General features: G+C 68.2%; 53 protein-coding genes, 2 tRNA genes and 2 pseudogenes (2 of these 57 cut by a window edge). 22 read left to right on the top strand and 35 right to left on the bottom strand.

All coding sequences use genetic code 11. The features are described from left to right. A protein-coding gene (gene yczR / locus QUC20_RS07890) for a MocR-like transcription factor YczR (protein WP_120262659.1) crosses the window boundary here: on the bottom strand, window positions 1–1,254 show its 5' portion. It extends 156 nt beyond the left edge of the window; the window shows 1,254 of its 1,410 coding nt (coding positions 1–1,254); it begins with the start codon at window positions 1,252–1,254; its stop codon lies off the left edge, out of view. 61 nt (window positions 1,255–1,315) lie between these two features. On the opposite strand from yczR, the gene yczE reads away from it, so the two are divergent. Then, window positions 1,316–1,978 (top strand): membrane protein YczE, encoded by a 663-nt coding sequence (gene yczE / locus QUC20_RS07885; protein WP_120262660.1) that lies wholly within the window; start codon window positions 1,316–1,318, stop codon window positions 1,976–1,978. Here yczE and QUC20_RS07880 read toward each other — a convergent pair. Continuing rightward, window positions 1,959–2,108, bottom strand: a complete 150-nt coding sequence (locus QUC20_RS07880) for a hypothetical protein (protein WP_289331440.1) — start codon at window positions 2,106–2,108, stop codon at window positions 1,959–1,961. The genes yczE and QUC20_RS07880 overlap by 20 nt on opposite strands. A gap of 174 nt (window positions 2,109–2,282) precedes the next feature. Between QUC20_RS07880 and QUC20_RS07875 the strand changes: the two genes are divergently transcribed. Next, window positions 2,283–2,355 (top strand) — tRNA-Arg (locus QUC20_RS07875). A 13-nt stretch (window positions 2,356–2,368) separates the two neighbouring features. Here QUC20_RS07875 and QUC20_RS07870 read toward each other — a convergent pair. From QUC20_RS07870 to QUC20_RS07840, 7 genes are read right to left on the bottom strand one after another with little or no spacing between them, the layout of a single operon-like run. Further along, the gene (locus QUC20_RS07870; RefSeq protein ID WP_289331439.1) at window positions 2,369–3,073 is read right to left on the bottom strand and encodes a hypothetical protein; all 705 of its coding nucleotides are present in this window, start codon (window positions 3,071–3,073) and stop codon (window positions 2,369–2,371) included. Between the two features lie 32 nt (window positions 3,074–3,105). Beyond that, on the bottom strand, window positions 3,106–4,773 hold the full coding sequence (locus QUC20_RS07865; protein ID WP_289331438.1) for an ABC transporter substrate-binding protein: 1,668 nt from the start codon (window positions 4,771–4,773) through the stop codon (window positions 3,106–3,108). Window positions 4,774–4,817: 44 nt separating this feature from the next. Next, window positions 4,818–5,744 (bottom strand): carbohydrate ABC transporter permease, encoded by a 927-nt coding sequence (locus tag QUC20_RS07860; RefSeq protein ID WP_259455174.1) that lies wholly within the window; start codon window positions 5,742–5,744, stop codon window positions 4,818–4,820. Next, window positions 5,741–6,769 carry an ABC transporter permease gene (locus QUC20_RS07855; RefSeq protein ID WP_289331437.1) on the bottom strand — a complete coding sequence of 343 codons (1,029 nt, stop codon included), beginning with the start codon at window positions 6,767–6,769 and terminating at the stop codon, window positions 5,741–5,743. The genes QUC20_RS07860 and QUC20_RS07855 overlap by 4 nt, the downstream gene beginning before the upstream one ends. A gap of 42 nt (window positions 6,770–6,811) precedes the next feature. Further along, on the bottom strand, window positions 6,812–7,900 hold the full coding sequence (locus QUC20_RS07850) for a Gfo/Idh/MocA family protein (RefSeq protein WP_120262666.1): 1,089 nt from the start codon (window positions 7,898–7,900) through the stop codon (window positions 6,812–6,814). Beyond that, window positions 7,897–8,625, bottom strand: coding sequence for a cupin domain-containing protein (locus tag QUC20_RS07845; protein ID WP_289331436.1), 729 nt, complete (start codon window positions 8,623–8,625; stop codon window positions 7,897–7,899). Before QUC20_RS07845 ends, QUC20_RS07850 begins: the two co-directional genes overlap by 4 nt. Next, complete coding sequence (locus tag QUC20_RS07840) at window positions 8,622–9,752, bottom strand: Gfo/Idh/MocA family protein (protein WP_289331435.1); 1,131 nt, start codon at window positions 9,750–9,752, stop codon at window positions 8,622–8,624. Before QUC20_RS07840 ends, QUC20_RS07845 begins: the two co-directional genes overlap by 4 nt. 193 nt (window positions 9,753–9,945) lie before the next feature. On the opposite strand from QUC20_RS07840, the gene orn reads away from it, so the two are divergent. The 5 genes from orn to QUC20_RS07815 all read left to right on the top strand — a co-directional run bounded on the left by orn (window position 9,946) and on the right by QUC20_RS07815 (window position 11,820). After that, window positions 9,946–10,569, top strand: coding sequence for an oligoribonuclease (gene orn, locus QUC20_RS07835; RefSeq protein ID WP_120262668.1), 624 nt, complete (start codon window positions 9,946–9,948; stop codon window positions 10,567–10,569). A 38-nt stretch (window positions 10,570–10,607) separates the two neighbouring features. Then, window positions 10,608–10,683 (top strand) — tRNA-His (locus QUC20_RS07830). A gap of 26 nt (window positions 10,684–10,709) precedes the next feature. Beyond that, window positions 10,710–11,060 (top strand): metallopeptidase family protein, encoded by a 351-nt coding sequence (locus tag QUC20_RS07825; protein ID WP_120262669.1) that lies wholly within the window; start codon window positions 10,710–10,712, stop codon window positions 11,058–11,060. Next, window positions 11,060–11,350 (top strand): ATP-dependent Clp protease adapter ClpS, encoded by a 291-nt coding sequence (gene clpS, locus QUC20_RS07820; RefSeq protein ID WP_289331434.1) that lies wholly within the window; start codon window positions 11,060–11,062, stop codon window positions 11,348–11,350. Before QUC20_RS07825 ends, clpS begins: the two co-directional genes overlap by 1 nt. Beyond that, window positions 11,347–11,820, top strand: coding sequence for a DUF2017 family protein (locus QUC20_RS07815; RefSeq protein ID WP_120262671.1), 474 nt, complete (start codon window positions 11,347–11,349; stop codon window positions 11,818–11,820). The genes clpS and QUC20_RS07815 overlap by 4 nt, the downstream gene beginning before the upstream one ends. Here QUC20_RS07815 and QUC20_RS07810 read toward each other — a convergent pair whose 3' ends face one another. From QUC20_RS07810 to gatC, 6 genes are all read right to left on the bottom strand, one after another. After that, a complete protein-coding gene (locus tag QUC20_RS07810) occupies window positions 11,821–12,336 on the bottom strand; it encodes an AAA family ATPase (protein ID WP_289331433.1) in 516 nt (171 codons plus the stop codon). Window positions 12,337–12,376: 40 nt separating this feature from the next. Continuing rightward, window positions 12,377–12,697 (bottom strand): hypothetical protein, encoded by a 321-nt coding sequence (locus tag QUC20_RS07805; RefSeq protein WP_120262672.1) that lies wholly within the window; start codon window positions 12,695–12,697, stop codon window positions 12,377–12,379. A gap of 40 nt (window positions 12,698–12,737) precedes the next feature. After that, a complete protein-coding gene (gene dinB / locus QUC20_RS07800) occupies window positions 12,738–13,997 on the bottom strand; it encodes a DNA polymerase IV (RefSeq protein ID WP_120262673.1) in 1,260 nt (419 codons plus the stop codon). Between the two features lie 116 nt (window positions 13,998–14,113). Next, complete coding sequence (gene gatB, locus QUC20_RS07795; RefSeq protein WP_120262674.1) at window positions 14,114–15,631, bottom strand: Asp-tRNA(Asn)/Glu-tRNA(Gln) amidotransferase subunit GatB; 1,518 nt, start codon at window positions 15,629–15,631, stop codon at window positions 14,114–14,116. Continuing rightward, on the bottom strand, window positions 15,631–17,142 hold the full coding sequence (gatA, locus tag QUC20_RS07790; RefSeq protein WP_289331432.1) for an Asp-tRNA(Asn)/Glu-tRNA(Gln) amidotransferase subunit GatA: 1,512 nt from the start codon (window positions 17,140–17,142) through the stop codon (window positions 15,631–15,633). Before gatA ends, gatB begins: the two co-directional genes overlap by 1 nt. Beyond that, the gene (gatC, locus tag QUC20_RS07785; RefSeq protein WP_120262676.1) at window positions 17,139–17,438 is read right to left on the bottom strand and encodes an Asp-tRNA(Asn)/Glu-tRNA(Gln) amidotransferase subunit GatC; all 300 of its coding nucleotides are present in this window, start codon (window positions 17,436–17,438) and stop codon (window positions 17,139–17,141) included. Before gatC ends, gatA begins: the two co-directional genes overlap by 4 nt. Window positions 17,439–17,490: 52 nt before the next feature. Between gatC and QUC20_RS07780 the strand changes: the two genes are divergently transcribed. Further along, on the top strand, window positions 17,491–19,188 hold the full coding sequence (locus QUC20_RS07780) for a long-chain-fatty-acid--CoA ligase (RefSeq protein ID WP_289331431.1): 1,698 nt from the start codon (window positions 17,491–17,493) through the stop codon (window positions 19,186–19,188). 34 nt (window positions 19,189–19,222) lie between these two features. Here the strand turns inward: QUC20_RS07780 and ligA are convergent, their stop codons facing one another. Further along, window positions 19,223–21,535 carry an NAD-dependent DNA ligase LigA gene (ligA, locus tag QUC20_RS07775; RefSeq protein ID WP_289331430.1) on the bottom strand — a complete coding sequence of 771 codons (2,313 nt, stop codon included), beginning with the start codon at window positions 21,533–21,535 and terminating at the stop codon, window positions 19,223–19,225. Between the two features lie 9 nt (window positions 21,536–21,544). Beyond that, window positions 21,545–22,219 carry a DUF4166 domain-containing protein gene (locus QUC20_RS07770; protein ID WP_289331429.1) on the bottom strand — a complete coding sequence of 225 codons (675 nt, stop codon included), beginning with the start codon at window positions 22,217–22,219 and terminating at the stop codon, window positions 21,545–21,547. A 25-nt stretch (window positions 22,220–22,244) separates the two neighbouring features. Here QUC20_RS07770 and QUC20_RS07765 point away from each other — a divergent pair, with 25 nt between their 5' ends. Next, window positions 22,245–23,261, top strand: coding sequence for an epimerase (locus QUC20_RS07765; RefSeq protein ID WP_289331428.1), 1,017 nt, complete (start codon window positions 22,245–22,247; stop codon window positions 23,259–23,261). Here QUC20_RS07765 and mnmA read toward each other — a convergent pair. Both mnmA and QUC20_RS07755 read right to left on the bottom strand, forming a co-directional pair. Then, window positions 23,218–24,315 (bottom strand): tRNA 2-thiouridine(34) synthase MnmA, encoded by a 1,098-nt coding sequence (mnmA, locus tag QUC20_RS07760; RefSeq protein ID WP_289331427.1) that lies wholly within the window; start codon window positions 24,313–24,315, stop codon window positions 23,218–23,220. The two genes, QUC20_RS07765 and mnmA, sit on opposite strands and share 44 nt — an antisense overlap. Window positions 24,316–24,324: 9 nt before the next feature. Then, complete coding sequence (locus QUC20_RS07755) at window positions 24,325–25,512, bottom strand: cysteine desulfurase family protein (RefSeq protein ID WP_289331426.1); 1,188 nt, start codon at window positions 25,510–25,512, stop codon at window positions 24,325–24,327. 44 nt (window positions 25,513–25,556) lie between these two features. On the opposite strand from QUC20_RS07755, the gene glgX reads away from it, so the two are divergent. Genes glgX through glgB form a run of 3 tightly spaced genes read left to right on the top strand, consistent with a single transcriptional unit; the run spans window position 25,557 to window position 31,911 of the window. Then, complete coding sequence (gene glgX / locus QUC20_RS07750; RefSeq protein WP_289331425.1) at window positions 25,557–27,626, top strand: glycogen debranching protein GlgX; 2,070 nt, start codon at window positions 25,557–25,559, stop codon at window positions 27,624–27,626. A 47-nt stretch (window positions 27,627–27,673) separates the two neighbouring features. Continuing rightward, window positions 27,674–29,758 carry an alpha-1,4-glucan--maltose-1-phosphate maltosyltransferase gene (locus tag QUC20_RS07745; protein WP_434543660.1) on the top strand — a complete coding sequence of 695 codons (2,085 nt, stop codon included), beginning with the start codon at window positions 27,674–27,676 and terminating at the stop codon, window positions 29,756–29,758. Beyond that, complete coding sequence (glgB, locus tag QUC20_RS07740) at window positions 29,755–31,911, top strand: 1,4-alpha-glucan branching protein GlgB (RefSeq protein ID WP_289331424.1); 2,157 nt, start codon at window positions 29,755–29,757, stop codon at window positions 31,909–31,911. The genes QUC20_RS07745 and glgB overlap by 4 nt, the downstream gene beginning before the upstream one ends. A gap of 62 nt (window positions 31,912–31,973) precedes the next feature. On the opposite strand, the gene QUC20_RS07735 is transcribed toward glgB, so the two are convergent. Both QUC20_RS07735 and QUC20_RS07730 read right to left on the bottom strand, forming a co-directional pair. Then, window positions 31,974–32,921: a tetratricopeptide repeat protein gene (locus QUC20_RS07735; protein WP_289331423.1), complete on the bottom strand. Its 948-nt coding sequence runs from the start codon at window positions 32,919–32,921 to the stop codon at window positions 31,974–31,976. After that, window positions 32,922–34,706, bottom strand: a complete 1,785-nt coding sequence (locus tag QUC20_RS07730; RefSeq protein ID WP_289331422.1) for a DUF8094 domain-containing protein — start codon at window positions 34,704–34,706, stop codon at window positions 32,922–32,924. 155 nt (window positions 34,707–34,861) lie between these two features. Between QUC20_RS07730 and QUC20_RS07725 the strand changes: the two genes are divergently transcribed. Beyond that, complete coding sequence (locus QUC20_RS07725) at window positions 34,862–35,932, top strand: AI-2E family transporter (RefSeq protein WP_120262688.1); 1,071 nt, start codon at window positions 34,862–34,864, stop codon at window positions 35,930–35,932. 3 nt (window positions 35,933–35,935) lie between these two features. On the opposite strand, the gene QUC20_RS07720 is transcribed toward QUC20_RS07725, so the two are convergent. From QUC20_RS07720 to rpsB, 9 genes are all read right to left on the bottom strand, one after another. Next, on the bottom strand, window positions 35,936–36,655 hold the full coding sequence (locus tag QUC20_RS07720) for an alpha/beta hydrolase (protein WP_289331421.1): 720 nt from the start codon (window positions 36,653–36,655) through the stop codon (window positions 35,936–35,938). Further along, on the bottom strand, window positions 36,652–36,933 hold the full coding sequence (locus QUC20_RS07715; protein WP_120264311.1) for an Rv1322 family protein: 282 nt from the start codon (window positions 36,931–36,933) through the stop codon (window positions 36,652–36,654). Before QUC20_RS07715 ends, QUC20_RS07720 begins: the two co-directional genes overlap by 4 nt. Window positions 36,934–36,944: 11 nt before the next feature. Next, the gene (locus QUC20_RS07710; protein ID WP_259455176.1) at window positions 36,945–37,529 is read right to left on the bottom strand and encodes an aggregation-promoting factor C-terminal-like domain-containing protein; all 585 of its coding nucleotides are present in this window, start codon (window positions 37,527–37,529) and stop codon (window positions 36,945–36,947) included. A 141-nt stretch (window positions 37,530–37,670) separates the two neighbouring features. Further along, window positions 37,671–38,240 carry a DivIVA domain-containing protein gene (locus tag QUC20_RS07705; protein ID WP_289331420.1) on the bottom strand — a complete coding sequence of 190 codons (570 nt, stop codon included), beginning with the start codon at window positions 38,238–38,240 and terminating at the stop codon, window positions 37,671–37,673. After that, the gene (locus tag QUC20_RS07700) at window positions 38,237–39,247 is read right to left on the bottom strand and encodes a phosphatidate cytidylyltransferase (protein ID WP_120262691.1); all 1,011 of its coding nucleotides are present in this window, start codon (window positions 39,245–39,247) and stop codon (window positions 38,237–38,239) included. Before QUC20_RS07700 ends, QUC20_RS07705 begins: the two co-directional genes overlap by 4 nt. Before the next feature lie 5 nt (window positions 39,248–39,252). Beyond that, window positions 39,253–39,807: a ribosome recycling factor gene (gene frr / locus QUC20_RS07695; RefSeq protein ID WP_120262692.1), complete on the bottom strand. Its 555-nt coding sequence runs from the start codon at window positions 39,805–39,807 to the stop codon at window positions 39,253–39,255. A 54-nt stretch (window positions 39,808–39,861) separates the two neighbouring features. Beyond that, window positions 39,862–40,581 (bottom strand): UMP kinase, encoded by a 720-nt coding sequence (gene pyrH, locus QUC20_RS07690; protein ID WP_120262693.1) that lies wholly within the window; start codon window positions 40,579–40,581, stop codon window positions 39,862–39,864. An 87-nt stretch (window positions 40,582–40,668) separates the two neighbouring features. After that, on the bottom strand, window positions 40,669–41,496 hold the full coding sequence (gene tsf, locus QUC20_RS07685; protein WP_289331419.1) for a translation elongation factor Ts: 828 nt from the start codon (window positions 41,494–41,496) through the stop codon (window positions 40,669–40,671). 105 nt (window positions 41,497–41,601) lie between these two features. Next, the gene (rpsB, locus tag QUC20_RS07680; protein ID WP_289331418.1) at window positions 41,602–42,534 is read right to left on the bottom strand and encodes a 30S ribosomal protein S2; all 933 of its coding nucleotides are present in this window, start codon (window positions 42,532–42,534) and stop codon (window positions 41,602–41,604) included. 274 nt (window positions 42,535–42,808) lie between these two features. On the opposite strand from rpsB, the gene QUC20_RS07675 reads away from it, so the two are divergent. Then, on the top strand, window positions 42,809–43,327 hold the full coding sequence (locus QUC20_RS07675) for a murein hydrolase activator EnvC family protein (protein ID WP_289331417.1): 519 nt from the start codon (window positions 42,809–42,811) through the stop codon (window positions 43,325–43,327). Window positions 43,328–43,330: 3 nt separating this feature from the next. On the opposite strand, the gene QUC20_RS07670 is transcribed toward QUC20_RS07675, so the two are convergent. Both QUC20_RS07670 and QUC20_RS07665 read right to left on the bottom strand, forming a co-directional pair. Further along, window positions 43,331–43,909: a DUF3060 domain-containing protein gene (locus tag QUC20_RS07670; protein WP_289331416.1), complete on the bottom strand. Its 579-nt coding sequence runs from the start codon at window positions 43,907–43,909 to the stop codon at window positions 43,331–43,333. Between the two features lie 62 nt (window positions 43,910–43,971). Then, window positions 43,972–44,883, bottom strand: coding sequence for a tyrosine recombinase XerC (locus tag QUC20_RS07665; RefSeq protein ID WP_289331415.1), 912 nt, complete (start codon window positions 44,881–44,883; stop codon window positions 43,972–43,974). Between the two features lie 533 nt (window positions 44,884–45,416). On the opposite strand from QUC20_RS07665, the gene QUC20_RS07660 reads away from it, so the two are divergent. Together QUC20_RS07660 and QUC20_RS07655 are read left to right on the top strand one after the other, a co-directional pair. Then, on the top strand, window positions 45,417–45,821 hold the full coding sequence (locus QUC20_RS07660) for a hypothetical protein (protein WP_289331414.1): 405 nt from the start codon (window positions 45,417–45,419) through the stop codon (window positions 45,819–45,821). A gap of 62 nt (window positions 45,822–45,883) precedes the next feature. Next, window positions 45,884–47,245, top strand: a complete 1,362-nt coding sequence (locus QUC20_RS07655; RefSeq protein ID WP_289331413.1) for a chymotrypsin family serine protease — start codon at window positions 45,884–45,886, stop codon at window positions 47,243–47,245. A gap of 613 nt (window positions 47,246–47,858) precedes the next feature. On the opposite strand, the pseudogene QUC20_RS07650 reads toward QUC20_RS07655, so the two are convergent. The 3 genes and pseudogenes from QUC20_RS07650 to QUC20_RS07640 all read right to left on the bottom strand — a co-directional run. Then, a pseudogene (locus QUC20_RS07650) lies at window positions 47,859–48,316 on the bottom strand (DNA-processing protein DprA). A 341-nt stretch (window positions 48,317–48,657) separates the two neighbouring features. Further along, entirely contained in the window at window positions 48,658–48,966 is a 309-nt protein-coding gene (locus QUC20_RS07645) for a magnesium chelatase subunit ChlI family protein (RefSeq protein ID WP_289331412.1), read from the bottom strand. Window positions 48,967–49,056: 90 nt separating this feature from the next. Continuing rightward, window positions 49,057–49,149 (bottom strand): annotated as a pseudogene (locus QUC20_RS07640) (ATP-binding protein); the annotation flags it as partial. A gap of 195 nt (window positions 49,150–49,344) precedes the next feature. Between QUC20_RS07640 and QUC20_RS07635 the strand changes: the two are divergent. From QUC20_RS07635 to QUC20_RS07610, 6 genes are all read left to right on the top strand, one after another. Then, a complete protein-coding gene (locus tag QUC20_RS07635; protein WP_289331411.1) occupies window positions 49,345–50,676 on the top strand; it encodes a site-specific integrase in 1,332 nt (443 codons plus the stop codon). 272 nt (window positions 50,677–50,948) lie between these two features. Continuing rightward, entirely contained in the window at window positions 50,949–52,496 is a 1,548-nt protein-coding gene (locus QUC20_RS07630) for a hypothetical protein (protein ID WP_289331410.1), read from the top strand. Beyond that, entirely contained in the window at window positions 52,493–53,455 is a 963-nt protein-coding gene (locus QUC20_RS07625) for a hypothetical protein (protein ID WP_289331409.1), read from the top strand. Before QUC20_RS07630 ends, QUC20_RS07625 begins: the two co-directional genes overlap by 4 nt. A 167-nt stretch (window positions 53,456–53,622) precedes the next feature. After that, window positions 53,623–54,576, top strand: coding sequence for a hypothetical protein (locus QUC20_RS07620; RefSeq protein ID WP_289331408.1), 954 nt, complete (start codon window positions 53,623–53,625; stop codon window positions 54,574–54,576). Continuing rightward, window positions 54,573–54,974, top strand: coding sequence for an MreC domain-containing protein (locus tag QUC20_RS07615; protein ID WP_289331407.1), 402 nt, complete (start codon window positions 54,573–54,575; stop codon window positions 54,972–54,974). Before QUC20_RS07620 ends, QUC20_RS07615 begins: the two co-directional genes overlap by 4 nt. 171 nt (window positions 54,975–55,145) lie before the next feature. Then, window positions 55,146–56,688 carry the 5' portion of a DEAD/DEAH box helicase gene (locus QUC20_RS07610; RefSeq protein ID WP_289331406.1) on the top strand. It continues 590 nt past the right edge of the window, so 1,543 of the gene's 2,133 nt are visible here — the first part of the coding sequence; the start codon lies at window positions 55,146–55,148; the stop codon falls past the right edge of the window.

Below are 56,688 nucleotides of genomic sequence, written 5' to 3'. Positions count from 1 at the left end.
GAAGCGCTGACCGGAGCTGAGGTAGACGGACTCAGCACGCGCACCGAGGACAAGCGGTCCGCTGAGGGGCGCCGGGAGACCGACCCACAGAGCGACGCCACCGTCGACATCGGGAACATCCCAATCAGGCAGCTTGTCGCGCAGAGCCGCCCGCACGGCGCGGTAGCCGCTCGAGAGCAGCTCGGCGCGCTGCGGCAGTATCTCGGCCATCCGCGGAAGGAGACGTGCCGCCACTTCCTGCTCGAACTCCGCCGTACCGAGGTCACGCGCCGGACGCGCCGCGTGGAGCCGGCGGATGACCTCCGGCTGGGCGCGGACCCATCCGACGCGCAAGCCGCCCCACACGGTCTTTCCGAGCGAGCCGATCCGGACGACATCCTCCTCCTGCAATGCCAGGGGCGCTGGCGCACCGAACGCCAGTTCCGCCGTGGTCTCGTCCACGACGAGCGTGCAGCCGCGCTGGGCGACCTCGCGCAGCGCCTCCTGCTCGCGCCTCGTCATCGAGCGGCCCGTCGGGTTCTGCAGGGTGGGCATCAGATACGCGAGCGCCGGTCGGGTTCGTCGTGCTGCCTCGTCGAGGCGATCGAGATCCCACCCGTGGGTCGTGGTGACCGGCACCGCGACGAGGCGGGCCCCCGCGGCTCGCAGAGCCTCAGCGGCATGGGGGTAGGTGGGGGTCTCGACGAGCACGCGCTCACCCCGGGCCACGAGCACCTCCGACAAGAGATGGATGGCGCTCTGCGCGCCTGCGGTGACGAGGATCTGATCCCGCGACGTCGCGATGCCGCGCTGGGTGTAGCGGTCCGCGATCGCGTCGCGCAGACGGTTCGACCCCAAGGTGTCGTAACCCGTTCGCGAGACGAGCCTTGCGGCATCCGATGCCGTCTCCGCGATGACCCCTGCGAGTCCTGGCCAAGCACTCGGGCTCGCCTGCTGCAGATCGATCGACCCTGGCTCTGCGAGTACCGTCCCTCCGCCGCGTGACGGCTGCGCGGTGGTCACACTGCCCGAACCCCGCAGGCTCTCGATATGCCCGGTCGCGCGCAGGCTGGCGTAAGCGCTCGCCACTGTCGTCCGGCTCAGCCCCAGCGTCTGTGCGAGAGCGCGCTCGGCCGGGAGCAGCGTGCGCGCAGCGATGCGATTGTCGAGGCACAGCAGTCGGATGCCGTCTGCAAGAGCCTCGTATGCCGGCTCGCGGGTGCGCCAGCCTCCGAGCGCGACTTCCAACGACCTGGCCGAGATCCGGGAGTGCATACGGCCACAGTACGTGAATTGGCCTCTTTCGCAATGGCCAATTCACCGGTGAAATGGCCGGGTGATCCTCCGCTTCTCACAGCTCATCGTCGGCCTCGTCCTGTTCGGCGTGGGCTGCGCCGTCATGGTCGACGCCGGGATCGGGCTCGACCCGTGGACGGTCTTCGCCGAAGGAGTGAGCAAGAACACCGGCATCGGCATCGGATGGGTGGTGAGCATTACGGGGTTCCTGGTGCTGTTGCTGTGGATCCCTCTGCGTCAACGGCCAGGCGTCGGCACCGTCGCCAACATCCTCGTGGTCGGCGCCGCGATGCAGTTCAGCCTTCCCCTGCTAGGCACGCCCGACCACTGGCTCGCTCGAGTCGTGATGTTCCTCGCAGGCACCGTCCTGGTCGGGGTCGCCTCGGGGATCTACATCGGCGCACGTCTCGGCCCGGGCCCCCGTGACGGACTCATGACCGGCATCCACCAGCGGTGGGGATGGCCCATCTGGGCGGGGCGACTCGGCGTCGAGGCGACCGTCCTCGTCACCGGGTGGCTGCTCGGTGGCACGGTCGGCCTCGGCACGGTTCTGTTCGCGGTCCTCATCGGCCCCATCGTGCACGTCAGCCTGCCGCTGTTCGACCGGCGTTCCCGCAGTCGCGTGGGTGGCGGCACGGGCCGGGCCGAGCCTGCCGCGGCGCCCGCCGCCCCGATGCCCGGCCTCAGTGCTCCCGGAACGTAGGCCACTCCGCTCCCGGCGTCATGTGCGCATGGAGGGCGCTCTTCGCGATCTCCATCGTGGGATACGAGCCGAGCTCGGCGTCTGCTCCCGCCATCGTCACGACGTACTCGTCGCCGCGATGGCGAATCATCCCCGCGACTCCCCCGGTTCCGTATGCCACCCATAGTGCTGTAGATCGCGTCTGCGCGTTCATCCTCGAACCCCTTCCGACACCGGCAGGCTACGCCGCCGGAACCCGCGGGGCCAGAGCCCGGCGCCTTCTGGCCGGACATGCCCGTCGCCGCGCGATACCGTAGAGACATCCGCCTCCGTAGCTCAGTGGATAGAGCAGCGGCCTTCTAATCCGTTGGTCACAGGTTCGAATCCTGTCGGGGGCACTCCGCGTGCGCGTCACGATGACCGCGTGTACCTCCGGGCCGTGTCGTCTCGCAACGGTCGCGCCATGAGCGCGAGCAGGCCCGCGAACGCCCAGAGTACGAGCAGCAGGACGGCTTCGCTCGAGACGATGACGAGGAACGCCGCGACGACGATGAGCGACAGCACGCCCAACGAGAACCGCCACTGCGACGCGAGCTGGACCACGGCGATACGAGCCGCATCACGCAGACGGAACTCGAAGCTGGCAGTGAGGACGACCATGTGGCCGCCCCAGATGAGGACGAGCGCACTCAGCACCGTGTAGAGCGGGCGCAGGGCCGCCCCGCCGTCGACGTCTCCGAGGTGGATCAGGTTGAAGGTCAGCAGTGCGAGCGCGAGCGCCGCCGGCGCCGCCCACCGAAGAGTGGGCACGAGGTCGCGGCGATATGAGCGCAAGAAATGTCGACTGGGCGACAGATCGGTGTGCGCGACCGTGGCCGCCGCCACCCCCGCGACGAGCGCGGGGGCGACGGGCAGCAACGCGAGCACGAACAACGGGAGGTTCGAGGGGTCGCGATCGAGCAACAGGATCGTGACGATGGACGGCAGCACGGCGATCAGCAGCTGCGCCTCCAGCACCATCTGTCGGTAGACGAACGCCGCGCCGCGTGACAACGGCCCCCGCCCGACCTCATCGGCCGGGTCGCGTCGACGATCCGTGGTGGCCTCGACATCCATTTCCTCGCTCCCTCCGTCCCGCGCCCTTCCGCTCAGTCCTGTTTCAGCGTTCGCTCGAGGGCTGTGTTGAAGGTGTCGATCAGCTGGCCCGACCCCAGTCCCTCGAGCTCGGCCACGTACGCGTCCCAGTCGTTCTCGATGGAGCGCTGGCCGGTGATGAACGATGCGGTCGCGGCGTGCACGGCGTCGGTGAGCTGCGTCTGCAGCAGCGAGGTCTGCTCGAGCTCGATCTCGTTGAGAAGCGGCGCGGGCGCCGTCGGGAGCTGCTCCTTCTTCTCGAGCTGCGCCGCCGTCCACGCGGCGATCTCGTCGGTCATCATCGAGAGCACCAGCTCTTGAGACGAGCCGTTCGCGAGCAGGAAGACACCGTTGCTGTAGCCGTAATCGGCGTTGAGCAGCTTCGGTGCGCCGGCGTTGATCGAGCTCCAGGCGATGTCGTCCATGAGCTTGCGCGTGCCGTCCGCCTCGCGTGTGAACGTCTCGCCCTCGACGCCCCACTGCGCGAACTCGAGGCCCTCGTCGGAGTAGTACAGCCAGTCGACGAACTGCAACAGCGCCTTGAAGTAGGGCTTCTCGGCGGCAGCGCTCGAGATGAGGATGCCCGATGTGAAGCGACCGCTCGGCAGCTTGTCCCCCGCCGGTCCGCCGGGGAGCGAGAGCAGCCGGATCGGAACGTCGCCCTGCCCCGAGTCAGCGAACTTCTGCCGGTACTCGGCGATTGTCTGCGTGTTTCCGGAGATCGCGGCCGATTTGCCGGCGATGAACTTCTGCACGGCCTGGTCGTCGCTCTGGGTGATCTCCGGGTCGAGGACGCCCGCCTCGACCAGAGCGGCCGCGTCGGAGACGACCTCCTTGTACCCGTCGGACGCGCCGGTGAACACGTACTCGCCGGCTTCCTGGTCGTACCACGTGTTCGCATAGCCCCAGCCGGCTGCCGTCGGATAGTTCGGCGCCATGATGCTCAGCAGCGAGCCGAGCGGCGTCGCGTCGGTCCAGCGGTCCGACATGGCGTAGTCGAGTTCGGGGTTGGCTGCGGCAACCTTCTCGAGTTGCTCGAGGTACTCGTCCCACGTGGCCGGGTCTTCGGAGATGCCGGCCTTCTCCCAGAGATCCTCGCGGATGGCAACGGAGTATTGAACGTCGGGAACTTCTCGCAGCCCCGGCAGATGGTAGATCTTCCCGTCCTCCTGCCGGCGATTCTGGAGGTCGTCTTCGAGACCCCAGTCGGCGATCTTCTGCTGGAAGTTCGGCATGTAGTCGAAGTAGTCGGATATCGGCAGGAGCGCCCCGCCGGAAACGAACTGCGTCTCGGACCCGGCGTAGGTCGACGAGATGATGTCGGTCGCCTCGCCGCTACCGATGAGCAGCGACTTCTTCTGGTCGAAGTCGGCCATGGGGATGTCCGTGCGCGAGAACGTGACATTCTGATCGTCCTCAAGATGCCGGAAGATCGACCAGTCGTCTTTCACCGGGTAGTTGGGGTGGTCACGGTACATCAGCGAGAACTCCACGGGCTCGGTCGCGGCGAAGGTGACCCCGGCCTCGAAGTCCTCCATGGCGCCGACGGACTGCGCATCCGCGATCGTGGCGCCGCCGTCGCCGGCAGCATCCTCGGCACCGGGTCCGGAGCAGGCCGAGAGCACGAGCGCGGCAGCCGCCAAGCCCGCGGCACCGGCAAAGGTGTGGCGAGTGATTCTCATTGTGTTTCTCCTCTGTGTGAACGCCGTCGTTCGACGTAGGGGATTCAGCCCTTGACCGACCCGAGCATCACGCCCGAGACGAAGTAGCGCTGGATGAAGGGGTACAGGCAGATGATGGGGAGCACCGTGAGGAGCATCGTGACGGCCTGGATGTTCGAGGCGACCTGCGCGGACTCGCCGCCGAGCGCTTCCTGTACCCCCGTCGCGGCAGCGATGAGGTTTCGGAGATAGACCGTCACGGGGAACAGCGACTTGTCGTCGAGGAACAGGAAGGCGTTGAACCACGAGTTCCAGATGCTGACCGCGTAGAACAGCGTCATCGTCGCGAGCACGGCCTTCGACAGCGGCAGCACGACCCGGAAGAAGATGCCATAGGTTGTGAGCCCGTCGATGGCTGCCGCCTCTTCGAGCTCCTCGGGGAAGTTCTCGAAGAACGACTTCATGACGAGCAGGTTGAACACGCTGAGCGCCCCGGGGACGACGACCGCCCAGATGCTGTTCCGCCACCCGAGATAGTTCGCGATCAGGATGTAGTTCGGGATGAGCCCGCCGCCGAAGAACATCGTGAAGACGGCGATGCCGACGAAGAAGGTCCGGCCCTTCAGATACGGCTTGCTGAGCGCGTACGCATATGTCGTCGTGATCGCCATCGCGATGATGGTCCCGACGATCGTGTAGAGGAACGTGTTCCCGTAGTTCGTCCAGAACGTGCCGTCGTTCATCACCACGCGGAAGGTGTCGATGTTGAATCCCCGCGGGATGAGGTTGACCTCGCCGGCGGCGATGTACCCCTCGGACGAGAACGCCTTGGCGACGAGGTTGATGAAGGGGTAGAGCGTGACGACGCAGACGAGGACGAGAGCGACGGCGTTCACGACACGGAAGGCGCGGTATCCCGGCGATTCCCGGATGACGCCGGTCTCCCGCCGCACGCGTGCGGCGTCGGGCTTGGGGGGCAGGGCTTCGGTCACCACAGCGAGGTACCAACCAATCGACGTGAGAGGGCGTTGGCGCCGAGCACGAGCACGAGGCCGATGATCGCCTCGAACAAGCCGATGGCCGTTCCGTACGAGAACTGGGCCGACTGGATGCCGACGCGATAGAGGTAGGTCGAGATGACGTCCGCCGTCGAGTAGATGAGCGGGTTCTGCAGCAGCAGGACCTTCTCGAATCCGACGGCCATGAAGGAGCCGATGTTGAGGATGAGGAGGACCATCATGGTCGGGCGGATTCCGGGCAGAGTGATGTGCCAGGTCTGCTGCCAGCGGTTCGCCCCGTCGATGCGGGAAGCCTCGTACAGCTGGTCGTCGATCGTGGTGAGCGCCGCGAGGTACAGGATCGTTCCCCAGCCGACGGTCTGCCACACCTCCGACGACACGTAGATGGAGCGGAACCACTCGGGCCGCTGCATGAACGGGACGGGGTCGCCCCCGATCGCCTCGACCACCTGGTTCACCGTGCCGTTCAGCGCGGTGAGCTGCAGCACGAGGCCCGCCACGATCACGACCGACATGAAGTGGGGCAGGTACGAGATCGTCTGCACGATCCGCTTGAAGCGTCGCGATCGCAGCTCGTTGAGCATGAGGGCGAGGATGATCGGCAACGGGAAGGTGATGAGCAAGGTGAGACCGCCGAGAACCACCGTGTTCCAGAACACCGTCCAGAACTGCTGGTTCGAGATGAACGCCTCGAAGTAGTAGAAGCCCACCCACTCGTCGCCGAATATCGAGCCGCCGGGGCGGAACCGCCGGAACGCGATCACGTTCCCGAGCATCGGGATGTACCTGAAGACGAGCAGGAAGACGACCGGCGCGAGCAGGAACGTGTACAGCCGCCAGTCCCGGGCGAGGGCGCGGCGCCAGGTCTGCTTGGCACGGGGCGTGCGATCTCGCCGGAACCGTCGCCGTTTCGCCGGCGCAGTCGTGATCGCGCGCGTCGCAGTGCCGGCGGGCGGGGCATCGCCGAGCCGCACGGGCGGGTGAACGGAGTGCGTCATAGGGAACTCCACATCGTCGTGGTTCTCGTGAGCGGGTTGCGTCTAGGGCGTGAGCACCGACGCATGCGAGGACGAGCCGACGAGCGTCGCACCCGCCTGCGCGTGCAGGCTCAGTTCTGCGGCCATCAGCGCGTGCGCCTGACTCATGGCGGTCTCGGTGCCGTCCAGGCAGTCGCGGATGAGCCGCCCGAAGTACGGGAAGCCCGTCATCCCGTTCGCATCGAAGCGCTGCTGCGTGTTCTGGTTGACGAGGAACAGCTGGCCACCGCCGTTGTCGGTGGTGATATCGATGTACTTGCGCAGCTCGATGTACCCGTCGGTGCCGAGCAGCAGCGTCCTGCCGTCTCCGAACACGCCCAGCCCGTCCGGTGTGAACCAGTCGACCCGGACGTAGCCCGTCGCCCCGTTGTCGAGGATCACGTGCGCGTCGCCGAAGTCCTGCAGGCCGGGCGTCTCAGGATGCGCGTAGTTCGCGATCGTCGACATCGACACGCGACCGCCCGCCGCGCGCGTGTAATGCAGGATCTGATCGAAGTTGTGGCTTCCGATGTCGCACAGGATGCCGCCGTACTGCGCTGGGTCGTAGAACCAGTCGGGTCGTCCGCTCCCGACGCGGTGCGGCCCGAAGCAGACGACTTGGAGCACCCGGCCGATCGCTCCGCGCTCGACGAGCTGGTCGGCGAGGATCGCCGCCTCCGAATGGACGCGCTCGCCGTAGTAGACGGCGTAGAGCAGCCCGGTCCGCGCGGTCGCCTCGCGCACGGCATCCAGCTGCGCGAACGTCGTGAGCGGGGCCTTGTCGACGAACGCGTGCTTGCCCGCTTCGATCGCGCGGAGTCCGATCGAAGCACGCTGCGAGGGGATGGCCGCCGTCGCGATCAAGCGCACCTCGGGATCGTCCAGCACCTCCTGCTCGCTCGACGCGACACGTGCCGTCGGGTACTGCTTCGCGAACGCGGCAGCACGAGCGGGGTCATCGTCGAACACCCAGGTCACGGTCGCACCGGCACCGACGAGCCCGTCGGTCATCCCGAAGATGTGCCCGTGGTCGAGGCCCACAGCCGCGAAGGCGAACTCGCCCGGCTCGACGACCGGACGCGGGAGGGCGTCGAAAGTGTATGAATGGCTCATCGGGGGTTCTCCTGGTCTGTGAGGTCGTAGGCGCGGATCCGTCCGCACATGCCGAATGCGCGATCGCCGGACGCCGTGGGAGCTTCATGGATTCGCGCATCGTGCAGGTGAGTCACGTCGCCACGCGCGACGGCGTCGGTGAGCGTCAGCGACTGCTCCGCCTGCGCGAGCGCGCGTTCGCGCACGAGTCGTCCCCAGGCGGCTGCGCGGTGCCGGACGATGGCCCCGGCCTGCCGGTAGAACTCCTCGAGAGGCGTCCGATCGCCGTCGATGACGGCGTCGCGGAGTGTCTCGAACCCCGACACGGCGAGATCACGCCGACGTGCGGCACGGGCGGCGCGCTCGTCGCCCTCGCCCAGTGACGCGGCGTCTGCGTAGGCGGCCGGGTCGCCGACGATCTCGGACGGAAACGTCATCACAGCGTCGCCCGCCTCGGGCAGGCCCGCATTGCTCATCAGCACCAGCACCTCGAGCCCGCCCTGGTTGACCGCCCGGTGGATCGTTCCGGGCGTGAACCAGACGACCGACCCGGTCTCCAGGACCGCCTCGCGGAATCCGTCGCTGTCGATGGTCTGCAGCGCTCCCCGCCCACCGACGACGAGGTACGCCTCGGTCGAGACGAGATGCATGTGCGGGCTGCCGCCGCGGATGCCGTCCGAAGCGGGGTCATTGTAGATGTCGAGGTGCGACAGCGAGGTGCCGCCGGGGAACGAGGACACGGTCACGATGCCGCCTCCGCGAGGGACTTCTGCTTCTCGAAGAAGTGCGGTGCCCGCTCGACCAGTCGACCGGCACGGTAGTAGGGGTCATCGGCCCCGATCGGCAGCTCCACGAACGCGCGTTCGATGCCCGCTTTGTAGATGGCGGTGACGACCTCGATCGCGTTGCGGCCGTCCCACCCGTCCGCAATCGGCGCGCGGCCGTCCCGGATCGCGCCGAGCAGATCGCCGATCTGCCCGGCGTGTCCGGAGTGAGCGAGGGGTTTCCGCGCGGACACGACGCTTTCGATGGCGGCCACCACGTCGGGGGCGCCGCCTTTCGCGGGGAACCCCCCGCTGTCTGTGCGCTCGGCGATCACCCGCCAGGGTTGGGATACCCGGGCCTTCTCCCCCTGGATGACGATCTCCTGCTCTTCGCCGTGATGCACCACGGAGCTGGTGAGCTGAGCGAGGCCGCGCTCGTATCGCAACACGGCGACCGAGAGGTCCTCCACCTCGCTGTTGTCGTGCTGCGCGTTCGCGAGCATCGCGGTGATCTCCGTCGGGCGACCCAGCAGCCACAGCAGCAGGTCGATGTGGTGGATCGCATGGTTGAGGGTGCAGCCGCCGCCCTCCTTCTCCCAGGTTCCGCGCCACCAGAGGTCGTAGTAGGGCAGCCCACGCCACCAAGCCGAGTCCACACGCACTGACGAGATCGATCCGAGCAGGCCGGACTGGACGACGGCTTTGAGCGTCGCGAGGTCGTCGCGGAACCGGTTCTGCGCCACCACCGAGAGCATCTTGCCCGAGCGTTCCTGAGCCGCGAGCATCGCGTCGCACTCCTCCAGAGACGGCGCCATCGGCTTCTCCACCAGCACGTTCACTCCCCCGTCCAGGGCCGCGATCGACAGTGCCGCGTGGGTCGAAGGGGGTGTCGCGATGCTGACGAGGTCCAGATCAGCCTCTGCGATCATCCGAAGGGGGTCGTCGTACCCGACGGCGTCGACGAGGCCGAACTCGGAGGCCTTCTGCGCGGCTTTCCCGGGCGAGACGTCGGCGAGTGCGACGATCTCGCATTCGCCGGGGAAGGCGAGGTACCCACCGATGTGCGCGCTGGCGATGCCGCCGGTGCCGATGATGCCGATCCTGAACATGCTTCCTCGCACTTCCTGAGCGTTGCGCTTCTACTACGTATTACTACGACGTAGTAGTCATGATGGACACAACGACGCGCGTGGTCAAGGATTTTCTCCGACGAATCGGAAAACGCCTTCCGGGTACCCGCGCCGGGCGCGAGCAGCCACGGGGCGGGCCGCCGTGTCGCAGCCGATCACTAGGATGGGCGACATGGTGGGAACAGCCGAGAACGACCGTCTCGTATGGATCGATTGCGAGATGACGGGGCTGGATCTCAGCGTCGACGAGCTCGTCGAGGTCGCCGTCATCGTCACGGACTACGAGCTCCGACCGCTCGACCCGGGTTTCCAGCTCGTCATCCGTCCGAGCGAGGCCGCACGGGCGAACATGGGCGACTTCGTCACCGCGATGCACGAGACCTCGGGGCTGCTGTCCGAACTCGACTCGGGCGTGGCGCTCGCTGATGCCGAGACCGCCGTGCTCGAGTACATCCAGCGCTTCGTTCCCGAGGGGAAGGCCGCGCTGGCGGGCAACACCATCGGCACCGACCGTATGTTCCTCGCGAAGTACATGCCGCGTGTCGACTCCTGGCTGCACTACCGCAACGTCGACGTCTCGAGCATCAAAGAACTCTCGCGACGCTGGTTCCCTCGCGCCTACTTCCAGGCGCCGGCCAAGGACGGCGGACACCGGGCGCTGGCCGACATCCGAGAGTCGATCCGTGAACTCGCTTACTACCGCTCCGCCGTGTTCGTGGCCGAGCCCGGACCCACCAGCGACGAGGCCCGGGCAGCCGCTGAGGCAGCCGTGTCGTCGTACGCTCCATCCGTGTAATACAATCGTAGGGTTGCCCGGTTTCACCGGGAGACATGGTGGCTATAGCTCAGTTGGTAGAGCACCGCGTTGTGGTCGCGGGGGTCGCGGGTTCAAGTCCCGTTAGCCACCCCACGTAACACCCCGGTCCGGGAGTGCAGATGATCGAGATGGATGTCGAAGAGTTCGAACTCCTCGTCACCGACGAGCTCGACCGATTGCCCGATGACATGATCGACGGGCTCGACAACGTCATCTTCGTCGTCGAAGACCGCCCCGAAGACGGCAGCCTCGACCTGCTGGGCCTCTACGACGGCTACGCCCTCACCGAGCGTGACCGCTACGGTCAGGGCGAACTGCCGGATCGCATCATCGTCTACCGCGAACCCCACCTGGCCGCCTGCGACGATCTTCCGGGCCTTCGCGACGAGATCCACACCACCCTCGTCCACGAGATCGCTCATTTCTACGGAATCGACGACGACCGCCTGCACGAGCTGGGGTGGGCATGATGAGCACCGCGCTCCCCGACCTGGACCGCGAGACCGACCTTCGCGCCGCGCCAGACGAACCGTGGCAGACCGTCGTGTGGAACGACCCCGTGAACCTGATGTCATACGTCGTCCATGTGTTCCGGACCTACTTCGGGTACTCGCGCGACCGCGCGACACAGCTCATGCTCGCCGTTCATCACGATGGCCACGCAATCGTCGCGGAAGGTCCGCGTGAAGCGATGGAGGCCCACACGCGAGCGATGCATGAGTTCGGCCTCTGGGCGACCGTGCGGCGGGGGAACGAATGACCCCTTCCGTCGTCTTCGGACTACCCCGCCCTGAGGCGGACTACCTCCGCGAGCTCGTCGAGCAGTACCTCGAACTCGTCACCACGCCCGATGACCCGCGTGACCCGGCGGCGCGACGGCTCTCGCCTGACGCCTATCCGGACGACCCGGATGCCGCGGCGGAGTTCCGTGAACTCACCCGCGACGATCTGGCGGCCACACGGGCCGCGGACGCCCGGCTGATGCTGGCGGCCCTCTCGAGCCCTCATGATCATGAGGGCGACACGGAGCCCGCGGCGATACTGACACTCGCACTCGACGCGCGAGAGCAGACCGCATGGCTGCGCACCCTGGCGGGACTTCGTCTCGTACTCGCGGAGCGCATCGGAATCAGTGACGAGAGCATCATGCCTGTCGGCGATCCGCGCTTCGACGTCTACGAGTGGCTCGGCTATCGGCAGGAGATGCTGCTGCAATCGCTCGACGCGTGATCAGGCGAGCTCGACGACATGCGTCGCGAGGCTCCGAGGGTCATTGCGGGATATGTGGTCCTGCTCCTGCGCCGCCCAGCGTTCCCAGTGCGGCCGGTAGGTTTCGCCGTCACGCGCCAGAGCGCGCTGCTTGCGCACATCCGCCGGGGCGTCCAGCCATATCGTGACCGCCGCGAAGGACGCCGCCGCGGGCGTCAACGCGCCGCTCCCCTCGAGGATGATCGCGTCGGCCGCGTTCGCGACACGCTCAGCGCCGTAACGGTCCTCAGCCCAGTCCCACTGCTGCCATCGCGCTGCCTCACCGTGACGGCGGGGGGCGAGCACGCGCGCGACGGCGTACTCGGCGCCGGCCGCGAGACCGTCCCATCCGGGATAGAGCTCATCGAGCGCGACAAGCTGGGGCGTCGTGCTCAGGGTGGCCCACCGCCGCTGGAGCTCACGGGCCAGCGTCGACTTGCCGGCGCCGCTGCGTCCGTCGATGATCACGACACCGCCCGGCGACAATTCGCCCAGCACGCTTTCGATGAGCGCGCCCGGTGTCAGGCGCGCGGCAGCCCTACTTCTTGAGGGCGCGGATGACACGGCTGAGAGCGCGGCCCACGACCCAGACGAAGGGAATGCCGACGGCGACCAGCGAGACGAGGTTCGGCTCGAAGCGCAGATCGTCACCCTTGCGTACGTACGCGCCGACAGGAATGGCGTAACCGCCGCCACCGCCGCCGCTGTTGCCCTCGGTGTCCTCGCCCGCGCCGAACCCACTGCACGTCAACGCGACAGGGATGAGCGTGATGCCACCGACATCCTGCTGCTCACCGTAAGCGCTGGTGACGCCGATGGTCGCGGACTGCTTGCCGAGTTCGAGTGCGAGGTTGGGCATGGACCCACCGTACCCTCCTCCGGCGCTCGCGGTACAGGTGTCAGTGATCGTGGTCGGGCCGTGGGTTGGTGGGCATGGCGCCGACGTCGCGTCGAGGCCCGAGCACGCTCGCCCGCGTGACCGCGCCGCGACCGAAGCGAGCGCGGGCTCCGTCGAGCGCGTCGTCGACGCGGCGCCACTCCTCGTCGTCGTCCCAGAGCGTCAGTCCGCCGGTTCCGTCGGGTCGGAGCTTTTCGGCGCGCACCCCGATGAGTCGCACCGGTTGCGACAGCTCGACCGTCGAGAGGAGATCAATGGCGGCCGAACCGATCCGTTGGCCGACGTTCGTCGCGAGCGGCAGGGTCTGCGAGCGTGAGTACGTCGAGAAGTCGCTCAGACGGACCTTGATCGACACCGTGCCGGCCTCCCACCCACCCGCGCGCAGCCGCGCGCCGACCCGATCAGCCAGGCGTCGGAGTTCGGAACGGAGCACCGTGAGATCGGTGACATCGTGAGAGAACGTCTCCTCGTGCGAGATGCTCTTTTCAGCCCGTTCGGTCTGGACCTGCCGCGCATCGTGCCCGCGCGACAGATGCCACACACGCTCGCCCATCGCGGGCCCGAGGGCGCGGTCGAGCACCGATCTGGGGGTGTCCCAAACGTCGGCGACAGTGCGGATGCCGCGTGTGAGAAGGGCCTCTACTGCTTTCGGCCCGACGCCCCACAGAGCGCCGACCGGCCGTCCGGCCAGGAATCTGAGCGTCTGGTGCTCGGCGACGACGAGGAGACCGTCGGGCTTGGAGATCGTCGACGCCATCTTCGCGACATGCTTGGTCGCCGCGACCCCGACGCTGCAGGTGAGGCCCGTCTCGTCCAAGACACGTGCGCGGATGAGCTGAGCGATGTCGCGCGGGCTCCCCCAGAGCCGACGAGCACCGCTCACGTCGAGGAAGGCTTCGTCGATCGACAGCGGCTCGACCAGAGGTGTGATCGATCGGAAGATCTCCATCACGCCGCGTGAGAGCTCGGCGTACCGCTCGAAGGTCGTCGGCACGACGATGGCCTGCGGGCAGAGCTGCAGGGCACGTGCGACCGGCATTGCCGAGCGCACGCCGAAGCGACGAGCCTCGTACGAGGCGCTCGACACAACCCCGCGCCGTTCGACGCCGCCCACGATGATGGGCTTGCCGGCGAGCGACGGATCGTCGAGCACCGCCACCGCCGCGTAGAACGCATCCATGTCGACGTGGAGGATGCGCGTGCCGGTGTCGTCGGCGTCGGGCGGCGAAACGATGCGCCCCGAACCGTCTCCGCGTCCCATGGTTCCATTCTCGCCCGTGCCACCGACACCGGGCGCTGCTCGGGCGACGAAGCGGCGCCGCCGCCCCTCACGAGGAGGGAGTCGACGACGCCGCCGGGGTCGTGCGGATCGCTCTGCTACTGAGCCGCCCGCTCGAGGATCAGTTCGCGCACCCGCGCCGCGTCGGCCTGACCCTTCATCGCCTTCATGACAGCACCGATCACCGCACCCGCGGCCTGCACCTTGCCGTCCTTGATCTTCGCGAGGACGTCGGGCTGCGCGGCGAGGGCCTCGTCGATCGCGGCGATCAGCGCGCCGTCGTCGGAGACCACGGCCAGTCCGCGCGCGTCGACGACATCCTGAGGAGATCCCTCGCCGTCGATGACACCCTCGAGCACCTGGCGGGCCAGCTTGTCCGTCAGCGTGCCGGCATCCACCAGCTTCTGGAGCGCCGCCACGTCGGTGGGCGCGACCAGAGACTGCGGCTCCGCGCCACGCGCATTCGCGACGCGCGTGATCTCACCCGTCCACCACTTCCGTGCAGAGGCCGGCGACGCGCCGGCCGCGACCGTGGCGTCGACCTCGGCGAGCAGACCGCCGTTGACGACGTCCTGGAACTCGAGATCGGTGAAGCCCCACTCGCCCTGAAGCCGGCGACGCCGGGCCGCGGGCGGCTCGGGAAGGGCGGCACGGAGCTCTTCGATCAACTCCGGCGAAGGAGCTACCGGCAGGAGATCGGGCTCCGGGAAGTACCGGTAGTCGTCGGCATCCGACTTCGGCCGCCCCGGCGAGGTCGTGCCGGTGTCTTCGTGCCAGTGCCGGGTCTCCTGCGTGATGGTGCCGCCCTCGGCGAGGATGGCGGCCTGGCGCTGGATCTCGTAGCGCACCGCCCGTTCGACGGAGCGCATCGAGTTGACGTTCTTCGTCTCGGTACGGGTGCCCAGCTTCTCCTGGCCCCGTGGCCGCAGCGAGACATTCGCATCGCATCGCAGGTTGCCGCGCTCGAGGCGCGCCTCCGAGATGCCCAGGCCGATGACGATGTCGCGGATCGTGCGCACGTACGCCTTGGCGATCTCCGGCGCGCGGTGCTCGGCGCCGAAGATCGGCTTCGTCACGATCTCGACGAGAGGCACGCCGGCACGGTTGTAGTCGACGAGCGAGAACTCCGCGCCCTGGATGCGGCCGGCGGCGCCTCCCATGTGGGTGAGCTTGCCCGCGTCCTCTTCCATGTGCGCCCGCTCGATGTCGACGGTGACGGTCGTTCCGTCCGACAGCTCCACCTCGACCGCGCCCTCGAACGCGATCGGCTCGTCGTACTGCGAGATCTGGTAGTTCTTGCCGAGGTCCGGGTAGAAGTAGTTCTTCCTCGCGAACCGGCTCGACGGAGCGATCGAGCAGCCGAGCGCCAGGCCCAGACTGATCGACGACCGGATCGCCGTCTCGTTCACGACCGGGAGTGCCCCGGGCAGGCCCATGTCGACCGGCGCGACGAGGGTGTTCGGAGCCGCGTCGTGATTGTCGGGGTGAGCCGGGTTCGCCGCCGGCGAGAACATCTTCGTGCGCGTGTTCAGCTCGACGTGCACCTCGAAGCCGAGCACCGGCTCGAACAGCTCCAGCGCCTTGTCGAAGTCCATCAGTGCGACCTTGGCAGCCATCAGCGTGCCCCTCCCAGGATCGGTGCGCGGTCGAGCAGCGGGCCACCCCAGCTGTCGACGAGCAGAGTCTCGAGCGCGGCGCCCACACGGTAGAGCTGTGCATCCTGGCGCGCAGGCGCGATGAACTGGATGCCGACCGGCAGGCCGTCGTCTTCGGACAGCCCCGACGGGATCGAGATCCCCGGGACGCCGGCGAGGTTCACCGGGATCGTCGTGACGTCGTTGAGATACATCTGCAGCGGATCGTCGATCTGCTCGCCGAGGCGGAAGGCGGTCGTGGGTGCGGACGGGGTCGCGATGACGTCGACCTGCGCGAACGCCTCGTCGAAGTCGCGCTGGATGAGGGTGCGCACCTTCTGCGCACTGCCGTAGTAGGCGTCGTAGTAGCCCGCCGACAGCGCATACGTACCGAGGATGATCCGTCGCTTGACCTCGTCGCCGAAGCCCGCTTCGCGCGTCGCCGACATGACGTCCTCGACAGTGCCGCCCGGCACGTCGACGCGCAGCCCGAAGCGGACGGAGTCGAACTTGGCGAGGTTGCTGGATGCCTCGGCCGGGAGGATCAGGTAGTAGGCCGCCACCCCGTACTCGAAGTGGGGTGCGCTGATCTCGACGATCTCGGCCCCCTGCGCCTCCATAGCCGCCAGCGACGCGCGGAACGACGCGCTCACGCCGGGCTGGAAGCCCACGTCGGCCAGCTCGCGGATGACACCGATTCTGAGCCCGCGCAGCACATCGCCGCGGGCACCCTCTCGCGCCGCTGCGGCGAAGGACGGCCACCGGTCGGCGAGCGAGGTCGAGTCGTGCGGGTCGTGCCCGCCGATGACGTCGTGCAGGAGCGCCGAGTCGAGCACGGTGCGCGAGACCGGACCCACCTGATCGAGGCTCGAGGCGAGGGCGATCGAGCCGTATCGGCTGACGCCGCCGTAGGTCGGCTTGACTCCCACCGTGCCCGTGACGTGCGCGGGCTGACGGATCGAGCCTCCCGTGTCGGACCCGAGAGCGAGGGGCGCCTCGAAAGCGGCGACGGCCGCGGCGGAGCCGCCTCCCGAGCCGCCGGGGATGCGCTCGAGGTCCCATGGGTTGCGGGTGGGTCCGTACGCTGAGTGCTCCGTCGACGAGCCCATCGCGAACTCGTCCATGTTGGTCTTGCCGAGGGGCACGAGGCCGGCGGCGCGAGCGCGGGCGACGACCGTCGCGTCGTACGGCGACATGAAGCCTTCGAGGATTCTCGATCCGCTGGTCGAGGGCATGTCGGTCGTGACGAGAACGTCCTTGATCGCGAGGGGCACGCCGGCCAGCTCGCCCAATGGATCTCCCGCGGCGCGGCGCGCATCGATCTCGCCTGCGACCTGGAGCGCGTGGTCGGAGACGTGCAGGAACGCATGCACGTCGCCGTCGACGGCGGCGATGCGGTCGAGGTGCGCCTGGGTCACCTCGACGCTGCTGACGCTTCCGTCGGCCAGGCGCGCCGCCAGCTCGGCGGCGCTCGAACGGATGATGTCGCTCACTGCTCCTCCCCCAGGATCGCCGTCACGCGGAAACGGTCGTCCGCACGTTCGGGTGCATTCTGGAGCACCTGTTCGAGCGTGAGCATGTCGCCGGGCACATCCTCGCGGAAGACGTTCTCGAGGGCGATGGGGTGGCTGGTCGCCGGGACATCCGGGGTCGCCACCTCCGACACCTTCGCGATGTTGTCGACGATCGCGTCGAGCTGTCCGGTGAGACGCTCGACCTCCTCGTCGTTCAGCTGGATCCGGGCGAGCACGCCGAGGTGGCGCACGAGATCGGGGGTGATTTCAGACACCCGTCGATTCTAGTTCGGGCCCGATCGTGCACGAGACCCGTAGGGTGTCAGCGTGACGACCTACGACCCGCCACGTCCCTGGATCGCCAGCTACGCCGACGGGGTGCCGGACGATCTCCCGCCCATGGAGGGCTCACTCGTCGACATCGTCGCGACGTCGGCGCGGGAGCATCCCGACGCTCCTGCCCTGGAGTTCTTCGGGCGCACCGTGTCATACCGGCAGCTGCAGGACCGCATCGAACGTGCGGCCGCCTATCTGAGGGACGCAGGCGTGCGCCGCGGCGACCGGGTGGCGATCGTGCTGCCCAACTGCCCCCAGCACATCGTCGCGTTCTACGCCGTGCTGCGGCTCGGAGCCGTCGTCATCGAGCACAACCCGCTCTACACGCCGCGTGAGATGCGCAAGCAGTTCGAGGACCACGGCGCGAAGGTCGCGATCGTCTGGAACAAGCTCGTCTCGATGCTCCTGGACTTCCCCGACGATCTCGCACTCAACGCCGTGATCTCCGTGGACATCACCACGGCGATGCCGCTCGGCATGCGGGCGGCGCTCCGGCTTCCCATCGCGAAAGCGCGGGAGTCTCGCGAGGCGCTCACCTCTCCGGTGCCCCGAAACCGCGTTTACGGCTTCTGGTCGGATGCCGAACGACACGACCCCCTGCCGGCGAGCCACGTGGGCCCGACGACGGGAGATCTCGCGCTCATCCAGTACACCAGCGGAACGACCGGAAACCCCAAGGGCGCCGCCCTCACCCATCGCAACCTCTTGGCCAACGCCGCGCAGGCGCAGGCGTGGACGCCGACGATCGAGCGCGGCGAGGGTTGCGTGGTCTACGCCGTGCTACCGATGTTCCACGCGTACGGCCTCACGCTCTGTCTCACCTTCGCCATGTCGATGGGCGCCCGGCTCGTGCTCTTCCCGAAGTTCGATCCAGCCCTCGTGCTCGCCGTCCACAAGCGGCATCCGGCCACACTCCTGCCCCTGGTGCCTCCGATCGCCGAGCGTCTGCTCGCGGCGGCGGACGAGGCCGGTGTCTCCCTCGCGGGAACGCAGGTCGCCATCTCGGGCGCTATGGCGCTCCCCCACGAACTCGTCGTCCCGTTCGAGGCATCGACCGGTGGATACCTCGTCGAGGGATACGGCCTCTCGGAATGTTCGCCGGTTCTCATGGCCAATCCGGTCGCGGACAACCGTGTGCCCGGGACGGTCGGATTGCCGCTTCCCGGCACCGAGTGCCGCGTGGTGGATCCTGACGAACCGACACGCGACGTCGAGCCCGGCGGTCGCGGTGAGCTTCTGGTGCGGGGTCCGCAGGTGTTCTCGGGCTACTACGGAAAGCCCGAGGAAACCGAGAAGGTCTTCGTCGACGGTTGGTTCCGCACCGGCGACATCGTCACGATCGACGAGGCGGGCTTCGTGCGCATCGTCGATCGGATCAAGGAGCTCATCATCACCGGCGGGTTCAACGTCGCCCCGACCGAGGTCGAGATCGCGCTGCGCCAGCATCCGCAGATCGCCGATGCCGCGGTGGTGGGCCTCCCCAGCGAGCATTCGGGCGAGGACGTCGTCGCCGCCGTCGTCGCGGTGCCCGGGGCGACGATCGACGAGGGCGACGTCCGCGACTTCTGCCGCGGCATCCTCACCCCGTACAAGGTGCCGCGCAGGGTCGTCGTGGTGGACGAACTGCCGAAATCGATGATCGGCAAGGTCCTCCGCCGCCAGGTCAGGGATCGACTGCTCGCGGGCTGACGCAGCCCGGGCGGGGTGCGGAGTCGACCGCGAGTCAGGACCCGAGAGCGGCCGGCCCCTGCTCGACGAGGACGCGGAACTGCGCGGCGTCGATGATTCGCACGCCCAGCTGTTCGGCCTTCGCCAGCTTCGAGCCCGCGCCCGGCCCGGCGGCGACGAAGTCGGTCTTCTTCGAGACGGACGAGCCAGCCTTACCGCCGGCAGCGAGGATCGCCTCCTGGGCGCCCTCGCGGGTATAGCCCTCGAGGGATCCGGTCGCCACGACCGTGATTCCTTCGAGCACTCCTCCCTCGACGACAGCGGCGCCCGGACCCGGGTGCCCCGGCACTTCGAGACGGGCTCCGGCTGCCTCCCACCGTTCGACGATCTCGCGGTGCCAGTCGACCCCGAACCAATCGATCAGCGAGTCCGCGATGATGCCGCCCACACCCTCGACCGCCGCGAGCTCGTCGCGCGTCGCCGCTCGGATCGCCGCGATCGAGCCGAACCACTGCGCGAGCGCACGAGCCGCGACCGGACCGACATGGCGGATGCTGAGCGCGACGAGGAACCGCCAGAGCTCCTTCGTCTTCGCCTTCTCGAGCTCGTCGAGGAGCTTGAGCGCCTGAGCCGACGGCTGCGGACCGGTCAGCCCCTCCTTCTTCTCCGCAGCCGAGGGGTTGCGCCGGAAGGGAGCTCGCCGCACCGGTTCGCCCGTCGTGTCGTCGACGCGCGGTTCGCCGGTCTCGGAGTCGCGCACGATGACCTCGATCGGCACCAGCTGGTCGAGAGTGAGCTCGAAGAGAGCCGCTTCGGTCACGAGCGGAGGCTCGGCCTCCCCCAGCGGCTGCGTCAGCGCCGCCGCCGTCACCTCGCCCAGCGCCTCGATGTCGAGCGCACCCCGCGAGCCGACGTGCTCGACGCGGCCCCGCACCTGTGCGGGGCACGAGCGTGCGTTGGGACACCGGAGGTCGATGTCGCCCTCCTTGGCGGGGCGCAGCGGCGACCCGCACTCGGGGCAGTCGGCGGGCATCACGAACGCACGTTCGGTGCCGTTGCGCAGCTCGACCACCGGTCCGAGCACCTCGGGGATCACATCGCCCGCCTTCCGCAACACGACCGTGTCGCCGATGAGGACGCCCTTCGCGCGGACGACGTCTTGGTTGTGCAGCGTCGCCTGGCGCACCACGCTCCCCGCGACGCGAGCCGGTGCCATCACCGCGAAGGGAGTGGCTCGCCCCGTGCGGCCGACCGAGACGACGATGTCGAGCAGCTTGGTGTTGACCTGTTCGGGCGGGTACTTGTATGCGATCGCCCACCGCGGCGCCCGGCTCGTCGCACCGAGCTCGTCGTGCAGCGCCAACTCATCGATCTTCACGACGACGCCGTCGAGCTCGTGCTCGACGCTGTGCCGGTTCTCGCCGAAGTGTTCAACGTAGTCGAGCACCCCCTGGATGCTCTCGTGGGTCTGCGAGTGGGGACTGATCGGAAGCCCCCACTCGGCGAGGAGCGTGTAGATCTCGCTCTGCGACGACACCGGCGGGTTCTGCCACGCGCCGATCCCGTGGACGTACAGGCGGAGCGAGCGGACACGGGCCTCCGAGGCCTCCAGTTCGAGCCCGGTCTTCTTGTCGAGCTGCTGCCGCAGGCCACCGCTGGCCGCGTTGCGGGGGTTCGCGAAAGCCGGAAAGCGTCGCTCGGCGCTGGTACGCGCGCGCTCCTCGTCGAACGCCCGGGAACGGGAGCGGGCCTCATCGACCACCCGGTCGCGCATGGCCGCCTGGAGCGCGTTGAGCTGAGCGAACTCGGCGACGGGGATGAAGATCTCGCCGCGGACCTCGACGAGGGAAGGGTGTCCCGAGCCCGCGAGTCGTTGCGGGATGCCGGCGACGCGCAGCGCGTTGACGGTCACGTCCTCGCCGACGCGCCCGTCGCCGCGGGTCGCAGCAGACGTCAGCACGCCATTCTCGTAGCGCAGGCTGATCGCGAGCCCATCGATCTTGAGCTCGGAGAGCCAGCGCACCGGGCGTCCGGCAGAGGCTGATGCCTTCATGCACCAGTCGGTCAGTTCTTCGGGCGAGAAGACGTTGTCGAGACTCAGCATGCGTTCGGCGTGCGTGACCGGGGCGAACAGGGTCGACTCGGCGGCGCCGACGGTCTGGGTCGGCGAGTCTTGGGACTGCAGTTCGGGATGCCACCTCTCGAGCGCCTCGAGCCGGCGCATCCAGCCGTCGTACGTCGCGTCATCGACAACCTCGGCGTCGCGGCCGTAGTAGGCATCGCGCGCCGCGGTGATCCGTTCGATCAGGTCACGCGCTTCCGCGCGCGCTTCGTCGAGAGTGATCTCGGGGAGTTCTCCGTCTGCCACGTGGTCAGTCTAGGCAGGGGGCACGACGCTCCAGCCGGGCTTCCCGTCGAGTTGCCGGATGCGGTACGTGAACGAGCCGCGGTAGCGGAAGAGTTCCCCCACGAGCCAGGCCCGCACCCTCACGTCGACACGTTGCGCCGCGGCATCCGCGGGGTCCGACGTCTCCGTCACCGTCACCCGGGCTACCGGCGGGAAGGGCAGACGCAGAACCCCGAGCCGCGCGGCGATCCCGGTCGACCGCAGGCGCATCCCGGTCGTATCGGCCTCGGCGCGCAGTCGTATCTCCAGTGCGCCCCGGCGCCCCAATCGGTCGACGATTTCGCCCGGTCGTGCGCTCGTCATCGCGTCGACCATCCGCCGCCGCGCGGTGGCGAAGAGGAAGTCGCGCTTCCCGCGCAACGACCCGTCGGGTCGTGGCGTGTTCGTGATCACGAACGGGACATCGGTGCCGTCCTCCGGGAACATCACACCTCTCCCCGCGAACAGGCGCATCACGGGGCGCAGCCACAGCGGGCCGCAGTACCCCGCTTCGTCATAGATGCCGTGCCCGACGCCCGCGCACCCGTCGGCGATCGGGCCGAAGTACACCTGAAGCACGGGTGGCATCCGCTTCAGCCCGTCGCCGAGCGCTCGCTCGTACACGGAGGGGCGGCTGACATGAGGTGTCGCAGCTGCACTGAACATGTTCAGAAACTACTACGATGGCGTCATGAACGACACCCGACACCGCGCCGTCGTCGCCGGCGCCTCCGGATTCATCGGCGCGGCCGTCGTCGACGCGCTCACGGCCGATGGGTACACCGTCGACATCATCGGTCGAACTTCCGGCACCACGTGGGCCGATTCCGCCGGTATCGACTGCCTCGTGAACGGCGCGGATCTGCTGATCAACCTCGCGGGCAAGTCGGTCGACTGCCGCTACACCGATGGCAACCGAGACGAGATCCTGCGATCGCGCGTGGCGACCACGCGGGCACTCTCCGAAGCCGTCGGACGCGCTGAGCGGCCTCCGCGACTGTGGGTGAACGCCTCGACGGCGACCATCTACCGCCACGCCGTCGACCGCCCGAACTCCGAGTCCGATGGAGAGCTGGGCACCGGTTTCTCCGTCGATGTCGCGCGGGCATGGGAGGCGTCGTTCTTTCGCGGCGAGCTGCCCGGGACCCGCCGCGTCGCCCTGCGGATGGCCATCGTCCTCGGCCCGGGGCCGGCGACCGCGATGCTGCTGACGTTGGCACGCCTCGGCCTCGGCGGGCCGCAGATCGACGGCCCGATCATCCCGCATCGCCGCTACCGCGGAATCGGTGATGATCCCACCGGCGGCCCGGCGCCGTGGCACCGCACCCGTGGACGCCAACGCTTCAGCTGGGTGCACATCGATGACGTCGTAGGCGCCCTGCGCTGGGTCGACGCGCACGACGACATCACCGGGGTCCTGAACGTCGTGAGCCCGCACGCGTCGGACAACCGCACTCTCATGCGCCAGCTGCGGTCGATCGTGGGCATGCCGATCGGGATCCCCTCCTGGCGGTGGATGCTCGAACCCGCCATGTGGGTGCTGCGCACCGAGCCGGAACTCATCCTGAAGAGCCGCTGGGTCACGCCGGAACGGCTCTTGGATTCGGGATACCGGTTCCGCTACACCGAGCTCGACGACGCGCTCCGCGCAGCCGCCGGATCGATCAGGCGTCGACCGGAACGGCCGAGACGGTCCGGTCGATCGTGAACTGTCCGAGCACGCGGGTGCCGTCGTAGATGACGGCCGTCTGACCCGGCGCCACACCGTCGAAGGGCGTCTCCGGCACCACGACGATCTCGCTCGCCGTGATCTCGGCCCGCGCCGGCACCGGCTCGGCATGAGCGCGGATCTGCACTTCACACGAGAAGGTCCGCTGGCTCGGTGCGCGACCGGCCCACGTGAAGCGGGCGCCCGCGATCTCGGCGGTCGCCAGCGCCTCCTTCGGACCCACCACGACACGGTTGTCGACCGGACGCACCTCGAGCACGAAGCGGGGCTTGCCGTCAGGCGCCGGCACTCCCAGCTGCAGGCCGCGGCGCTGACCCACGGTGAACGCGTGGGCGCCTTCGTGACGCCCGATCACCGTGCCCGTGCGATCGACGATCTCCCCGGCCTCGGCCCCGACCTTCTCGGCGAGCCACCCCCGGGTGTCGCCGTCGGGAATGAAGCAGATGTCGTGGCTGTCCGGCTTCTGCGCCACTGTCAGCCCGCGCTCCGCAGCCTCCGCACGCACCTCGGCCTTCGACGGCGTCGCACCGAGGGGGAAGTACGTGTGAGCGAGCTGATCGGCGGTGAGCACGCCGAGGACGTACGACTGGTCCTTCGCGGCATCCGACGCGCGGTGCAGCTCGCGCCCGTCGGGACCATCGACCAGCAGCGCATAGTGACCGGTGCACACAGCGTCGAAGCCGAGCTCGATCGCGCGCTCGAGCAGCGCCGCGAACTTGATCTTCTCGTTGCAGCGCATGCACGGATTCGGTGTGCGACCCGCGCGATACTCCGAGACGAAATCGTCGATGACATCGTCGCGGAAGCGCTCCGAGAAGTCCCAGACGTAGAAGGGGATGCCGAGCAGATCAGCGGCACGGCGCGCATCCATCGCGTCTTCGATCGTGCAGCAGCCGCGACTTCCGGCGCGGAGAGTGCCGCCCGCGCGAGACAGGGCGAGATGCACGCCCACGACGTCGTGGCCGGCGTCGACGGCTCGGGCAGCGGCCACCGCCGAGTCGACGCCTCCACTCATGGCAGCCAGTACTCGCATCTGTCCAGTCTACGTACGGGCTGCGCGACCGGCGCGGGCGGCGACCGCACGTCGGTGCACCTCGGGAAGCGCAGCGAGGAAAGCGTCGACATCCGCGTCCGTACTGGTTCGCCCCAGCGTGAGACGCAGTACCGCACGTGCGTCGTCAGCGTCACGTCCCAACGCGAGAACCACGTGGGAGGGTTCCGTGACCCCGGCCTGACAGGCCGATCCGGTCGACACGGCGACTCCGACGGTGTCGAACAGAAAGAGGAGCGTCTCGCCGATCGTGCCCGGGAAGAGCACGTGCACGTTGCCCGGAAGTCGATCGCCGAGGTCACCGAGGATCTCGGCCGAGGGTACGAGCGAACGGATGCCGTCGATGAGACGGTCGCGAAGCATCGTGAGCCTGCGCGTCTCACGTGTGCGGTCGGCTTCGGCGGCTCCCAACGCCGCGGCGAACGCCGCGGCGCCGGCGACATCGGGCGTACCCGCTCTCAGCCCGCGCTGCTGACCGCCGCCGTGGGCCAGAGGCGTGAGCTGCGCGTGACGCGAGACGACGAGCGCGCCCGTGCCCACGGGGGCACCGACCTTGTGTCCGGACACCGACATCGCCACCAGCCCGCCAGGACCCGAGCCCGCGCCCCGCCAGGAGGCGAAGTCGAGGTGGACAGCGCCGAGGGCCGCGACCGCATCGAGATGCAGAGGGACCCCCGCACCCCGCGCCGCAGCGGCGAGTGCCGCCGGGTCATTGCGCGTCCCGACCTCGTTGTTGGCGACGAGGGCGGTCGCGAGGACGGCTCCGGGCAGTGCCGCCGCGAACCGCCGCGGATCGATCCGGCCGACGTCGTCGAGCCCGACGGACCGCACGGTAGCGCCCCAGCGGGCTGCGAGCCAGGCGACGGCGTCGATGGTCGCGTGATGCTCGCCGTCGGGCAGCACGATCGGGCCCGCCGGCACGCCCTCGGCCGCGAGCCAGAGACCCTTGACCGCCAGATTGACGGCCTCCGTGCCGCCGGATGTGAGAACGACCTCGATCGGCTCGCAGCCGAGCGCCGCCGCGACCGCGTCGCGGGCATCCTCGAGGAGACGGCGCGCGGCCTGCCCGGCGCCGTGTACCGACGAAGCGTTGCCGAGCGTCTCGTGCGCCGCCAACCACGCGTCGCGCGCCTCGGGTCGGAGCGCGGTCGTCGCAGCGTGATCGAGATAGACGACCATTGCACCTCCCCGAGCGTTCACCGTCGCTCATTACTGTAGATCGCATGCCCGACAGCATCAGCCCGGCCGGACTGCACGATTCCCGATTCACCGACCTCGGCGTCACCATCCGCGACGACGGCGGCACGATCCGCGTGTGGTCGGAGCGGGCGACGACGATCGATGTGGTGCTGTTCGACGATCACGATCTCGATTGGGCGGTCGACGAGCGCCCGCTGTCGCCCGTCGGAGGCGGTATCTGGGAGGCGCACGTCGAGACACTGCGCCCCGGAGTGCGCTATGCGCTGCGCGTGGACGGACCCCACGGTCCGGGAGACGTGTTCAACCCCGAGACGCTCCTGCTCGATCCGTACGGCCGAGGCGTCGTCTCGGGCGCCCCCGGCGATCATCGCTCGGTCGTGGTCGATCCGGCGTTCGACTGGGGCGGCATCCGCAAACCGCGGATTCCCCGCGATCGCACGGTCATCTACGAGGCGCACGTCAAAGGACTGACGAAACGGCATCCCGACATCCCGCCGGCGCTGCACGGCACGTACGCGGGCCTCGGTCACCCGGCCATGATCGATCACCTGCAAGCGCTCGGAGTCACGAGCGTCGAGCTGCTCCCCATCCACGCGTTCGAGAGCGAGCCCCGTCTGCTCGCGCTCGGACTGGCCAACTACTGGGGCTACAACACGCTCGGCTTCTTCGCTCCTCACGCGGCCTACGCCACGCAGGATGCCCGCCGCGGCGGGCCGACGGCCGTCCTGAAAGAGCTCAAGCGCACGGTGCGGGCACTGCACGCGGCCGGTATCGAGGTCATCCTCGACGTGGTCTACAACCACACCGCCGAACTCGAGCTCGGGGGGCCGCGCTCGAGCTTCCGGGGAATCGACAACCGCGCCTACTACCGCCAGCGAGACGATGGGGCGTACATCGATGTGACCGGATGTGGCAACGCCGTCGACACCTCGACCGATGCCGCCGCACGTCTGATCCTCGACTCGCTGCGGTACTGGAGCGAGGACGTGCAGATCGACGGGTTCCGCTTTGACCTCGCCGTCACGCTCGGTCGCGACGGTGAGCACGTGTTCGATCCGGAACACCCCTTGTTGCGCGCCATCGCCGAAGACCCGGTGCTCCGCGACGACAAGATCATCGCCGAGCCCTGGGACATCGGACTCGGCGGGTGGCACACCGGTGGGTTCGGCGACGGGTGGCAGGAGTGGAACGACCGCTACCGCGACGGCATCCGCAACTTCTGGCTCAGTGACATCGACTATCTGCGGCGCGCCGGCACCTCGCCCGCCGGTGTCGGAGGCCTCGCCACCCACCTCGCCGGTTCCGCACCGCTCTTCGGCGCGGAACGAGGACCCCTCGCCGGCGTGAACTTCATCACCGCCCACGACGGCTTCACCCTGCGCGACCTCGTCTCGTACGACGTCAAGCACAACGACGCCAACGGTGAGCAGGGCCGCGACGGCGCCGACACGAACCGCTCGTTCAACCACGGCGCGGAGGGCGAGACCTCACTCGAGAACATCCTGACCGCGCGCCGCCGCACGATGCGCAACCTCGTTGGGACCCTCCTGCTCTCTGCCGGTGTGCCGATGCTGACGGCGGGAGACGAGATGGGGCGTACGCAGCTGGGCAACAACAACGCGTACTGCCACGACAGCGCCCTCACCTGGGTCGATTGGCAGCTGGCGGACTGGCAGGTCGACCTGCTCGCGCATGTGCGTACGCTCACGCGGCTGCGGGCGGAGAACCCGGCGTTGCGGCCGGTGCGCTACGCCGACCCCGAGGACGAGATTCCCGAAGCCTCCGTCATGCACTGGTTCGACGCCGAGGGCCAGCCCATGACGCAGAGCACCTGGACCGACCCCGAACAGCGCACGCTTCAGTACGTCGCGACCTCCACGCCGGCGCACGAACCGCACAACTGCATACTCCTGGTGATCCACGGCCGTGAAGCAGACTCGGAGGTCGTGCTGCCATCGGTCGGGACGGCGACCTCGTTCGTCTCGCTGTGGTCGAGCGCCGACGAACACCCCCGCGCCCGCCACGAACGGTTCGCCCCGGGCGAGCGTCTCGCCCTCTCCGGGCCGACGTTGCATTTGCTCAGAGCCGAGTAAGGCGCAAGCCCGTTTTTCGATCTCGCCCACCGCGATAGGTTCGAGCCGTGGCATCAACGACGCGCACGACCTCACCCGTCCCGTTCCGCAGCACCGGCGAGATCCCCGGCCGGCCCGCAGCACCCGTTCCCTCGATCGGCGACACCGTCACCGGACGCATTCCGCTCCAGCGACCCGCCCCCGCGGTCCCCGGCGATCGGTTCCGTCCGTCCGCCTTCGCAGGCGAGGCCGTGCCGTTCCGGGTCACGGCGTTCCGCGAGGGCCACGACGCGATCGGCGTGCATCTGAGGCTCACCGCGCCGGATGGCCGCGAGTCACTGCACCGTCTGACGCCGCTCAACGACGGGTTCGACCGGTGGTCCGTCCTCATCGCCCCTTTGACCGAGGGCGTGTGGCGATTCCGGTTCGAAGCGTTCGGCGACGACTTCGCCACGTGGCAGCACGCCGCGGCGATCAAGATCGCGGCCGGCGTCGACGTCGACCTCATGCGCGAGGCGGGAGCCCAGCTGATGAGCCGCGCCGCCGCTGAGAAGTCACGTCCCGCCGCCGAGCGCAAGCTTCTCGAGAAAGCCGCGTCGAGGCTTCGGGATGCCGCGGCCGACGCCGTCGACGCGCTCACGGTGGTCCGCGACGCCGAGATCGCCCGCGTCTTCGCCGACCGTCCGCTGCAGTCGCTGGTGACGGTCGGCGACGAGCACGAGCTCCTCGTCGAGCGTGAGCGCGCGGGCGTCGGTGCCTGGTACGAGTTCTTCCCCCGGTCCGAGGGCGCCGAACGCCTCGCCGACGGCTCCGTCCGCAGCGGCAGCTTCGTCACCGCGCGGGACCGTCTGCCCGCGGTCGCTGCGATGGGGTTCGATGTGCTCTACCTGCCGCCGATCCATCCGATCGGGCGCACCCACCGCAAGGGTCCCAACAACACGCTCACCGCGGGACCGAACGATCCCGGGTCCCCCTGGGCGATCGGCGGCCCGGAGGGCGGCCACGACACGGTGCACCCCGATCTCGGGACCCTCGAGGACTTCCGCGGCTTCGTCGCCGCCGCCTCCGACGCCGGCCTCGAGGTCGCGCTCGACCTCGCGCTGCAGGCGTCGCCCGACCACCCGTGGGTCTCCGAGCACCCCGAGTGGTTCACCACTCTCCCCGACGGTTCCATCGCCTACGCCGAGAACCCCCCGAAGAAGTACCAGGACATCTACCCGATCAACTTCGACAACGACCCGGACGGCATCCGCGCCGAGGTCTTGCGCGTCGTCCGGCACTGGATCGCACAGGGCGTGCGCATCTTCCGCGTCGACAATCCGCACACCAAGCCCCTGCAGTTCTGGGAGTGGCTCATCGCGACCGTCGCCGACGAGACCCCCGGCGTCGTCTTCCTGGCCGAGGCGTTCACTCGCCCCGCGCCGATGCAGGGGCTGGCGATGGCCGGGTTCCAGCAGAGCTATTCGTACTTCACCTGGCGCAACACGAAGGAGGAGCTCGAGGAGTTCCTCACCTCCGTCGCCCACGACACGGCCGACTTCATGCGGCCGAACCTCTTCGTGAACACTCCCGACATCCTCACCGAGTACCTGCAGTACGGGGGGCGTCCGGCCTACAAGATCCGCGCCGCTGTCGCGGCGACGGCGGGCGCCTCGTATGGCGTCTACGCGGGATACGAGCTCGTCGAGAACGTCGCCCGTCCCGGCTCGGAAGAGAACATCGACAACGAGAAGTACGAGTACAAGCTCCGCGATTGGGCAGGCGCCGAGGCGCGGGGCGAATCACTCGCTCCCTTCCTGACCCGGCTCAACGAGATCCGGCGTGCGCACCCCGCGCTCCGGCAGCTGCGCAACCTGTCGTTCCACTGGTCCGACGACGACGCGATCGTGGTGTTCTCGAAGCATCTGCCCGGTGCGCTCACCGCCGACGGGCAGGCCGACACCGTCCTGGTCGTCGTCAACGTCGACCCCCACTCGGCACGCGAGACGACGGTGCACCTCGACACCTCCGTGTGGGGTGTGGCACCGGGCGACGAGTACGAGGTCGAAGACCTGCTCAGCGGATCGGTCTGGACCTGGACCGACCACAACTATGTGCGCCTCGATGCTTTCGTCGAGCCGGTGCACATCCTCCACGTGAAGGAACGCCGATGAACGCCCCCGCAGACCACGTTCTCGATTCGGTCGCCACCGGTTCGTACCACGCACCCCACGACGTGCTCGGTGTCCATCAGACGGCGGACGGCTGGCTGATCCGCGTTCGGCGACCGCTGGCCCGCACGGTGACCGCGGTGTTCGCGAAGCAGCCGGAGTCGTCGTTCCGCCACCTTCGCGGCGGGGTGTGGGAAGCGACGCTCGACGAACGCCCCGAGGCCTACCGCGTCGTCGCGACCTACGACGACGCGCCGGCCTGGGTGGCGGATGACCCCTACCGTCATCTGCCGACGATCGGCGAACTCGATCTGCATCTCATCCGTGAGGGTCGTCACGAAGAGCTCTGGCGCGTCCTCGGCGCCCACGTCCGCATCCACAACGGCGTGCCGGGGGTCTCGTTCACCGTCTGGGCGCCCAACGCGCGAGCGGTTCGGGTCATCGGAGACTTCAACGGGTGGGACGGGCAGGGACACGCGCTGCGCTCGATGGGCGATTCCGGTGTCTGGGAGCTCTTCGTGCCGGGCCTGACGGCCGGCACCGTGTACAAGTTCCAGATCCTCACCGCGGACGGCGCCTGGATCGACAAGGCCGACCCCATGGCCCGCCAGTCGGAGGTTCCTCCCGCGACGGCGTCGATCGTCGCCGAGAGCATGTACGAGTGGGAGGATGCCGCGTGGCTCGAGCGTCGCGGCACCTCGACGCCCGTCTCGCAGCCGATGTCGGTCTACGAGGTGCACCTCGGCTCGTGGCGCACTGGCCTCGGCTACCGCGATGCGGCCGACCAGCTCATCGACTATGTCCGAGAGCAGGGCTTCACGCATGTGGAGTTCCTGCCGCTGGCCGAGCATCCGTTCGGCGGGTCGTGGGGATACCAGGTGTCGGGGTACTACTCCCCCACGAGCCGTTTCGGCTCCCCCGACGACCTGCGCTACCTCATCGACCGGCTGCACCAGGCGGACATCGGGGTCATCATGGACTGGGTGCCCGGACACTTCCCGAAGGACGCGTTCGCGCTCGCCCGCTTCGACGGGCAGCCGCTCTACGAGCACCCGGATCCCCGCCGCGGCGAGCACCGCGACTGGGGAACCCTGATCTTCGACTACGGCCGCAACGAAGTGCGGAACTTCCTCGTCGCGAACGCGCTCTACTGGTTCGAGGAGTTCCACGTCGACGGCCTCCGGGTCGACGCCGTGGCTTCGATGCTCTACCTCGATTACTCGCGCGAGGAAGGACAGTGGGAGCCGAACATCCACGGCGGACGCGAGAACCTCGAAGCGATCTCGTTCCTCCAGGAAGTCAACGCGACCTCCTACAAGCGCTATCCGGGCATCGCGATGATCGCCGAGGAGTCGACGAGCTTCCCCGGTGTGACCGCGCCCACCGAGCACGGCGGCCTCGGTTTCGGGTTCAAGTGGAACATGGGCTGGATGAACGACTCGCTGCAGTACATCAAGCGCGACCCGATGTACCGCGGCCACCACGAGGGTGAGCTGTCGTTCTCGTTCGTCTACGCCTTCAGTGAGAACTTCGTCCTGCCCATCAGCCACGACGAGGTCGTGCACGGCAAAGGCAGCCTATTCACGCGCATGCCCGGCGATCACTGGCAGAAGCTGGCCAACATGCGCGCCTACCTCGCATACATGTGGGGCCACCCGGGCAAGCAGCTGCTCTTCATGGGCCAGGAGTTCGGCCAGATGTCGGAATGGTCCGAGTCGCGCGAGCTCGACTGGTGGATGCTGGATCAGCCCGCTCACCGCGGACTCCACACGTTCGTCGCCGACATGAACCGCGCCCACCGGGAGCAGTCGGCCCTGTGGGCTCGCGATTCCGACGGCGCGGCCTTCTCCCGACTCGGCGCGCCGAACTGGAACCCGAACGTGATGGCGTTCACCCGTCGCGATCACCACGGCAACACGGTCGCGGTCATCTGCAACTTCTCGGGTGTGCCGCTGCACGACTACACGCTGGAACTGCCCGCAGACGGTGCATGGCGGGAGGTCCTCAACAGCGATGCAGAGCAGTACGGCGGTTCCGGCGTCGGCAACTTCGGCGCCGTCCACGCGCGCGATGGCCGCGCGACCATGGTGATCCCGCCGCTGGGTGTGCTCTGGCTGCACCACGAACCCGGCGTGGCCGAAGACCCACGCGACTGAGACGAGACGGGGCCCGGGGCCACTCACCCACGGTGAGAGCCCCGGGCCCCGTCTCGTTCGTGTCAGAACATCAGCGAGGTGAGGCGCCGCCGCGCCGCGAGAACACGCGGGTCGGCGTCGCCGACGAGGCCGAAGAGCTCGAGCAGCCGGTCGCGCACGGTCGTGCGCGCGTCGCCGTCGACCGCGGCGAAGAGATCGAGCAGGCGTGCGAACGCGTCGTCGACGTGGCCGCCGGCGACGTCGAGGTCGGCCACGCGCAGCTGAGCCTGGACGTCATGCGGAGCGGCCGCCGCCGCAGCGCGCGCCTCGCCGAGGTCCACGCCCTGCACCCGATCGAGCAGCTTGACCTGCCCGAGGCCGGCCTGCGCGTCTGCGTCGCGCGGGTTCTCCGCCAACGCGCGCTCGTAGGCGCTGATGGCGCGCGGATAGTCACCAGCCTCGATCGCGGCGAAGGCCTCGGCGTGCAGCGGCGGCAGGGGCGGCTCGACGGCCTCCTCCGAGGCCTCCGTCGCGTCGTCCACCGGAACGGTCCCGGTGACCCCGTGCTGGCCGGCGAGCTGGAGCAGCTGCGCGAAGACCTCGCGCACCTGCTGCTCGGGCACGGCGCCGGTGAACAGAGGCACCGGCTGTCCGGCGACGAGCGCGACCACCATCGGGATCGACTGCGCCCGGAATCCCTGCGCCAGCTGCGGGTTCGCGTCGACGTCGACCTTCGCCAGCACGACCCGGCCGGCGAGCTCGGTGACGACCTTCTCCAGAACCGGGCTCAGCTGCTTGCAGGGACCGCACCACTCGGCCCACAGATCGACGACGACCGGAACGGTGCGCGAGAGCTCGAGCACATCACCGAACGTCTGGTCGGTCACGTCGAAGATCAGACGAGACGTGCCGCCCGACGGCGGTTCGGCGGCGGCTGCGGGGCCGGTCGGCGCAGCCGCCGAGGGGCGGTTTCGCAACGACGACAGGTCGAGGGCTCCGCGGAGCACGGAGCTGGGGGACGGATCGCTCATTCAGACAACCTTCGCTGAGAGGACATTGGAACGGTAGCCGAGGAACTGGATCGGCTCGGAGGAGCCCGCACCGGGCACGAAGAAGAAGAGCTGGTCGGCGTACGTCGTGGTGAATCCGGTCGACGACTGCGAGACGCCCGTCAGAGCGCTTGCGACAGGGTTGGTGTCCGGCACGTTGATCACGGCGTCCGGGTTGCTCGGGGTGAACGTGTGGTCCTCCGTGATCGTCACCGCGACGACCGCTCCGCTCTCGAGGGTCTGGAGCGCGATCGGCGTCTGGGTGCCGGCCTGGGTCGTGAACGACACGGTCCCGGTCTCGGCACCGGTCTGGTTGAAGTCGTTGAGGATCTGCTCGCGATTGGACGCGACACCCGCACGGAAGGCGTCGCCCTCCGCTTCGAACAGCCGCGCGTAGGGGCTCGCGTCGCCGTTCGTGAGGAGGTCGGCGTACGCCGCCGCGAGATCCTGTGGCGGCAGCACCAGGAACGGCGAATCGGGAGCGACCTGGGCCGCGCCGAGATAGGCGGGGGCGAGCTCGGGGAAGGAGTCCGTGGCGAGCTCGGCGATGTACCCGAGCTTGTAGTTGGACCAGGGATCCTGCTGGCTGACGGTCATGATCGTGTCAGCCGCGCCCTCGCCTCCCTCGACGACGGCGAGGAACGTCCGGGGCCACTTCTCGAAAGTCTCGGGCAGCAGGATCTCGAGGGGCTCGGCGGGCACGGGAGGCAGCGGCGCGCGGTCGGCGATCTTGGAGCGAAGCGTGTAGTTCGTCTCGCGCTCGGCGAGGGCCGGGCCCGCGAGACGCGTAGCCGCAAGCGCGGAGTCGGCGCTCGCGTCCGCCGTCGAGACATCCTCGGCGATGCGCGTCAGAATGCGCTCTGCCTGCTGCTGCGTGACAGCCGGAGGTGCCTGGTCGGGGTCCGCGACGACCGTCGCCGTCGGCGACGGCGTCGGACTGGGTGCGAGCTGCGGCCAGGCATCGGCCGAGCACCCCGACAGCGCCACGATCGACACGAGCGGAACGGCGAGCAACGCCTGACGGCCGCGGGTCAGCCGTCGACGCGGCGGTGTCGACGAGATGACGCCCTTCGCCTCGTCGTCCACGGTGAGGTCGATGGGCTGGGTGGCGGTCATGGGAAGGCCCTTCCGTCGCGGGCCGCGCGACCGGCGGAGATGCCGCCAGCCGAGGGCGTACATGACGATGCCGAAGGCGAGGAGAATCCCGCCGCCGACGATCAGCGGACCAGCCCACGGTGTGTTGGACTCGATCGGCCATGTCACCTGGATGTCTGCCGGCGCAGGGCTGGAACCGTCGGAGGCGACGAGAACGCTCATCTCCTGCGGCAGTTGCAGCGACGTGGTCAAGGCTCCGTCGCGCTGGAACTCCTCGAGCCAGAGGTCCGACCCGACGGGCGACGGCATAGCGGGAACCACCCCGTCGGCGCCCGGGGCGGGAGCGGATGCCGCGGCGACCTCGGTCGTCGTGATCGCACCCTCCTCATCGACGCCGAGCCGGGTGTAGTCGGTGCGTGCGAGCCACGCCGTCACGTCGGATGACCGGCCGTACGCGGCGAACACCGTTCCGGTGCCCTGCACGCTGAGCGACTGCGCACCCGGGTGGGACGTGAGGACGGAGCCGTCGATGAGGGTGAACGGCGCGTCGCCCGACACCGTCACGGACTCGGTGACGCTCTCGGGTCCGCGCAGGATCGTACGCTGCGCGATGCCCGCCCCGATCATGACGGTCGCCAGGACGAACGCGACAACAGCCCACACGAAACGCACGAAGAAACACCTCTCCACATCCGGAACGGGACCACCGAACGCTTGATCGACGTTCCAGAGTATCCAAAACGACCTGAAAAGGTCGTGAAAGGGGCGCCTCCCGCCGAAAGCCCGCTCGGATCGTAAAGTGAGGTGATTCGACCCCGGAGGCGTTCGTGAAGATCCAGAACCCGTTTCGCACCGCGCTGATCGCCACGCTCGGCGTCGGCGTCGGCATCGTGATCATCGGGGGTATCCAAACCCTCTCGACGATCCTCCTCTACGTGGGCACGGCGCTGTTCCTCGCGCTCGGCCTCGATCCGGTGGTCTCCTGGCTTGAACGTCGTCGCCTGCCCCGCTGGGCGGCGCTCCTGATCACGTTCGCGGCACTCCTGGCTGCGTTCGCCGGCATCATCCTCATGGTCGTGCCGATCATCGTGTCGCAGATCTCCCAGCTCGTGGCAGCGATTCAGGATCTCGTCACCAACGGCAACTGGGACCCCGTCAACGCCGTCAAGGACTGGCTGACCGTCACCTTCCCGCAGCTCAACGTCGATGAGCTGTTCCAGTACCTCTCGGACTGGTACAACTCGCTCGACATCGGGGCCATCGGGGGGTCCATCACCGGCTCGATCATCCTCATCGGCGGTGGCATCATCACCGGCTTCACCGGCGCCGTCATCGTGCTGATCCTGACGATCTACTTCACCGCGTCCACCCCCAGCCTCAAAGCCGCCGTCTACCAGCTCGTCCCGGCATCCCGGCGCCCGCGCTTCATCGATCTCGCCGAGCAGATCACCGCGTCCGTCGGCTTCTACGTCATGGGGCAGGTGTCGCTCGGTGTGATCAACGGCGTGCTCAGCGCGATCTTCCTGAGTGTGATCGGGGCCCCCTTCCCCGCCGTGCTCGCGGTCATCGCCTTCTTCTTCTCGCTGATCCCGCTCGTCGGAACCCTCACAGGTTCGGCGATCATCGTGCTCACCTGCCTCATCCCCGGCCTGGCGGAGCCGCAGACCGCGCTCTGGGCAGCCATCTGGTACCTGGTCTACATGCAGGTCGAGGCGTACTTCATCTCGCCGCGGATCATGAACCGGGCGGTGTCGATCCCCGGCGCGGTCGTGGTCATCGCCGCTCTCGCGGGTGCGGCGCTGGGTCAGCTGCTGGGAGCGCTCGTGGCCATCCCCGTCGCGGCCAGCATCCTGATCATCTACCGCCAGGTCGTGATCCCGCGCCAGAACGAACGCTGAGACTCAGTCGTCGTCCCACTCTTCGGCGAGTGGGAGAGCGTCGGGGTTCACGGCCGCGACGATCTCGGTGAGCACCCGGCGGGTCTGGTTCTCTCCCACCCACAGGTGCTTGCCGCCTTCGACGGCGACGAGGGTCGCCTGCGGGATCGCCGCGAACCGTTCACGCGCTTCATCGGGGCGGAGGTAATCGTCGAACTCGGGCACGACGATGACGACGCGGCGATCGTCGCCGGCCCAGGCGGCGACCTCTTCGGAGGTCGCCCGATGCAGCGGCGGCGAGAGGAGGATCACGCCTTCGATGTCGTGGTCACGCCCGTACTTGAGGGCGAGCTCCGTTCCGAAGGACCAGCCGACGAGCCACGGGCGGGGAAGCCCCCGCTCATGAACGAACGACATGGCAGCGGCGACGTCGAAGACCTCGCCGACACCGCCGTCGAACGCGCCCTCGCTGGTACCACGTGGCGACGTGGTGCCGCGGGTGTTGAAACGCAGCACCGCGAGATCAGCCAGAGCCGGCAGCCGGCCTGCGGCCTTGCGCAGGATGTGCGAGTCCATGAAGCCGCCCGCGGTCGGAAGGGGATGCAGCGTGACGAGCGTCGCGACCGGCTCACGCTCCTCGGGCAGCGCCAGCTCGCCGACGAGTGTCAGGTCGTCGAGGGTGTGGAGCTCGATGTCCTCGCGCCGTGCGGGGAGCTGTACCGGCCCCCGGATTTCGAAGCTCATGCGATCCTCCAACATGCCGAATGCCAGTGCCGACGCGCGGCCAGGTCTGCGGCGTCACCCAGGACACCATCCGCACGCCACGCGACCAGGTGAGCCGTCGCCGGCACGATGTCCCGTCCACACCCGGGGCACGTGTACGTCTTCTGCGCCTGCGCCGCAGACACCGGCTGCACGGTCCACTCGACGCCGCGCCGCGTCTCGGAGCGTTTCCAGCCGCTCAGCAGCCGATCGAGCGAGTCGTCTCGAGGATCCGGCCGTCTCCTGTTGGAACGGGGCATGACGGCCGCTGTCACCACCAGTGGTTGCTGGACCAGAACGCGTACGCCTCGCCCCAGCTGCCGTAGCGACCGACGGCGTACCCGTTGGCCCACCTCAGGTTGTCGACGGGGTCGTATCCACTTCCGGGCACCTTGCTGCAGGGGTACGCCTGGACCAGCCCGCACGCACCCGACGAGGCGTTGGTCGCATTGGGGTTCCAGCTGCTCTCCCGCGAGACGATGTAGTCGACGTAGCCCCAGTCGCTCTCGGGGATGCCGGCCGCACTCAGCCAGTCCGTCGACGATCCGCCGCCGCTGTACATGACGGGCGCCGAGCGCGAGGCACCCGCGCTCTCGCCGTCGACGGGGGTCGGTGTCGGTGTCGGCGTCGGCGTGGGCTTGGGGGTGACGTAGACGGTGAACCCGCTGCGATCGAGCTGAGCCGGAGCGAGGGTCTGCCCGTCGGAGGCGAGAGCCTGAGCGTCGCCCCGAGAGTCAGCCCAGAGCGAGACGACCTCGACCGGCTTCTCTTGCGCGGCCGCGAGCGCCGTCCCCAGCGGAGCGAGAGCGCCACCTGCCATGCCGAGAGCCGCGACGGCGGCGAACGCGGCGGACACACCGCGCCTGCGCGACCAGCGCGCGCGCGCCGGAGCCGGAACGTGTGCGACCGGGGTGCGCGTCGTGCGCCGGGTCACAGTCGAGCGGGAAGTCACAATGCCCTCGAGTTTAGCGAGACGAGGCGCATGTCTCCATCAGACTCACCCGATCGCGAGAATGACCGACACGACGCCGTCGAGCACGGCGTCGACCTGAGCTTCGCGGTAGCCGCCGCGCTGCATCCGGAAAGCGACGGAACGCACCTGCTCCACGGTCAGGGGTTCGCCCGACTCCAGGTAGCGCGCGATGCGATCAGCGACGAGGTCGACCTCGTCGATCCGGTAGCCGTACGACAACACGCCGACGCGATCGAATCGCCGTCGCTCGGGACGCGAGAGCCGGTCGAGGATCTCCTGCGCGAGGTTCCGCGAGCGGCCGACCCACGCACGGGCCCCGGCACGCGACAGGGCGCGCTCGCGCTCCCGCGCGGCGAAGGCGTCTTCGATCCGCCCGATCGCCGCGTCGACGGGGGCGACGGCGTACCCGCCCCGCACGAGGGGGAAAGCCGTTGCTCGGATCGTGGCGGAGTCGAGGTCATCGTCCTCTGATGATTCGAACGCTTCGCGGGCACGCTGCAGGAATGCATCGACAGCGGCGCGGTCGTATCCCTTCGCGCGACCCTGCGTCCCGGGGAACGGGCTCGTGGACAGGGAACTCTCGGTCGAGGTCATGACATCACCAGGGGAGAAAGAACGTGGAAGAGGACGAGTGCGACCACGGTGGACGGGAGGATCGAGTCCAGACGGTCGAGCACTCCCCCGTGGCCCGGCAACCAGGAGCTCATGTCCTTGATCCCGAGATCGCGTTTGATCATCGATTCGGCCAGGTCGCCCACGGTGGCGGATCCGAGGATCACGAGGCCGATGATCGGGCCGGTCCATGCGGGCAGGTCCAGCAGCAGCCAGGCGAATCCGACAGCCACCAGCATCGCGACGATGCCCGCCCCCGCGAAGCCCTCCCAGGTCTTCTTCGGGCTGATGCGCGGAGCCATCGCATGCTTGCCGAAGGCGAGGCCGGCGGCATAGGCGCCGGTATCGGCTCCGACCACGACCGCGATCATCGCCAGCACCCAGAACTCGCCGCCGTCCTCACGGAGGAGGATCAGCAGCAGGCTGCCGAGGAACGGCACGTAGAGCTGCACGAAGCCGCTGATGAGCACATCGCTGAGCACCTGACCGTAGCGGCGCGCCTCAACGCTCACCATCTGCGCCATCAGCCGCCAGACGATGACCGACACGACGGCCGCGAAAACCACGACCCAATGGGTGCCGGCATCCAGGAAGAAGCCCGCCGCCAGCACCGCGGCACCGGCGACGAGCTGCGGCACGACGTCGACGCGCCGACCCGCGGCCTGGAGCGCACGGACCAGCTCGAACACGCCGAGAAGCGCGACGGGGATCGCGAAGAGGACGAACACCCACTTAACGAAGATGAGCGAGCCGATCACCACGACGCCGATCGCGATGCCGATCAGCGTCGCCACGAACAGATTGCGTCCGGTGCGCGCGTTGATGCGCTCGTTGGCTTGCTCGAAGTCAGCCCGAGCCTTGCCGATCTGGTGCTCGAACTCCGTCCGCGCAGCACGCACCTGATTCTGGAACGTCGAATCGCCGTGCTCGCGCGAACGGGAGCGCTCCCGCTCGGATCGAGACGGGGCGTCGTCGCCGGGTGCGCTCATCGGTCTCAGACCTCGAGGAGCTCGGCCTCTTTGCGCTTGAGCGCGTCGTCGATGAGGTCGACGTGGGAGCGGGTGAGCCCGTCGAGCTCCTTCTCGGCGCGCACCAGCTCGTCCTCGCCGACCTCGCTCTTGAGGCCGTCGAGTTCGTCCTTCGACTTGCGGCGGATGCCGCGCAGGTGGACCTTGTGGTCTTCACCCTTCGAGCGCACGAGCTTGACGTACTCCTTGCGGCGCTCCTCCGTGAGCTCGGGCATCGTGACACGGACGATGTTGCCGTCGTTCGTCGGGTTCACGCCGAGGTTCGGGGTGTCGCGAATGGCCTGCTCGATGGCCTTGAGCGCCGACTTGTCGTACGGCGTCACGATGATCGTCCGGGCTTCGGGGGTGTTCAGCGACGCGAGCTGCGCGAGCGGCGTCGGCGACCCGTAGTAGTCGACGAGGATCTTCTGGAACAGCGCCGTGTTGGCACGCCCCGTTCGCACGGTGGAGAAGTCCTCCTTCGCCGCCTCGACGGCGCGTTCCATGCGGGCTTTCGTGTCAGCGAGGATCTCGGGGATCACGTCACTCCATTCGTCGGTACGTCCGGTCAAGTCTAGTCTGCGGGCAGCGGCCGCTCACACGGTGACGAGCGTGCCGATGCGCTCGCCCAGCAGTGCCCGGGTCACATTGCCGGCCGGCTCCATGCCGAACACGCGCATGTCGATGCGGTTGTCCATGCACAGGCTGAATGCCGTCGAATCCACGACCTTCAAGCCGCGCTGCAGTGCTTCGCCATAGGTGATGCTCTCGATCTTCTGCGCGGTCGGATCCTTCTTGGGATCGGCGGTGTAGACCGCGTCGACGCCGTTCTTCGCGACGAGGACCTCGTCGGCCTTGATCTCGAGCGCACGCTGAGCGGCGACCGTGTCTGTGGAGAAGTAGGGCAGGCCGGCACCGGCGCCGAAGATCACGACGCGCCCCTTCTCCATGTGCCGTTCTGCGCGGCGCGGGATGTAGGGCTCGGCGACCTGCGTCATCGAGATAGCCGACTGCACACGCGTGGCCGCGCCGGCCTGCTCCAAGAAGTCCTGCAGCGCGAGTGCGTTCATCACGGTGCCGAGCATGCCCATGTAGTCGGCGCGCCCACGGTCCATGCCGCGCTGGCTCAGCTCGGCGCCACGGAAGAAGTTGCCGCCGCCCACGACGATCGCGACCTCGACACGGTCGACCGCTTCGGCGATCTCCCGAGCGATCTGCCCGACGACATCGGGGTTGACGCCCAGCTGGCCGGCACCGAATGCCTCGCCCGACAGCTTCAGCAGGACGCGCCGGCGCCCGGTCTTCTCATCGTTCATCGTGTCCCTCTCGTCGCTGTGTTGCAGAGTATCGCCCGGACGGGCATGGAAAAGGCCCGCATCCGAGGATGCGGGCCTTTCGGGCAATTACGCGCCGACCTTGAACCGTGCGAAGTCGGTGATCGTGATGCCGGCGTCCTTCGCGACCTGTGCGACGGACAGCTTGTTGTCCTTCGCGTAGTCCTGGTCGAGGAGGGCGACCTGCTTGAAGAACGCGCCGACGCGGCCTTCGACGATCTTCGGGAGAGCAGCCTCGGGCTTGCCCTCATTGCGGGAGATCTCGGTGACGATCTCGCGCTCCTTCTCGACATCCGCCTCGGGAACGTCCTCACGCGAGAGGTAGCTCGGGTTGGCGAACGAGATGTGCTGCGCGATCGAGCGGGCGGTCTCGGCGTCCGAGCCCGAGTACGCCACGACGACGCCGATCTGCGGGGGCAGGTCCTTGCTCGTCTTGTGCAGGTAGATCTCGAAGGCGTCACCGGTCAGCGTGCGAACGCGGCGGAGCTCGACCTTCTCGCCGATGATCGCGGCCTCATCGTTGATGAGCTGCTCGATGGTCTCGCCCGACGCGTCGGCGGCGAGAGCAGCCTCGACGGAATCGGCGGATGCTGCAGCGGCAGCATCGGCGACCTTGTCGGCCAGCGCGATGAAGCGGTCGTTCTTCGCGACGAAGTCGGTCTCGCAGGCGAGCTCGACCAGAGTGACCTTGCCGTCCTGTTCGCGTGCGACGACCAGACCTTCGCTCGTGGAGCGGTCGGCACGCTTCGCGTTGCCCTTGGCGCCCTTGAGGCGGAGGATCTCGACGGCCTTCTCGACGTCGCCGTCAGCCTCTTCGAGGGCCTTCTTGGTGTCGACCATTCCGGTGCCGAGCTGCTCGCGCAGAGCCTTGATGTCGGCGATGGTGAAGTTTGCCATGAGTGGCGGCTCCTTCTGTCTGTGGGAAATCTCGTGGATGCCGATCGGCGCGGCCGGGCTCAGCCGCGGCCGCGCCGATCGTAGCGGGTCAGGAAGACGCGCTGATTACTTCTCGGTCGCCTCGGCGGCGACGGTCTCGGCCTGAGCCTCGGCGCCGGCCTCGTCGGCGGGCGTCTCGGTCGCAGCGACCTCGGCGGCAGCACCCTCGACGGCGGCATCCTCGGTCGAAGCGGCGTCGTCGGTCGACGCAGCAGCCTCGGCCGGAGCTGCCTCTGCCGGAGCGCTCTCGAGCAGCTCGCGCTCCCAGTCGGCGAGCGGCTCGGCCTCGGCCGACTCGTCGGTCGGCTGGTGACGCTGGATCAGGCCCTCAGCGGCGGCGTCGGCGATGATACGCGTGAGCAGGCTCACCGAGCGGATCGCGTCGTCGTTACCGGGGATCGGGTACTGGAACTCGTCGGGGTCGGCGTTCGTGTCGAGGATGCCGATCACGGGGATGCCGAGCTTCTTGGCCTCGTCGATGGCGAGGTGCTCGCGCTTGGCGTCGACGACCCAGATCGCCGAGGGGGTCTTCTGCAGGTTGCGGATACCACCGAGCGACTTGTGCAGCTTGTCGAGCTCGCGCTTCTTGAGCAGCAGCTCCTTCTTCGTGAAGCCGCTGGCCGCGGGGTTCTCGAAGTCGAGCTCCTCGAGCTCCTTCATACGGGCGAGGCGCTTCGAGACCGTCTGGAAGTTGGTCAGCAGGCCACCGAGCCAGCGCTGGTTCACGTAGGGCTGTCCCACGCGGGTCGCCTGCTCTGCGATGACTTCCTGCGCCTGCTTCTTCGTGCCGACGAAGAGGACGGTGCCGCCGTGGGCGACGGTCTCCTTGACGTACTCGTAGGCGCGGTCGATGTACGACAGCGACTGCTGCAGGTCGATGATGTGGATGCCCGAGCGCTCGGTCAGGATGAAGCGCTTGACTTTCGGGTTCCAGCGGCGGGTCTGGTGCCCGAAGTGGACGCCGCTGTCGAGCAGCTGGCGAATGGTGACGACGGCCATGGCCGTTCTCCTTCTGTTTCGGTTGATTCGCCGGACCGACGGTCCGGTGTTCCTGGTGCCCGACGCACTTCCGCTCGCCGCCGGAGCGGGAGACCTGGGGAAGGTGCGCCACGATCGAACCGATCGCTCAGGGCACGCGTAGTCACCTCGACGAGCGAGGTGCGGACATCAGTGTAGCAGTCGGCCACTCCTCCCCCGGGCTCGCGGCGGTCGGTTTCTGCACGTGTCCGCTCTGCACCGCTCGCACCCGCGCCGGCGGCTCGAGACTCGGCACATGATCCACCATGCAGTCGGACGTCTGGCAGCAGTGCTCATCGTGATGAGTCCGCTCCTCCTCGGCGGCTCCGGACCCGAACCGAGCGCCGACTCGGATGCCGTTCCCGCGCCGCGACCGGGTTGGGCGATGCCGCTCCGACAGCCCACGGTCGTGCGTGGATTCGAAGCCCCTGCGCATGAGTACGCGCCCGGGCACCGCGGGGTCGATCTGTCAGCCCCGGACCCCGCGGTCGTCGCGCCGGCCGACGGGACGATCGCCTTCGCGGGCCCGGTGGCGGGCAGGCCGGTCGTGACGATCGACCACGACGACGGTCTCGTGACCAGCCTCGAGCCGGTCGAGACGACGCTCGTGCCGGGAACCGTGGTCGCCCGCGGCGAGCCGGTGGGCACCGCGGTCGCCGGTGGTCATGTCGGCGAGGGCGGAGTCCATTTCGGTATCCGCCGCGACGGGGAGTACATCAACCCGCTCACCATGGTCACCGGCATCGCCCGTGCCGTCCTCTTGCCGTGCTGCTGAGCGTCAGCCGGCGCCGATCTCATTGCGGTCGCCGCTCTGCGTGACCGCCCCGAGGCGGTCCGCTTCGACGCGATTGTCATTGCCCGACACCGAAACGGCTCCGATCTCATCGGCGTCGACGACGTTCCGGTCGCCTGCGACGGCGAGGGTGCCGACGACGACGGCATCGACATCGGCGGACTGTCCCGTGACCTCGAGCGAGTCGACCGAGCCGAGATCGATCTCGAGGCGATCGCCGCTCGCGACCACACGGTTGATGCGGGCTCGTTCCAGGTCGACATCGAGCGAGGCGCCCTCGATCTGGACGAGATCGCATTCTCCCGCGAAGGAGGCATCGAGGTCGGTACCGCGAATCGCGAGGACCCCGTCGACACACGAGGCGTCACCTGCCCCGGGCGCCGCGGAGGCCGTCGCGTCCGGCGACACGTCCGGCACCGGCGGGGACGAAGCCGAGGGAGGCGGCGAAGTCCGGGGCGCGGTGGGGCGGACGATGCGGTCGGGCTCGTCCGAGGATGCCGGTGTGCATGACGCCAGCATCGCGACGAGCGCCATGGCAGCCCCGACGACGGCGGTCGTTCTCATACGCTTCTCCTCACGATGTGCCCGGCGCGCTCCACGCTACGACGGACCGGCACGGCGCACCATCAGGCCCGTGGATGAGCTTGGCGGTAGGCGGCGGCGAGCCGCTCCCCCGACACGTGCGTGTAGATCTGCGTCGTGCCGAGGCTTGCGTGCCCGAGAATCTCCTGAACGGCACGCAGGTCGGCGCCGCCATCCAGCAGATGCGTCGCGGCGGAATGTCGCAGGGTGTGCGGCCCGACAGCATCAACCCCGAGTGCGGGCCCGAGCTTCTCCGACACCGTCGCGTATACGCCGCGCGGGGTCAGCCGGCCGCCCCGTGAGCCGAGGAACACCGCGCGCGCTGCGCCCGCGTGGCCTGCGGCGCGTGCCGCGAGCACCGGGCGCGCGCGCACGAGGTACGCCTGCACGGCGTCGAACGCCGGACCGCCCACCGGAACGACCCGATCTTTGTCGCCCTTGCCGGTGACGCGCGCCGTGCGCCGTTCACTGTCGACGTCGTCCAGGTCGAGCCCGCACAGTTCGGACACGCGGATACCCGTCGCGTACAGCAGCTCGAGCATCGCGTGGTCGCGGAGGAGGACCGGGTCTCCGTCGGCGGCCCGCACCCGCAGATCGTCCAGGACCGCCGCCATCGTCTGGGCGGTCGCGACCTTGGGCAGGGTGCGCGCCCGCTTCGGCGACGCGAGGCGCAGCGCCGGATCGTTGGCGATCACGCCGCGCTCGGTCGCCCACGCGAAGAAGCCGCGCGCGGTCGCGGTTCGGCGAGCCAGTGTCGAGCGCGCGTCGCCCCGTTCACTCGCACGCCAGACCCAGTCACGCAGCACCTCGATGTCCACTTCCGCGAGCTCGATGTCACCAGAAGCCCCAGCCAGATCTATGAGGTCGTTGCGGTAGGCCCGGACGGTGTTCTCGGAGAGTCTGCGCACGCGCAGCAGGTGGTCTGCGTACGCCTCCGCCGCCTCCGAGATGAGCATGCAGCCAGCATGACCGATACGCCGGTGCCGCTGGGCCAGGCTCGCGGGACGCCGGTCGCCAGCTCGCCGTTCGACGCCACCCGCGTTCGTCGGACACGACTCGACCATCGAGCGCGAGGAGTCCCCAACCAGGCGCTTACCTCCTCGGCCGCCGGACCCGAGCGCCGCGCGATGTCCGCGACGCGCGCGTGCTCGACGCGTCGAGTGCCTCTAGCAATCCCACAGGCCTCGAATCCCTCAGGCCGCTCGTGGATGCCAACCCCAACGGCTGGCGTATCGAATGCGTCGTCATCCGCGAGCGCAGCGGACTGCCCACGACCGTCAGGACGGTTAATCCGGCGACTGCAACCTTGATGACCCGATCAGAGGCCTTGTAGTACACCGCAGGAACCACGGCGTTGCATGTCACCGATTACGTCAAATCCGGCTGTTCCCTTTCACAATCAAAAGCGGTACCCTGGCCGCATTGCATGAATGGAAAGACCAGAGGTGCGACGATGACCAGGCGGTGCCGTTGTAGGCCAGCTCTTCCGGTGACCCTGGTCTTGTTGAGCGTTTTCGTCCTCTCGGGTTGCGCGAGCGCATACACGGAGAAGATCTCCGGCGTGCCAGAGGCGGATCAAATCACCGGGACGTTCCGGAGCCAGGAAGACGAAGACTCACCCGCGCTGACTCCCGTCATCGCCTGGTCCGCAGACGGCTCACAGCTAGTCCTGACGACGTACGGCAGCAGCAGTTGCCCCGCCGAACCCAGGTCAGTGCGCGTGACACAAAAATCCGTCGTTGAAATCGAAGTGGCCCGGTCTAACTGGATGTGCACAGCCGACTACGGACCAACCACTTTCTGGATTGACGTACCGGCGGGCCTCAGCGAGTTCCAGCAGGCCGACGTTGTCCTCAACCGCGAGACCACCCTCCGACTCTCGGGCGGGCGATGACACTCGTCCGCCGGCCTGTCCCCCCCCCCCCCCCCCTGGATCGGCAATGAAAAGGAGCACAGGTGTTCAAGCACAGACAGCTACTCGCCTCAATCGGAACCGCGGCTGTCGCGGTCTCCGGCGCATTGGTCGCGCCGACTGCTAATGCCGTATCGGATGCGCCGCCAGATCGACCCGGTCTCATCCGCTGGGAGGGAGAGTGGCCTGATTCGTTCGAGCTCGACACCGAGACCGCTCCAGGCGATGGCCAGATGCCACGACAGGTGTCCGACGGCATCTGGGACATTGAACTCACGATCAAGCCGTCGCCCGTGAACACCTATGAGTGGGAGTCGGAAACGGAGACCCTTCTGATCTACTCCGCAGAGACCGCCGAGTATTGGGACCCACTGTTGAAGGAACACTTTCCTTCTGCGAACGTGAAGGTCATCCCCGCCCTCCACTCGAAAAGCGAGATCGACGCAACGCTTTCGCTGATACAGGCCTCCGGTGGCATAATCGATCGCGAGAGTAGGGTCGTCACCGCGATCCCCGCAAAAGATGGCAGTCAAATCACGATTGGCATCGAGGCCACCGGTGGTGCCGCAACACGCAGCGCGGTTGACATTGCGAGTCTGTTGGACATTGATATCCCGCTCGTGGTCGAAAAAGCGCCGGAAGTGACACCTGCGGACCGCAATGCCTCGGGCGCGTCAACGTATTGGCTAGGCGGTAACGCCATGCGCACGAATAGCACGAGCTCGAACAGCTATTATCTCTGCAGCACGGGCTTCCAGATCGGCAAGCTCAATGGTTCCGACGTCGGTATGCTCTCGGCCGACCATTGCGGAAGCGGAAAGCCCTACACCGATTGGGGCTACTCGCGCTCGGCGCCCAGCACGACAAACGCGCTGGGGAAGTTCAACGGCGTGGTGTCATCGGTGTCGGGCCTGACCCCAGACACGGCGCTGTGGACAGGTGGCAAGATCGACTCGAAGTTCATACCGGCTATTTACACGGGTTCCTACACCGACGTGGCCACGGGGGAGTTCATTCGAGGCGGCAACTACCCCGCAGTCGGCACCGATGTCTGCTACACCGGCTCGCAATCCGGAAACGTCTGTAACAACGAAGTCCTGTATCAGGGGCTCCTGATCTGCTACTCAGCGTTCCAGTGCTACGGGGGCATGTCATGGACCAGCCAACGAGATTCCGTCGAAGCAGCCGGCAACGGCGATAGCGGCGGCCCGGTCTATCAGATGGTCAACGGCATGGCGTACGCCTCGGGAGTGGTGAGCGGGATCGTTGGCGGTTCCTCAACATGCACCGGAGAACCCGGGGAGCCGGGCGGTCGCCAATGCAGCCCCGTCGCGCTGTTCGCGCCAGTCGCTGCGGCGCTAGGCAGCGGCAGCGGGTGGGGGCTCTCGTACATTCCGCCGCTTTGAGCAACGTAGGTTGGGGCGGGAGCCAGGGCAGGCGCACGTTGGCCCCCCGGGTGAGAGTTTCGCTGCCCGCCCCCTCCCACGGCACCGCAGGACTTCGCGCCTGCCGCCTGCCCGCGGCGTGCCGCTCACGGTGCTTAGGCCTGCGCCGCCCAGCGCTAGCTGCATGTCGCCGAAGCCCGCACCCAGCATGACCAATACGCCGGTGTCGCCGGGCAAGGGTCGCGGGACGCCGTCCGGTGAGCTCCCTTTTCGACGCCACCCGCGTTCGTCGGACACGACGGGGCCATCGAGCGCGAGGAGCCCCAGCCAGACGCTCACCTCCTCGGCGGCCGCAGCGGAGCGTCGAGCGGTCTCCGCGACACCCCGCGGCGCTCGTGTGCTCAGCGCGTCGAGCACCCTGTTCGCATCGTTCGTGCGACCGTCGCCGTCGAGGGCCGCGGCAGGGCCGGGCTCGTTCGACCAGCCGAGCATCTCCCCACGTCGTCTGTGCTCGTGATGCACCGGCCATCGTACTCGCGGAGAATCCGGTGGCATCCTGCCGAGCCGCCAAGGTCACCGGCCCCGGTACGGCGCCGAGTGCCCGCCCGAGCGCCGCTGCGTGCCCCGCGGTGGTCTACGAACCCGACCGCGATCCCGCCTCGACCACCACGGTGGCATCGGAGAGCGCCGCAACGAGCCGATTGCGGTGCAGGAAACGCCACTTCGTCGGTGCGGTGCCGCAGGGCACCTCGCTCACCACCACACCGCGACGCGACACGTCTGTCAGCAGAGCGGCATGCCCGGACGGGTACGCCTTGTCGACGCCGCGGCCAGCACGGCGATCGTGACGCCGTCGACGGCGAGGCACGCCCGGTGCGCCGCCGCGTCGATGCCGACGGCAGCGCCCGAGACGATCGTCGCGCCGCCGACGGCCAGGTCCCCCGCGATCTCCCCCGCGACCTGCACCCCGTACGGCGTCGCGGCACGGGCGCCCACGAGCGCGACAGCCGTCACCGGCGCGGCGAGCACATCCGTCTGCCCGCGTGCCCACAGCGCGACCGGAGCATGGATGCCGAGCTCGTCGACGCGCACCGGCCACGCTGCATCCCCCGGGATGACGAGTCTGACGCCCACCCGCCGAGCCCGCTCGATCGGATAGCGGTGGTCGTCCTGTCGCGGACGCCACCGGGCACAGGCGCGGCGCCAGTCCCGTACGTCGAGGTCGAGCTCCGCCGGGGGTGTGTCGTCTCGCAGGGCGCAGTCGAGCGCACGGGCCGCGCCCAGGCGCTGGATCGCGAGGCCGGCGATACCGTCGCCGGGCTCGGCCAGCACCGACCATCGTGCGCGTGCCCAACGCTCGCGACCGCCTTCGGGAGCCGCGAGGTCGCCCGCGGGCACGAGCCCCGCCAACGCTCTGCGCACCTCGTCGTCACTCACTGCTGCAGCCCCTTCTTGAGGAACAGCGCGCGGCCGACGTCACTCGCGGTCAGGCGCTCGCGACCGGCGAGGTCGGCGACCGACCATGCCACCCGCAACACCCGGTCGTAGCCGCGCAGGGTGAGCGAGCCGCGCTGGAGCGCCGTGTCGAGCGGAGCGCGGACGCGCGGCTCGGGAGCGAGCGGTCCATCGCGCAGCCAGGCTCCGGAGGCAGCGGCGTTGGTCCGCCAGGGCGTCGCCGCCAGCCGCGCGGCAGCCCGCGCTCGCGCGGCTGCGACCTGCTCCCGCGCATTGGCAGTGGTCATCTGCGCAGGACCGCGCGACGCCAGGTCGGCGAGCGACACCCGCGAAAGCGAGAGCTCGATGTCGATGCGGTCCAGCAAGGGGCCGGAGACCCGGCCGAGATAGCGACGGATCGCGAGAGATGGACAGGAGCATGTGCCGCCACGGACTCCGTACTGTCCGCACGGGCAGGGGTTCGTCGCCAGCTTGTGTCGGGGGTTTCTCGCTGCTCGGTGTTCACATCCGGACTGCGTGAGCGTAGTGTCCTGGCATGAGCACAGGGGGGGGATCGTGAGTCGTCGCTTGAGTGTGGGCGTTGGCGTCTCTTCCGACTGACTGACGAGCCGCGTGCTGCGCAGCCTGCCGAGCGCTCCAGGTGGTGGGAGCAGTTGGGTATCCCGTTGGGTACGCCGTTCCTGTTGTCGCCGTCGTTCGCGTACGACCGCGAGCTGAACGAGTTCTTCTACTCGGCGGACATGCTGTCGACGCGAATGTCAACGCGCGTGGGGTACGCGGGCGACCTCGTGATGTTCTTCAACTTCCTGTACCGCGGCCGCGGAGTCGTCGATTGGCGGGACGCGACGGAGACGGATCATCGCGCGTATCTCCTCTGGCGCCGGCAGGATCCTCATGGCCCGTTGGTCAGTGGGCGGACATGGGACCGGGAGGTCAGCGCCCAGAACCGGTTCTTTCGCTGGCAGTTTTCGCGTAGCCACGTGGCTGAGAACCCGATTCCGCAACGCCATTCGCGCCCGGGGCCGCGGTCTGTGGCGCGTTCTGTGGAACAGACGGCGGCCACGTATTCGCACGATGCGCGTCGTGAGCACGTGCATTGGTTGCCCGCAGCGTCTTATCGGACGTGGCGTGATGTGGGCGTGCGCGGTTACACGACCGATGCCCTTCCGGACCCGTCGTTCCGTGGAAGGTGGGCTGCGCGCAACGCGGCATTCACGGACTTGATGGTGCGAACAGGCCTGCGCCTGACGGAACAGGCCTCGTTGCTGGCGCCAGAGATCCCTTCGGCACCGACTAGCGGGTATAACAGGTTTTGGTTGGGTAGCGCGGTAGCCAAGTGGGGGTCCGAGCGCTGGATCTACGCACCCGCGAGCGTCCTGCGCGAGATCGCAGAATATGTGCGGGTCGATCGGCGAGACGTGATCGAGTCTGCGCGAGCTCGAGGACGGTACGAGCATTCCACCGGCCCGCTTCTGGACCCCGACACAGGAGTTGTCACCACCCGGGCCGGCGGTGGACTTCTGTCGCGCACGAGGATCGCCAATCTGCCGCCGTCGGAACGGGCGCGCATCATGGGCGAAGCAGAGGGCGGGGCGGAACCGGCGGCGCTGTGGTTGACCGAGGACGGTGCTCCAGTGTCGGTGTCGCCCTGGAAGGACCTGTTCCGCCAGGCCAACGACAGGTGCGCGGCACGTGGGCTCGCGCTGCGCGCGCACGCTCATCTGCTTCGCCACACATTTGCCGTGTTGACGCTGGAACAGCTGCAACGCGGGCACATCGCCGCGTTGGCGGGGCTCAAGTCTGAGCAACGCACGCACTATGTGCGCGTGTTCGGAGATCCGCTGGATTGGGTGCGCAGGGCTCTGGGACATCGCAGCGTCACCACAACCCAGATCTACCTGCATGCATTGGAGGAGCTCGAGCTGGAAACCCGGCTGGCATTGATCCCGGATGGGTGGGACGATCCGCGCGCTCCTCGATCCGAGGGTAGAGCGTGATGGCGGGGCGAGGCAGCACCGGCGTCGGCCGGCCATCGGGGTCTCCGGCCGGGCGCTACGCCCCGGTCGCAGGCGACACGTCGGGCGTCGAGGGAACGACCGTGCACTTCAGAGGTGAGGATCGGCGGCATTATCGCTTCGAGGTCGGTTCGCTGCCGCTACCTGGCTGGCATGAGCCTCTTGCTAGTGCATGGGCGGCCCGTACCGGCCCGGCCGGTGGCCTTCGTACCCTGGCGTCCAGCCAAGGGGCTTGGGGCGCACTGGGAAGATTCATGCGGTTCCTCGACGGGACGCGATGGCCTCCGACGGCGCCGGCGGAACTCACCGCGTTGCACGTGGACGATTACCGGCGGCTGCGCTCCGAGGCCATTGGGCGCGCCCAGGCTGGCGCCGAATTGCGCATGATCGGCCTTCTCTTCGAGCAGCCCCCGCTCAATCAGCTGGTGTCCTCGGAGGTGAGAGACCGGCTCCGCGCTCGCGTATTCGCCGGTCGGAATAGGGCCGCGGTTTCCGGATACTCGGATGCTGAGCTGGCGAGAATCATCGCCGCGGCACGCGCAGACATCAATGCGCTGCGGCAGAGATTCCACGACGCCGACGCGGACGCCGACGCCAGCGAGGATTCAGCCGCGTCCGCGGCACGCCGCGCTGGTGGCGTGAGACTGGGAGGAGTGTCTGTTCCGGCGCGCGCCGAGGCGAGGCGGTCAACGGCAGAAAGGGTGTTCGCGACTCGCCGAGACCTCTATCCGATGCTGGTGCTGCTGATGGCGGTGACTGGATGGAACCTCGAGGTCATTAAGGAGCTTCCGGTCGAGCATCGCGTGATCGAGGGGCGCGCGGTCGAAGTCGATCTCGTCAAACGGCGCCGCGGCCCGGGTCACTGGCACCAGACCGTCACGTGGGAAATCGGTGTGGAAGGTCGCGAGCTTCATACGCCTGGTGGCCTCTACTTGCTGTTGCATCGGCTTATGGCCCCAGCTCGCGCGTTCCTGCAGACGCCCGCCTTTTGGGCCATATGGCACCAGTTCGGCGGGCAACCTCACGCGTCGGAGTGCCGTAATCCGTTCGACGCCTCATTGGATGCGAGCTTGCGCTGGGGCTCGTGGGTGGCAGTGCACGACCTGCGCGCCGACCCACCGTCGGGAGCGGACCCCGACCCGGACGCGACTGGAGACTCGTTGCGGCTCACCGCGAACCGGCTGAAGACAAGTATCGACGTTCGCCGTACTCGTCAGCTCGGCGGACATCTGCCTTCCGCAGCCCGCAGCAACACCACCGCCGTGTTGTTCCGCAATTACCTCTCGGGTGATCAGACCACGATCGAGTGGGCGCGCGAAGTGGTTTCCGAGGCGTTCACCGACGTGGAGCGCGCTGCCTACGACGCGCACCTGCGCGCGCTGCGCGACAACGGCGGACGCCGCCATCTGAACATCCTCACCACCTCGCCGCCAGCCGGGTCGGCGCCGCCGGAGGCCGAAGCGTGCGGATCCGAGACGGCGTGGACGTCGTGTCGTGACCATTCCCACCATCCGCTCACAGGGCGTCGTTGCGGGACGTCCTTCCTTGATTGCTTCCTCTGCAGCAACTGTGTCGTCACCGGAGATCACCTACCCCGGCTGTTGAGCCTGCTGGACGCGCTCGAGACGCGCAGGTCGGTGCTCTCCGATGAGGAGTGGTGGGCCCGCTACGGGCCGGTCTGGGCGGCGATCCATCATGACGTGCTGCCAAAATTCACCGAGGCGGAGATCGCGCGCGCACACGCAGAGCGCCCGAACGACAGCCTGCTGGATCTCGTCGAACCTCCCTGGGAACGACCATGACCTCGCGCACTGCGTTCGACGCGGAGATCGCGGATCTCCCATTCGTCCTTCATGGGCGCGCATTGCGCCCTGGATACCATCTCGAGGACACGGCACGATTCGACGATGACGACTGGGCGCTGTCGCCAGCCTCCGTGCAGCAGCAGGAACGCGGCCTGACGCTCCGATTCGACACGGTCCCGGCGCTGCACCGGACCGCGCTCAAACGGCTCTGTTACGCAATGCTGTCCGGGCCAACGCCGGACGAGGCGCCTCGACCACGGATCTCGAGTGTCGCGACCGGGTTCTACAACCTGCGGATCTTCCTTCGCTGGCTGGAGACGACGCACCCCGACAAGCACCTGCCGGAGGTCACAACGACGGTCTACGAGCAGTACCAGCGCCACCTACTCACCACCTTCCCGTCCGCGTCGAGGCGGTTCGCGTTGCGCTCGGCCGTGAACATCCTGTGGCGCTACCGCGGCGCCGTCGCGGAAGCGGGACTGCAGACCGATCCGCGACGCGCGGCCTCCTGGAGCGAGCCCGACCCGGGCCGTAGCCGTGAGAACACGACCGAACGCATCCCCGAAGCCGTGCACAGCCGAGTACTGGTGTGGGCGATGCGATTCGTGGATGACTTCAGCGGCGACGTTATCGCCGCAATCAGATCCTGGAGCGTCCGGCGCCGCCCAGTGCAAAAAGAGCCGATCACCGGCAAGCCGTACGGATTCCAGCAAGACCGGATACGCGCATACCTCGCAAGGACCCGTCGCACGGGTTCACCCTTGCCCGGCCTGCGCGCATCTCGCACTTCAACGCGATCGCCTACCAGATCGGGTGCGACCGCACTGCTCTCGAGCGACAACGCGAAGAGATCCTCGCCACGGCCGCGATCGTCGGCGTATCGGAATACGCCGAGCTCGGCCTCGACGTACACGGCCGTCTCGACGGGGCGCCGTGGATCGAGGGCGTCAGCCTGACTCCCGGGACGGACCAGTCCCTCACCGTACTCACGCAGGTGCTCCACATCGCCTGCTACATCGTGATCGCCTTCCTGTCTGGCATGCGCGACAACGAAATCAAACACCTCCGCCCCGGCTGCTGTACCTCTGCCCGGGACGGGACGGGGCGCCCCTATCGGTGGACCGTGACGAGCACGGCGTTCAAGGGCGAGCTCGACGACCGCGGCACCACTGCAACCTGGGTCATTGGCGAGGCCGCCGCGCGCGCCATCCAAGTACTCGAGGACGCGCACTCCGCCACGTCCACACCTGCTCAATGGCTGTTCACACCGCTGAAAGTCGGCCCCGGCGCCGGATCAGCCGGTCGCGGCGGCAACCACGCACTCACCCTCGCTGCCACCAACAGGCAGCTGGCACGCTTCACGACCTGGGTGAACGACTACTGCGCCGCACACGGTCGGGACGACGGGATCCCTGACGTCAACGGACGCACCTGGCGACTGTCCAGCAGGCAGTTCCGCCGCACCCTCGCCTGGTACATCGCACGCCGCCCCGGCGGATCGATCGCGGGAGCAATCGCGTACCGGCACCACAGCATCCACATGTTCGAGGGCTACGCCGGCACATCCGAATCCGGGTTCCGCGCCGAGGTCGAAGCCGAGCAGGCTCTGGCACGCGGTGAGAACCTGCTGGCCATGATCGACCAGCACGACCACTCAGCGCTCCTTGGACCCGCAGCAGACACCGCCCGGGAGCGCTTGGCCGAGTTCGGCGAGAAGACTCGCTTCCAAGGCGTCGTCGCCACCGACCGTCACCGACTGCTGCGGATCATCACCCGCCACGATCCCGCGGTGTATCCCGATCGCTACGTCACCTGCGTGTACGACCACCGCAAGGCACTCTGCCGCGATCGCACCGGCGCACCGGATGAGGGCCCGGACCTGCGCGCATGCAAGCCCCTCGTCTGTGGAAACGTCGCCTTGGACGCCGACAACCGCCGCGCCTGGCAGGAAGAGCTCGAGATCATCGACGCCGACACCGCGACCCGCCCCGCGCTGCCACCGCTCCTGGCGGAGCGCCTGCGGAAGCGCCGAGCGCAGATCATGCATCTGCTGGAGAGCAACGGAGCCGAGCCATGACCCGCGCCGTACCGCTACCGACCGAGACCGAGATCACCGCTGTCATCGAGGCGCTCAAGCGGGAGGATCCATCTCGCCCTCCCGCTGTCGTCGCCGTCGCCGCGCGCCTCGGACTCAGCAACGCCACCTTCTGGCGCCGTTTCCCTCAACTCGCGCAGACGCTCGCCGATACTCGCAGAGACGCGCTGCGCAATCGGGCCCGCGCTCCGGAACGTGCCGTGTCTGAACTGCCCGTTGCTGAGCTTGCCCGGCTCCGTAACGACAAAGCGCGCTTCGAGAGCGAGCTGCGCACGGCGGCTGCGGAGGTTCAGCGGCTGACGCTCGAGAACCATGCCCTCCGCGCCCAACTCCAACACGCAAGCGGCCTCATCCCTTTGCGCGGACGCGCCGACCGGTAGACCCGCGCGGGGACGGCTGGCTGCTCGAACAAGCTGGCGGGCCGACCTTGTGGATGTGCGCCACCGGCGGCTGTTCGCGGCCCGGCTGCCTTTGCCACTATGCGATGGGCGACTAACGATGCCAGTTTCGGGTGCCGATATATTTACGGACGAGGCCAACGAGGAGGCAGCATGACGCTCGAGGTAGTGCACGGGCAGCAGGACAATCGAGCGGCCGCCGCGCAGCTTGCTGAGCTTGCCGCGGAGCATATTGACGAGGGCACGATCTACCTCGGGTACCCGGTCCTCGCAACCGCTGACGACCGTGTCGAGGTCGATGCGCTGCTCGTGTCGCAGCAGTACGGGCTGATCGCGTTCCGCTTCGCTGACGGTCTGCCAGGTGATGACGAGAACTGGGATCAGCTCATTTCGGAGCAGGACACTATCTACAACACCCTCGAAAGCCACCTTTCACGGCATGAGTCTCTGCGAACGGGCAGGAAGTTCGACATCACTATCGGCACGATCACAGTGTTCAGTGCTGACCCCGGTACGCCGCCACCCAGTGCGGCGACATTCGCAACATTCGAGCAGCTCCCCGACCTGATCACTTCGTTCGAGTCGCTATCCGCAGAGCGGTATCGCAATCTAGAGGCGGCTCTGCAGCGGGTCACGACGATCCGGCCCGCAAAGCGGCGCTCCGAGGTGAAGAGCGAGGATAGCCGCGGCGCCACCATGAAGATAATCGAACGCGGCATCGCGAACCTCGACTTCTGGCAGAAGAAGGCAGCGATCGAAACGCCCGAAGGGCCGCAGCGCATTCGCGGTCTCGCTGGTTCGGGAAAGACGATCGTGCTGGCGCTAAAAGCCGCGCTTCTCCATGCGCAGCACCAGGATTGGAATATCGTCGTGACATTCCAGTCGAGGTCGCTGTACCAGCAGTTCGAAGACCTCGTCAAACGATTCTCGTTCGCGCACATGGACGACTTGCCAGACAGTGACCGCGTATCCATCATGCACGCGTGGGGCTCTCGCGCCCGCGACGGGGTGTACACCCGCATCGCCGATGCGCTGGGCGTGCAAGCGCACAATTTCGACTCCGCACGCAGTCGGTTCGGCTATGACGACGCCTTCGAGGGCGCCTGTGCTGAGTTGCTGAGCATCGCGAAGGACCGCGACGCACTTCCTCAGCTGTTCGACGCCGTCCTGATCGATGAAGCGCAGGACCTTCCGCCCGCGTTCTTCCAGCTCGTCTACCTCTTCACGCGGGACCCCAAGCGAATCGTTTGGGCATACGACGAACTTCAGAAGCTAGACGAGACTGAGATGGCCAACGTGGCGGAGCTATTCGGCGCCACACCGACCGGCGAGCCGATGGTGAACATCCAGAACCGAGAAGGGGAGCCGCGCCGGGACATCGTGCTACCGGTGTGCTATCGGAACTCGCCCTGGGCGCTGGCGACCGCACACGCGGTGGGATTCGGGATCTATCGAAAAGGCGGGCTCATCCAGCATTTCGATGACCCCGTCCTGTGGGAGGACATCGGCTACCGCCGCAATTCCGGGACGCTCAAGCTCGGATCGTCGGTCGAACTGGAGCGGGCCACGGAGAGCACCCCGAAGTACTTCGACCGGATCCCAAGCGCAGACGCGGTGGTGTTGGAGGGAGAGTTCCGTGACGAGCTTGCACAGGACGAGTGGGTTGCTGACCAGATCATTGCGGACACCACGGTCG

The sequence above is a fragment of the Microbacterium arborescens genome, from assembly GCF_030369635.1.
Taxonomy (GTDB): domain Bacteria; phylum Actinomycetota; class Actinomycetes; order Actinomycetales; family Microbacteriaceae; genus Microbacterium.
This window is presented reverse-complemented; position numbering and strand designations above follow the sequence as displayed.

Excerpts from the sequence above, each read along its gene's own strand:
- QUC20_RS07880 (WP_289331440.1), bottom strand. The coding sequence starts at position 2,108 with ATGATTCGCCATCGCGGCGACGAGTACGTCGTGACGATGGCGGGAGCA.
- QUC20_RS07870 (WP_289331439.1), bottom strand. The coding sequence starts at position 3,073 with ATGGATGTCGAGGCCACCACGGATCGTCGACGCGACCCGGCCGATGAG.
- QUC20_RS07865 (WP_289331438.1), bottom strand. The coding sequence starts at position 4,773 with ATGAGAATCACTCGCCACACCTTTGCCGGTGCCGCGGGCTTGGCGGCT.
- QUC20_RS07855 (WP_289331437.1), bottom strand. The coding sequence starts at position 6,769 with ATGACGCACTCCGTTCACCCGCCCGTGCGGCTCGGCGATGCCCCGCCC.
- QUC20_RS07850 (WP_120262666.1), bottom strand. The coding sequence starts at position 7,900 with ATGAGCCATTCATACACTTTCGACGCCCTCCCGCGTCCGGTCGTCGAG.
- QUC20_RS07840 (WP_289331435.1), bottom strand. The coding sequence starts at position 9,752 with ATGTTCAGGATCGGCATCATCGGCACCGGCGGCATCGCCAGCGCGCAC.
- orn (WP_120262668.1), top strand. The coding sequence starts at position 9,946 with ATGGTGGGAACAGCCGAGAACGACCGTCTCGTATGGATCGATTGCGAG.
- QUC20_RS07825 (WP_120262669.1), top strand. The coding sequence starts at position 10,710 with ATGATCGAGATGGATGTCGAAGAGTTCGAACTCCTCGTCACCGACGAG.
- clpS (WP_289331434.1), top strand. The coding sequence starts at position 11,060 with ATGAGCACCGCGCTCCCCGACCTGGACCGCGAGACCGACCTTCGCGCC.
- QUC20_RS07815 (WP_120262671.1), top strand. The coding sequence starts at position 11,347 with ATGACCCCTTCCGTCGTCTTCGGACTACCCCGCCCTGAGGCGGACTAC.
- QUC20_RS07805 (WP_120262672.1), bottom strand. The coding sequence starts at position 12,697 with ATGCCCAACCTCGCACTCGAACTCGGCAAGCAGTCCGCGACCATCGGC.
- dinB (WP_120262673.1), bottom strand. The coding sequence starts at position 13,997 with ATGGGACGCGGAGACGGTTCGGGGCGCATCGTTTCGCCGCCCGACGCC.
- gatB (WP_120262674.1), bottom strand. The coding sequence starts at position 15,631 with ATGGCTGCCAAGGTCGCACTGATGGACTTCGACAAGGCGCTGGAGCTG.
- QUC20_RS07770 (WP_289331429.1), bottom strand. The coding sequence starts at position 22,219 with ATGTTCAGTGCAGCTGCGACACCTCATGTCAGCCGCCCCTCCGTGTAC.
- QUC20_RS07765 (WP_289331428.1), top strand. The coding sequence starts at position 22,245 with ATGAACGACACCCGACACCGCGCCGTCGTCGCCGGCGCCTCCGGATTC.
- mnmA (WP_289331427.1), bottom strand. The coding sequence starts at position 24,315 with ATGCGAGTACTGGCTGCCATGAGTGGAGGCGTCGACTCGGCGGTGGCC.
- QUC20_RS07755 (WP_289331426.1), bottom strand. The coding sequence starts at position 25,512 with ATGGTCGTCTATCTCGATCACGCTGCGACGACCGCGCTCCGACCCGAG.
- glgX (WP_289331425.1), top strand. The coding sequence starts at position 25,557 with ATGCCCGACAGCATCAGCCCGGCCGGACTGCACGATTCCCGATTCACC.
- glgB (WP_289331424.1), top strand. The coding sequence starts at position 29,755 with ATGAACGCCCCCGCAGACCACGTTCTCGATTCGGTCGCCACCGGTTCG.
- QUC20_RS07735 (WP_289331423.1), bottom strand. The coding sequence starts at position 32,921 with ATGAGCGATCCGTCCCCCAGCTCCGTGCTCCGCGGAGCCCTCGACCTG.
- QUC20_RS07720 (WP_289331421.1), bottom strand. The coding sequence starts at position 36,655 with ATGAGCTTCGAAATCCGGGGGCCGGTACAGCTCCCCGCACGGCGCGAG.
- QUC20_RS07715 (WP_120264311.1), bottom strand. The coding sequence starts at position 36,933 with ATGCCCCGTTCCAACAGGAGACGGCCGGATCCTCGAGACGACTCGCTC.
- QUC20_RS07705 (WP_289331420.1), bottom strand. The coding sequence starts at position 38,240 with ATGACCTCGACCGAGAGTTCCCTGTCCACGAGCCCGTTCCCCGGGACG.
- QUC20_RS07700 (WP_120262691.1), bottom strand. The coding sequence starts at position 39,247 with ATGAGCGCACCCGGCGACGACGCCCCGTCTCGATCCGAGCGGGAGCGC.
- pyrH (WP_120262693.1), bottom strand. The coding sequence starts at position 40,581 with ATGAACGATGAGAAGACCGGGCGCCGGCGCGTCCTGCTGAAGCTGTCG.
- tsf (WP_289331419.1), bottom strand. The coding sequence starts at position 41,496 with ATGGCAAACTTCACCATCGCCGACATCAAGGCTCTGCGCGAGCAGCTC.
- rpsB (WP_289331418.1), bottom strand. The coding sequence starts at position 42,534 with ATGGCCGTCGTCACCATTCGCCAGCTGCTCGACAGCGGCGTCCACTTC.
- QUC20_RS07675 (WP_289331417.1), top strand. The coding sequence starts at position 42,809 with ATGATCCACCATGCAGTCGGACGTCTGGCAGCAGTGCTCATCGTGATG.
- QUC20_RS07670 (WP_289331416.1), bottom strand. The coding sequence starts at position 43,909 with ATGAGAACGACCGCCGTCGTCGGGGCTGCCATGGCGCTCGTCGCGATG.
- QUC20_RS07665 (WP_289331415.1), bottom strand. The coding sequence starts at position 44,883 with ATGCTCATCTCGGAGGCGGCGGAGGCGTACGCAGACCACCTGCTGCGC.
- QUC20_RS07645 (WP_289331412.1), bottom strand. The coding sequence starts at position 48,966 with ATGACCACTGCCAATGCGCGGGAGCAGGTCGCAGCCGCGCGAGCGCGG.
- QUC20_RS07630 (WP_289331410.1), top strand. The coding sequence starts at position 50,949 with ATGCGGTTCCTCGACGGGACGCGATGGCCTCCGACGGCGCCGGCGGAA.
- QUC20_RS07625 (WP_289331409.1), top strand. The coding sequence starts at position 52,493 with ATGACCTCGCGCACTGCGTTCGACGCGGAGATCGCGGATCTCCCATTC.
- QUC20_RS07615 (WP_289331407.1), top strand. The coding sequence starts at position 54,573 with ATGACCCGCGCCGTACCGCTACCGACCGAGACCGAGATCACCGCTGTC.